This window comes from Flavobacterium sp. XN-5 (genome assembly GCF_008033395.2).
In the GTDB taxonomy this organism is placed as follows: Bacteria; Bacteroidota; Bacteroidia; order Flavobacteriales; family Flavobacteriaceae; genus Flavobacterium; species Flavobacterium hiemivividum.
Genome location: NZ_VOGZ02000011.1, coordinates 57,672 through 107,916, shown reverse-complemented (window position 1 = coordinate 107,916; position 50,245 = coordinate 57,672). Strand labels below are relative to the sequence as shown.

Annotated in this window: 48 protein-coding genes and 1 tRNA gene (1 of these 49 running past the window's edge); 15 read left to right on the top strand and 34 right to left on the bottom strand. The window is 32.2% G+C overall.

The window, feature by feature from the left end:
- Positions 1–330: 330 nt before the first annotated feature.
- The 9 genes from FQU23_RS15290 (at position 331) to FQU23_RS15250 (ending at position 10,313) form a co-directional block, all read left to right on the top strand.
- Entirely contained in the window at positions 331–1,659 is a 1,329-nt protein-coding gene (locus FQU23_RS15290) for a site-specific integrase (protein ID WP_147674605.1), read from the top strand.
- A gap of 480 nt (positions 1,660–2,139) precedes the next feature.
- Positions 2,140–4,731 carry a hypothetical protein gene (locus FQU23_RS15285; protein WP_147674604.1) on the top strand — a complete coding sequence of 864 codons (2,592 nt, stop codon included), beginning with the start codon at positions 2,140–2,142 and terminating at the stop codon, positions 4,729–4,731.
- A gap of 71 nt (positions 4,732–4,802) precedes the next feature.
- Entirely contained in the window at positions 4,803–5,087 is a 285-nt protein-coding gene (locus FQU23_RS15280; RefSeq protein ID WP_147674603.1) for a helix-turn-helix domain-containing protein, read from the top strand.
- Positions 5,088–5,090: 3 nt separating this feature from the next.
- Positions 5,091–5,522: a hypothetical protein gene (locus FQU23_RS15275; RefSeq protein ID WP_147674602.1), complete on the top strand. Its 432-nt coding sequence runs from the start codon at positions 5,091–5,093 to the stop codon at positions 5,520–5,522.
- A gap of 3 nt (positions 5,523–5,525) precedes the next feature.
- Positions 5,526–7,124, top strand: a complete 1,599-nt coding sequence (locus FQU23_RS15270; protein ID WP_147674601.1) for a phage/plasmid primase, P4 family — start codon at positions 5,526–5,528, stop codon at positions 7,122–7,124.
- Positions 7,124–8,203 (top strand): DUF6371 domain-containing protein, encoded by a 1,080-nt coding sequence (locus tag FQU23_RS15265; protein WP_147674600.1) that lies wholly within the window; start codon positions 7,124–7,126, stop codon positions 8,201–8,203. Before FQU23_RS15270 ends, FQU23_RS15265 begins: the two co-directional genes overlap by 1 nt.
- Positions 8,204–8,289: 86 nt before the next feature.
- Positions 8,290–8,898, top strand: coding sequence for a membrane lipoprotein lipid attachment site-containing protein (locus FQU23_RS15260; RefSeq protein ID WP_147674599.1), 609 nt, complete (start codon positions 8,290–8,292; stop codon positions 8,896–8,898).
- A 198-nt stretch (positions 8,899–9,096) separates the two neighbouring features.
- Positions 9,097–9,552, top strand: a complete 456-nt coding sequence (locus FQU23_RS15255; protein ID WP_147674598.1) for a hypothetical protein — start codon at positions 9,097–9,099, stop codon at positions 9,550–9,552.
- Positions 9,553–9,719: 167 nt separating this feature from the next.
- A complete protein-coding gene (locus tag FQU23_RS15250; RefSeq protein WP_165425780.1) occupies positions 9,720–10,313 on the top strand; it encodes a hypothetical protein in 594 nt (197 codons plus the stop codon).
- Positions 10,314–10,545: 232 nt separating this feature from the next.
- Here the strand turns inward: FQU23_RS15250 and FQU23_RS15245 are convergent.
- The 5 genes from FQU23_RS15245 to FQU23_RS15225 form a co-directional block, all read right to left on the bottom strand.
- Positions 10,546–10,619, bottom strand: a tRNA-Arg gene (locus FQU23_RS15245).
- 330 nt (positions 10,620–10,949) lie between these two features.
- Positions 10,950–11,090, bottom strand: a complete 141-nt coding sequence (locus FQU23_RS16270; RefSeq protein ID WP_147674596.1) for an SsrA-binding protein — start codon at positions 11,088–11,090, stop codon at positions 10,950–10,952.
- Between the two features lie 60 nt (positions 11,091–11,150).
- Positions 11,151–12,935 (bottom strand): M56 family metallopeptidase, encoded by a 1,785-nt coding sequence (locus FQU23_RS15235; protein WP_147674595.1) that lies wholly within the window; start codon positions 12,933–12,935, stop codon positions 11,151–11,153.
- Positions 12,936–12,969: 34 nt separating this feature from the next.
- Positions 12,970–13,338 (bottom strand): BlaI/MecI/CopY family transcriptional regulator, encoded by a 369-nt coding sequence (locus FQU23_RS15230; RefSeq protein WP_147674594.1) that lies wholly within the window; start codon positions 13,336–13,338, stop codon positions 12,970–12,972.
- Positions 13,339–13,636: 298 nt separating this feature from the next.
- Positions 13,637–14,854, bottom strand: a complete 1,218-nt coding sequence (locus tag FQU23_RS15225; RefSeq protein WP_147674593.1) for an MDR family MFS transporter — start codon at positions 14,852–14,854, stop codon at positions 13,637–13,639.
- 268 nt (positions 14,855–15,122) lie between these two features.
- On the opposite strand from FQU23_RS15225, the gene FQU23_RS15220 reads away from it, so the two are divergent.
- The 5 genes from FQU23_RS15220 (at position 15,123) to FQU23_RS15200 (ending at position 18,876) form a co-directional block, all read left to right on the top strand.
- Positions 15,123–15,725 carry a DUF1684 domain-containing protein gene (locus FQU23_RS15220; RefSeq protein ID WP_147674592.1) on the top strand — a complete coding sequence of 201 codons (603 nt, stop codon included), beginning with the start codon at positions 15,123–15,125 and terminating at the stop codon, positions 15,723–15,725.
- Positions 15,725–16,387 (top strand): TatD family hydrolase, encoded by a 663-nt coding sequence (locus FQU23_RS15215; protein ID WP_147674591.1) that lies wholly within the window; start codon positions 15,725–15,727, stop codon positions 16,385–16,387. Before FQU23_RS15220 ends, FQU23_RS15215 begins: the two co-directional genes overlap by 1 nt.
- A gap of 36 nt (positions 16,388–16,423) precedes the next feature.
- Positions 16,424–17,140 (top strand): ThiF family adenylyltransferase, encoded by a 717-nt coding sequence (locus FQU23_RS15210; RefSeq protein WP_147674590.1) that lies wholly within the window; start codon positions 16,424–16,426, stop codon positions 17,138–17,140.
- Positions 17,141–17,303: 163 nt separating this feature from the next.
- Positions 17,304–17,957, top strand: coding sequence for an HAD family hydrolase (locus FQU23_RS15205; RefSeq protein WP_147674589.1), 654 nt, complete (start codon positions 17,304–17,306; stop codon positions 17,955–17,957).
- A gap of 76 nt (positions 17,958–18,033) precedes the next feature.
- Positions 18,034–18,876, top strand: coding sequence for a DUF2911 domain-containing protein (locus tag FQU23_RS15200; protein ID WP_147674588.1), 843 nt, complete (start codon positions 18,034–18,036; stop codon positions 18,874–18,876).
- A 215-nt stretch (positions 18,877–19,091) separates the two neighbouring features.
- On the opposite strand, the gene FQU23_RS15195 is transcribed toward FQU23_RS15200, so the two are convergent.
- From FQU23_RS15195 to FQU23_RS15140, 12 genes are all read right to left on the bottom strand, one after another.
- Entirely contained in the window at positions 19,092–20,807 is a 1,716-nt protein-coding gene (locus FQU23_RS15195) for a sodium:solute symporter (RefSeq protein ID WP_147674587.1), read from the bottom strand.
- A gap of 121 nt (positions 20,808–20,928) precedes the next feature.
- Positions 20,929–23,460, bottom strand: coding sequence for a PIG-L family deacetylase (locus FQU23_RS15190; RefSeq protein WP_147674586.1), 2,532 nt, complete (start codon positions 23,458–23,460; stop codon positions 20,929–20,931).
- A gap of 151 nt (positions 23,461–23,611) precedes the next feature.
- Positions 23,612–24,166, bottom strand: coding sequence for a hypothetical protein (locus FQU23_RS15185; protein WP_147674585.1), 555 nt, complete (start codon positions 24,164–24,166; stop codon positions 23,612–23,614).
- Between the two features lie 173 nt (positions 24,167–24,339).
- Positions 24,340–24,825: a hypothetical protein gene (locus FQU23_RS15180; protein ID WP_147674584.1), complete on the bottom strand. Its 486-nt coding sequence runs from the start codon at positions 24,823–24,825 to the stop codon at positions 24,340–24,342.
- Between the two features lie 160 nt (positions 24,826–24,985).
- Positions 24,986–25,288 carry a hypothetical protein gene (locus FQU23_RS15175; protein WP_132112060.1) on the bottom strand — a complete coding sequence of 101 codons (303 nt, stop codon included), beginning with the start codon at positions 25,286–25,288 and terminating at the stop codon, positions 24,986–24,988.
- Positions 25,289–25,456: 168 nt separating this feature from the next.
- Positions 25,457–27,277, bottom strand: coding sequence for a hypothetical protein (locus FQU23_RS15170; protein ID WP_147674583.1), 1,821 nt, complete (start codon positions 27,275–27,277; stop codon positions 25,457–25,459).
- 110 nt (positions 27,278–27,387) lie between these two features.
- Positions 27,388–28,584, bottom strand: coding sequence for an AI-2E family transporter (locus tag FQU23_RS15165; protein WP_147674582.1), 1,197 nt, complete (start codon positions 28,582–28,584; stop codon positions 27,388–27,390).
- A 174-nt stretch (positions 28,585–28,758) separates the two neighbouring features.
- Entirely contained in the window at positions 28,759–29,289 is a 531-nt protein-coding gene (locus FQU23_RS15160) for a mechanosensitive ion channel domain-containing protein (protein ID WP_147674581.1), read from the bottom strand.
- 11 nt (positions 29,290–29,300) lie between these two features.
- Positions 29,301–29,885 carry a Maf-like protein gene (locus FQU23_RS15155; RefSeq protein WP_147674580.1) on the bottom strand — a complete coding sequence of 195 codons (585 nt, stop codon included), beginning with the start codon at positions 29,883–29,885 and terminating at the stop codon, positions 29,301–29,303.
- Positions 29,878–30,804 carry a geranylgeranylglycerol-phosphate geranylgeranyltransferase gene (locus tag FQU23_RS15150; protein ID WP_147674579.1) on the bottom strand — a complete coding sequence of 309 codons (927 nt, stop codon included), beginning with the start codon at positions 30,802–30,804 and terminating at the stop codon, positions 29,878–29,880. Before FQU23_RS15150 ends, FQU23_RS15155 begins: the two co-directional genes overlap by 8 nt.
- Positions 30,805–30,898: 94 nt before the next feature.
- Positions 30,899–31,426, bottom strand: coding sequence for a KdsC family phosphatase (locus FQU23_RS15145; protein WP_147674578.1), 528 nt, complete (start codon positions 31,424–31,426; stop codon positions 30,899–30,901).
- Entirely contained in the window at positions 31,410–32,183 is a 774-nt protein-coding gene (locus FQU23_RS15140; protein ID WP_147674577.1) for a Rossmann-like and DUF2520 domain-containing protein, read from the bottom strand. The genes FQU23_RS15145 and FQU23_RS15140 overlap by 17 nt, the downstream gene beginning before the upstream one ends.
- 478 nt (positions 32,184–32,661) lie before the next feature.
- Here FQU23_RS15140 and ccsA point away from each other — a divergent pair, with 478 nt between their 5' ends.
- A complete protein-coding gene (gene ccsA / locus FQU23_RS15135; protein WP_147674576.1) occupies positions 32,662–35,850 on the top strand; it encodes a cytochrome c biogenesis protein CcsA in 3,189 nt (1,062 codons plus the stop codon).
- 193 nt (positions 35,851–36,043) lie between these two features.
- On the opposite strand, the gene FQU23_RS15130 is transcribed toward ccsA, so the two are convergent.
- The 17 genes from FQU23_RS15130 to FQU23_RS15050 form a co-directional block, all read right to left on the bottom strand.
- Positions 36,044–37,132: an alkene reductase gene (locus tag FQU23_RS15130; RefSeq protein ID WP_147674575.1), complete on the bottom strand. Its 1,089-nt coding sequence runs from the start codon at positions 37,130–37,132 to the stop codon at positions 36,044–36,046.
- A 196-nt stretch (positions 37,133–37,328) separates the two neighbouring features.
- Entirely contained in the window at positions 37,329–39,359 is a 2,031-nt protein-coding gene (locus tag FQU23_RS15125; protein WP_147674574.1) for an OmpA family protein, read from the bottom strand.
- A 72-nt stretch (positions 39,360–39,431) separates the two neighbouring features.
- A complete protein-coding gene (locus FQU23_RS15120) occupies positions 39,432–41,225 on the bottom strand; it encodes an Ig-like domain-containing protein (RefSeq protein WP_147674573.1) in 1,794 nt (597 codons plus the stop codon).
- 404 nt (positions 41,226–41,629) lie between these two features.
- Positions 41,630–42,319, bottom strand: a complete 690-nt coding sequence (locus FQU23_RS16115) for a HAMP domain-containing histidine kinase (protein ID WP_209282355.1) — start codon at positions 42,317–42,319, stop codon at positions 41,630–41,632.
- Between the two features lie 185 nt (positions 42,320–42,504).
- Complete coding sequence (locus FQU23_RS15110) at positions 42,505–42,834, bottom strand: hypothetical protein (protein WP_147674572.1); 330 nt, start codon at positions 42,832–42,834, stop codon at positions 42,505–42,507.
- Positions 42,827–43,183: a hypothetical protein gene (locus tag FQU23_RS15105; RefSeq protein ID WP_147674571.1), complete on the bottom strand. Its 357-nt coding sequence runs from the start codon at positions 43,181–43,183 to the stop codon at positions 42,827–42,829. Before FQU23_RS15105 ends, FQU23_RS15110 begins: the two co-directional genes overlap by 8 nt.
- 41 nt (positions 43,184–43,224) lie before the next feature.
- Positions 43,225–43,530 carry a YtxH domain-containing protein gene (locus FQU23_RS15100; protein WP_147674570.1) on the bottom strand — a complete coding sequence of 102 codons (306 nt, stop codon included), beginning with the start codon at positions 43,528–43,530 and terminating at the stop codon, positions 43,225–43,227.
- 47 nt (positions 43,531–43,577) lie between these two features.
- The gene (locus FQU23_RS15095; RefSeq protein WP_147674569.1) at positions 43,578–43,730 is read right to left on the bottom strand and encodes a lmo0937 family membrane protein; all 153 of its coding nucleotides are present in this window, start codon (positions 43,728–43,730) and stop codon (positions 43,578–43,580) included.
- Positions 43,731–43,785: 55 nt separating this feature from the next.
- A complete protein-coding gene (locus tag FQU23_RS15090; protein ID WP_147674568.1) occupies positions 43,786–44,418 on the bottom strand; it encodes a porin family protein in 633 nt (210 codons plus the stop codon).
- A gap of 205 nt (positions 44,419–44,623) precedes the next feature.
- Positions 44,624–44,803 carry a hypothetical protein gene (locus FQU23_RS15085; protein WP_317165210.1) on the bottom strand — a complete coding sequence of 60 codons (180 nt, stop codon included), beginning with the start codon at positions 44,801–44,803 and terminating at the stop codon, positions 44,624–44,626.
- 261 nt (positions 44,804–45,064) lie between these two features.
- On the bottom strand, positions 45,065–45,808 hold the full coding sequence (locus FQU23_RS15080) for an MlaD family protein (RefSeq protein ID WP_147674566.1): 744 nt from the start codon (positions 45,806–45,808) through the stop codon (positions 45,065–45,067).
- A gap of 23 nt (positions 45,809–45,831) precedes the next feature.
- Positions 45,832–46,611 carry an ABC transporter ATP-binding protein gene (locus tag FQU23_RS15075; protein WP_147674565.1) on the bottom strand — a complete coding sequence of 260 codons (780 nt, stop codon included), beginning with the start codon at positions 46,609–46,611 and terminating at the stop codon, positions 45,832–45,834.
- A 1-nt stretch (position 46,612) separates the two neighbouring features.
- Positions 46,613–47,371 (bottom strand): MlaE family ABC transporter permease, encoded by a 759-nt coding sequence (locus FQU23_RS15070; RefSeq protein ID WP_147674564.1) that lies wholly within the window; start codon positions 47,369–47,371, stop codon positions 46,613–46,615.
- A gap of 92 nt (positions 47,372–47,463) precedes the next feature.
- Complete coding sequence (locus FQU23_RS15065; protein WP_147674563.1) at positions 47,464–47,913, bottom strand: PA2169 family four-helix-bundle protein; 450 nt, start codon at positions 47,911–47,913, stop codon at positions 47,464–47,466.
- A gap of 222 nt (positions 47,914–48,135) precedes the next feature.
- A complete protein-coding gene (locus tag FQU23_RS15060) occupies positions 48,136–48,519 on the bottom strand; it encodes a hypothetical protein (protein WP_147674562.1) in 384 nt (127 codons plus the stop codon).
- Positions 48,520–48,776: 257 nt separating this feature from the next.
- Entirely contained in the window at positions 48,777–49,679 is a 903-nt protein-coding gene (locus FQU23_RS15055; RefSeq protein WP_147674561.1) for a YihY/virulence factor BrkB family protein, read from the bottom strand.
- Between the two features lie 299 nt (positions 49,680–49,978).
- On the bottom strand, positions 49,979–50,245 hold the 3' portion of the coding sequence (locus FQU23_RS15050; protein ID WP_147674560.1) for a hypothetical protein. The gene runs 177 nt beyond the window's last position; only the last 267 of its 444 coding nucleotides appear in the window; its start codon lies off the right edge, out of view — the gene reads right to left on this strand; it ends in the stop codon at positions 49,979–49,981.

Genomic DNA, 50,245 nt, shown 5'->3' with positions numbered 1-50,245 from the left:
TTCGACTAACTAATATATATGCTTAATTTTTGCTGCTCCACAGGTTTTCGTGTTGATCCCTGATTTTATTGATTTTTTTAGCCTTAAAGCATAAAAAAACCCCAACATCTGTTGGGGTTTTGTGACCTTGACTGAACTACAATCATTACAATCGCTTTAAATCATTTGCATTCTAATTATTGCAAATATATCAATAAATACAATACTTACAGAGTTTTTTAATAATGTAGTTTTATTTAATTGATTGTTTTAAAATGCAACTAATTGTGTTTAATCGTACGACTATCGTACAAATTTATTATTTTTGTATTGTTAAAAAACAGCAATACGATGGCAACAGTTAATTTTTTATACCGTTCAACAAAAGACAAAGCAAATTTGCAATTACGATTGCTTTACAGTTTCAATGGTAATAATTTTGTTTTTGGAGCAAATACAAAGTTTGAAACTACAAAAGACTATTGGAGCAAAGAGCATAAACAAAGGAAATTTAAAAAGACTAGTGATGTTATTGAATCTAATAAAATTCAAGATCTTAAAGCAAAACAAAACGAAGTTGATGCAGAACTTAATAAAATTGAAAATCACGTTTTAAATGCGTTCAACTTTGTAAGTCCTGATACTATCTCAAAAGAATGGTTACAAACTCAAATTGATCATTACTACAATCCACCACAAGAGGAAGAGCCACTACCAAAAGGATTATTAAAATACTTTGATTATTTTATTGAGTGCAAAAAGAATGAAATTACAGTAGGAACTTTAAAAAAGTACAATGTATCAAAGCACTTATTGGAGCGTTATGAATCGGATAAAAAAACAGTTATTCAAATAATTGATGTAAACGAAAAATTTAAACTAGATTTTGAAAAATACTGTTTAAAGCACAATTACGCACCAAATACAATTTCAAAGGACTTACGAACTTTAAAAACGGTTTGTAATCACGCCAAACATAACGGTATTACCACAAGCCATCAATTAGATACTATTAAAACGCCAAATTATAAAACTGAAAAAATATATTTAACTTTTGATGAACTTCAAAAGATAGAAGAAATTGATAAAAGGCGTTTAAATGATAACTATGATAATGCAAAAGATTGGTTAATTATTTCGTGTTATACGGGACAGAGAATTTCTGATTTTATGCGTTTCAAAAAAGAAATGATACGTTATGAAAAAAACAAACAAGGAGTTTTAAAACCATATATCGAATTTACACAAGTTAAGACTGATAAAATTATGACCGTTGCACTTCATCCAAAAGTTATTGAAATACTCGATAAAAGAAACGGTAATTTTCCAAAGGTAATTTCGGACCCTAAATATAATTTATTCATTAAGCAGGTTTGTAGAATTGCTGAAATTGACCAAAAAATAAAAGGTAGTAAGTTGAATGATTTGAATAAAGACGTAGAAGAAAAGAAAAGTAAAAAAGACGATGTGAAACAATATCGTAAAGAATCAGGAATGTTTCCTAAATGGGAATTAATAACCTCACATATTGGAAGACGTTCATTTGCTACTAATTTTTACGGTACGATACCTACAACTTATTTAATGAATGTAACAGGGCATAGCACCGAAGCAATGTTTTTAAATTATTTAGGGAAAAGCAATAAAGATTTGGCAATAGAAATAGCTAACTATTTTTAATTTGTAAAAATAAATGTTTTATTTTAGGTGCATACTTTACACCTTTTACATAATATAGCAAAAATATACAATTACAAATATTACAAGATTTTGTAAAATCATTGATTAATAAAAAGTGAAGTCAACTCAATAATTAAAAGATAGACAACAAAATGAATACAAAACACAAATATAATAGAGTGGCAATAAAAACAGTATCTAACAATAGATAATTAAATTAAATAAAAGCCTTTTAGTTTTATATTTATTTTTAATCTATGTAATTTACTTACATTTGAATTGCTTGATTTATGTGCTTTATTAGGTTGTCAGAAAGAAGCGCTTAAAAAGCCAAAACATTTTGGAACTAAAAACCAAAAAACCGATGCACCCTATTAATAAGTTGCGTTTTTCTTTTGAAAAAAGACCCATATAAAATGAGTTATAACCTGAAACGTAAACTTTAGAATTAATTTTTCAGAAGCTTGAATAAATTTCATTATGAAACAAGATAAAACAAAAGTTGATAATTTTGAACAAATAGACATTGACAATAGAGATAAAATTTGGACAAATAATGAACTTAATAACATTCTACAAAGCTATACAAAACCAAGAACAAATGATGCAGGTTTAGAATTAGAGCCACTAACAAGACTTGTCAATTTTTGTGAATATACGTCTTACATAACAGATGAAAAATTATTGAATGAAGCTATTAACTACATAAAAAAAGAAAGTTACTTAATAGATACTGATAAGAAATTTGAAGCATTAAAAAATCGATTTAACAAAGTATATTCAGATAGTGATTGGAAAATTATTAAAGCAATTTTTTATTCTTTAGAAGCTCGTTTTCAAATATTTATAGCTAATATCAATCCTAGTAATTATAACCAGCCTTTTTTTTATTTTGAAATAAAAGACAGGGTTATTTATCATAATCTAAATTTTGTAAAAGAAATTACATTAAGAAATTCTGATATAGATTTTAAAGAAAATATTAAAGCATTACCTATTGAAACGAGAAAGGAAATATATGACAAAAGGATTGAATCTCTTATAGATTTAGATTATAAACACGGAACAAATATTTCATCAAAAACAATTAAATACCTTAAAAAAAGTAAAAAAAGTTTAGATACTATTATCAAACCCACAATACAAGTATCTCAAAAAATTTCAGAAATCGAAAAAGATGAGGTTTTTAACGAAATGGTTTTTGATAAAGGACTATTTTATTATAGTGATATTCATAAAGTTAAAATTCAAAATGCTTACAAGAATCTTGAAAATGACTTTGAAACAAAGGAAGATTTTGTAAAGGCAGTCAATAGTTTGTTACACGCAAACGGATTACATTTTTATAGTAAATTAAGAACCATTACGAATGAATCTGAATTTATAAAATATATCCAAAGTCAATATGATTTGTACAATGAGTACACCCCGAACAATAGCTTAAATTGGCTGGATTTTACTAAAAAAGCCATTATGTATGGGTTTGGTATTTTACGGATTGAAAACGAGCATTTAAAGGCTTTGTTTATGAATTGGTATAATGACATTTTAAAAACAGTAATACCTGAACAACCTCAACAAGATAACGAGATAGATATTTACTTAAAATCATACAACGAAAGTCATTTTGATGAGGTAATGATTAAACGGAATGAAGACGGAACACCTAATAATATTTATTTAGGTAATAATTTTAATGAATGGCTTACGAATATAGATAGAAATCTTTTAGCTAATAAAAGTTATGATGCTGAAACACAAGACAAATTAAGTGCTTATAATAAATATTTGCTCTTTTTGGCACAAGATTTAATTGGGTTATACAAAGCAGTAAGTGGTTATGAAAAAACAAATAACCTAAGTTTTATTACATCTATACACATACAAGAAAATAAGGTTTTACAAAGTCTAAAATCAATTAAATTTTATGATGAAATAGTTAAACATTACTCAAGAAATAAGCAATTTCAAAAAGCAAATGATATTAAAGATTATTGTATTTCATTATTTGATAATTGTGTTTATAATCTCAATGATGTTTTAACTATTGATATTTATAAAAGTCCTTTGAAAACACATTTTGAAGATGTGAAAACTGATTTAAAAAACTCAATTAATTTTAAAGATTTAAAAATCTTAAAAGATTTAAGTGAAATTAAATTCGAAATACCTACACAAGATTATAAAAAATCTTCTTTGGTAAATAATGGAAACATTACTTTAAAAGGAATCTACCAGCCCATTGTTTTTACTTTAAAAGAATATGAATCAATTTATGAGAGCAGACTTTTGGAACATCTTAAAATTCATATTGATTACGATGTTAATCACTTTATTTTAGAAGATATAAGTCACTATAAATTTTACATTAGTCTTATTGAATTTATAGGTTGTGTTCCTGATGATATGATGAATGAAAAACACAAATTTGCTATAATTAATATTGCGGATTTTGATTATAATAATTTGTACTTTAAAGAGGGAGCAATAGATTCTTTTTTTCATCAAAGCGAAGAAAATGATAAAGGTTATGTGATAATAGAAGAAGCAAGACCCGATGTAATGAATGTGATTAATTTATTTAAAAACCTGACTTTTGACGAATTTATTTTTAAAGGACATAATTTAAAGAACTCATTCAGATTGATTATTAAATTTTTAAAGAAAAAAAGAAAAGAATTAAATGTAAATAAAATTAAAACACAAACAGATTTAAATGTACAAATTGAACAACCCGAAACCAATGAACCTGATGAAAGTTTACTGAATAATCAAGATATTAAAATCTTTAAAAGTGACATTGGTTTTACTTTATTTACAAAAATGTTTGAACTTTATAAAACAGAACGTACACACCTTGCAAATTTTAGTTTTCTATTTTTTGCTATGGAAAAGGATTTTCTAGTTTGTAGCCAAGCGGAGTTCGTTAGGTTTTTAGAATCCGAAATATACGATATAAGTATTGGTAAAATTGATAATAGGCATTTGGAGTGGCAAAAAAATAAAAAAGCAAAGCTTTACAACTCAATTAAAGAACCGTTACAAAAAAAGCACGAAAAAAGCACAATTTAAGCATATAAACGTGCCTGTAAAACATTGAAAATCAACCCAATTTTGCTAATTAAATTAAACGATTTAGCAAAATGACAAATTCAATCTTACTTCAAAATGTAAGTCCCGAACAGTTTACGGAACTTATAACAACAGTCTTCAAAAAAGAATTAGAAGACTTTAAAAAAGAGTTAATTACTCAATCTGAAAATGATGACCTACTAAGTAGGGAGCAACTTTTGGAACTACTACAAATTAACGCTTCAACTTTATGGCATTGGCAAAACAAAGGACGTATTACAGTCTATAAGTTTGCTAATAAATGCTACTATAAAAGAAGTGAAATAATGCAATCGTTAATTGCTTTAAAAAAATAGGCTATGAGTATAAATACAAATAGCCTAAACCCGAACGGAAACGGACAAGGCAAATATAACGAAAAATTAAATCAATTAAAACAGTATGTTAGTCAATCGAAATACATAGAACCACTTGAACAAATCAAAGTTTGCAGAAGTTTTGGCTTGCCTTATTTGAAAAATGTATTTAGAGACGAATATAGAAAACGTTTTTATACTTTTCTTTTTACCAATGTAACTACTTGTGCAGATGTCACAAAGCATACTTCAATACCTCAAAAATACCTTTGCGAATGTAAAGCTTATTATGAAAAAAAGAAGCTTTTAAAGGTAGTTGGTTTGAGTAATTGTCCAGTAACCAATTCAAGAAACGTACAGTTCTTGTCAACAAATCCAAACAATTGGAATGATGCTTTTTTACTACCTAAGTCGAACCAATTAAATTTATTTTAGGCTATGGACAAACAAAACGTAAAAGAGCTAATTACAAACGAAATTGTAAAGCTGGAAAATAGTATTGAGCCTATTCTTAAAACAACAGACGATATTTTAAACGAACTGATTAAAAGTATAGGAAAAATTAATTTTATGGTTTTGGCTTTTCCTGAGAGTGAAGAACTTCAAAGGAAATTTGCACAATTGAAAATTGAGATATTTGGCAATATTGAAAATAAAGTTGAACCAATTTACAGCGATAAAGAAAGTGTAGAGTACAAACGAGCTTTTAAAGATTGGCAAGATACAGGCAAAGAGCTAAACAAATGTAAATTGACTAAGAATCATTATTTAATTATTTGTATTGAGCAACTTTTAAAAATTGCTGAAGTAAACAAATGGGGTTTGTGTAAAAAAAACAACTTCATTTATTTATTTAATGGTTGCTATTGGACTGAAATAGACAAAGAACGCTTTCAATTCTTTTTAGGAAACGTAGCTTTACAAATGGGAGTTGAGAAATTCAAAGGTAAAATTCACACGTTCAAAGAAGATCTTTTCAAACAGTTTATGTCAGATGCTTATTTGCCAACGCCTAAACCTAAAAAGGATTGTGTTTTAATAAATTGTTTAAATGGTACTTACGAGATAACCGCCACAAATAGACGATTACGCAATTTTGATAGGAATGATTTTATAACGCACCAATTACCTTTTGAGTATGAACCTGAAGCGACTGCATCATTATTTCAGAAGTATTTAGATGAGGTTTTACCTGATAAAGACAAACAAAAAGTATTTGCTGAGTATTGTGGTTACATATTCATTAAACCAAGCGTTTTAAAACTTGAAAAGATGCTTATTCTTTTTGGAAGTGGTGCAAATGGTAAAAGTGTATTTTTTGAGATATTAAACGCCCTTTTAGGTACTGAAAACATCAGTAACTATTCATTACAAAGTCTAACGAATGATAACGGTTATTTTCGTGCTAAAATAGGTAATAAGCTGGTAAACTATGCAAGTGAGATAAATGGCAAGTTAGAAACAGATATTTTCAAACAAATGGCGTCAGGAGAACCAATTGAAGCACGTTTGCCCTATGGAGAGCCTTTTGTTTTGAATGAGTATGCGAAATTAATTTTCAATTGTAACGAACTACCAAAGGACGTAGAGCATACGAACGCTTATTTTAGACGGTTTATGATTATTAATTTTGATGTCACTATTCCTGAAGAGAGGCAAGATAAACAACTACCTATTAAAATAATAGATCACGAATTATCAGGGGTTTTCAATTGGATTTTGAAAGGTTTAGACAGAGTACTCGAGCAGAAAAATTTCAGTAAATGTGAAGCTATTGACAACGCTCGAATCGACTATGAAAGGCAAAGTGATAGCGTACAATTATTTATAAGTGAGAATGGATTTATTAAGGCAACAGACGATTATATTTTAATTTCTGATTTGTACCCACAGTATAAAAACTTTTGTATTGAGGACGGATATAAGCCCGTAGGAAAGTCAAATTTCATTAAACGACTAGGACATTATAAAATATTTGTAAAGCGTTTAAACGTGGGTAATGTAGTTTATTTAACTACTGCAAGTACTATTTTGTAATGGAAGCTTTTAAATATACATTGGACAAGGGAACTAAGAAGTTTCTTTGTCCTAATTGTGACAAGAAAACATTTGTTAAGTATGTGGATAATGAAACAAGTAGTTACTTAAATGATGAGTTTGGAAGATGCGACAGAGAACAAAATTGTAATTATCATAAAGCACCGCCAAAGGGCAAAAAAGGCTATTTAATAAAAGTCTTATCGTTAAGAGATATTTCAGACAAGGCTATTAGTTTAACAGATGAGTTTGGAATTATTACTATTGTTCCAAAATCACAGATATTGGAGCAAACAAAAAGTGATTGTTATATTTCGGAATGGTTTTTAAAAAACAGTATCATTCCTTATGTAACAAATGAGTTTAAATACTTCTATTCAAATATTTCAACTTTAGTAAATGAGTTAAAAGAAGCGGTTAAACCTCAACAAATAAAGTCAGGTTCACATTCTTTGGAATTATTAGATAAAATGTATAACGATAAACAAACAGATCATTTGTCTGAATATTTAAAGACGAGATTTTCAGAAGATGACGTTTTCAAAGCAACTCAAAATTATTTCATTACAGGTACAAATATTTGCTGGTTTTACTCAACTGTTTTTTGGCAAATTGATGACAAAGAAAAAATTCACGCTGGAAAAATAATGCAATACGATAGGTTTACAGGCAAAAGAGTAAAAGAGCCTTACAATCACATTAATTGGCTACATAAAGCGGTAAACGAGCCTGATTTTAGTTTAAATCAATGTTTGTTTGGCTTGCATCGAATTAATGAAGACTATAAAAAAACGATTGCAATTGTAGAAAGTGAAAAAACAGCCATCGTAATGAGTATTTTGTTACCTCACTATATTTGGCTTGCATCAGGGAGCAAAGGAAATTTTAAATTTGAGATGCTTAAACCTATCAAAAAAAGAAATATCGTTTCATTTCCTGATAAGGGAGAGTATAACAATTGGTTAAATAAATCTATTGAATTAAATGCAGTAGGATTTAAAATTTCAGTTAGTGACTTATTGGAACAAACCGAGTTTGAAAACGGTTATGATTTAGCAGATTATTATTTGGATTTTTAAACAAGCACGTTTGTTTACGGGAAACCGTAAGGTAAATAATATTCAATAAATTAGATTTGAAGATTGCTAATTTAACTTTTATGAATATGAAAAAAATAATATTTTTTGCGTCTATTGTATTATGCCTAAGTTCTTGTAAACAAAATCAGGTAGAACAAATTGAATTTGAAGAGATTGTTGTTGACACAAGTGTTGTAGGGGAAACTTACAAAGGGGAAAATTCAACTATTGATAGTGCAGTGATAAAAAAATTAAAGCCATTGTTTAGACAAAAAACAGATGAGTTTAGTGAAGATAAAACTACTTGGATTACACCAATTGAATCTGCTAAATATAGAAATATGAATGGTATTTATTGCTATTTTTCATCAAATAACTTAAGGTTTGTATTTCAATATCATGCTGATAGTTGGTTATTTATAAACAAATGTCAATTTTTAATAGATGGAGTAGCTTTTGAATATGTTCCGTCAAATTTAAAAAGAGATAATGATGAATCAGGAATTACGGAATGGTATGATGACCCTTTAGATGAAAACAACAAAAAAATATTAGTTGCTTTGTCAAATGCAAAAAGCGTTAAAGTAAAACTAATTGGTGATAATTATGTAGACTATATGATAATCTCTAAGAAGAAATTGGGATCGATTAAAAATACTTTAGATTATTATAAAGCTTTAGGTAATAATTTCTAAAAAAAACAACAACTTCATTCAAGAAAGGCGTTCCGTTATAGTTCGCTTTTTTTGTTTTTAAATATCACTAAAAGTGGGTATTGTAGATAGTTGTATAAAAATGTTTCTTTACTACTGCTTTGTAAAAAGTCCAGTAAGATAAACATTTTAGCTTTTATATTAAATCGTTGTAACTTATCAATCTATAAATTAAAGAAAATGAAAAAAATAATTAAAATTATTAATATCTCTTTGTTTTGCACAATATGTTTTTTTACTTCTTGCAAGGAAGTACATAAAATGAATATTGAAGCTGAATCTGAAGCAGAAGCCGAAATTAAGAGTGAAAAATTGGATGAAGAAATAAAAATGCTTGAATACCAACAATCAAAACTTCCAAAAAGTGAATCCGAAATTAAACAGGAAGAATCCGAAAAACAGCAAGAAGAGATGAACAATAATAAATCTTTTTCTTTTTCAAAAAATAAAGATATTGGGTTTGTGTATGTTGAAATAAAAAAAATAAAATTCAACTGTACAGATAAAGAATCAGAGGTTAATGCAAAATATAAACTGTACCTAAAAGCAAAAGAATTAAAAGGGGATGGTATAATTGACTATAAAATTAATTTCACACCTTTTTATTCTTCAGGTACGATAGTTAAGAAAAAATAATAACTAGACAAATATTAAAAATATTAAAGGCGTACCATAACGGTACGCTTTTTTTTGTGTTATTTTCAGACAGTTAATGTGGGATAACCTCAGTAAATAAAGGTATTTATGGCAAAAAAACACTATCTTTAAAGTTCATTATTCTTTAATAATTTAGGTTATTCTCTATGGGACGTTATGCTAATTATCCAACAACAGTTGAGGACTGTTTAACATTATCAATCAAAAAATTAAAAGAATGGAATTACTTAAATTTTTTGGGTACAAAATCGGGTACAATAACTTGGAGTAGGAACGGAGAGAAACATTCAAGTATTAGTATTTCAGTAACTAATAATAGTTTTGAAATGTATGCTACACTAGATTATAAATGTAATGGAGAACCTACCAAGTACAAAGTAGAAATTATTGGTAAACCATCAAACTTAGGCAAAGGAGAGGTTTTTTATTTTGTTTGTCCAATAACCAAAAAACATTGTCGGAAATTATATTTACATAGTGGATATTTTTACCATAGAGAAGCTTTTAAAAGTTTGATGTACTCAAAACAAATAGAAAGTAAAAAGAATAGGGATTTGTTTAAAATATTTGAAGCCAGCCAACTTTCAGATGAGATTTATGAAGAACGATATAAAAAGTATTTCAAAACTCACTATAAAGGAAAAGAAACAAAACGTTTCAAAAGATTAAATACTAAAATTCAAATTGCAGAAAGTTTCCCGCTGGGAACTCTTGAAAGTTTATTGATGAGTACATACTAAAATAGATTACAGTAGTATTCTAAAGTAGATTAGAATAGACTTTTGATTAATCAATATAATTCAAATTTAGTAGTGTAAGAAGTGTAAAATGTGAAGCTAAAAGAAAACCTTTTTTATTAAGGAAAACCAACAGAAAAGCACTTATAAACCTCAACAATACAGAAATCGTACAAATCACTAAATAAAAAATCCTTAAACTACTGATTAACAGTGCGTTTAAGGATTTAACTAGTGACCTTGACTGGATTCAAACCAGTAACCTCTTGAGCCGTAATCAAGTGCGCTATTCAGTTGCGCCACAAGGCCATTTGCAAGTGGTTTTAATAACCTGATTGCGGGTGCAAAGATAGGGATAAATGTGTATTGTGCAAGTGTAAATCAAAATAAAAATAAAAAAATATCAAGGCTATGAATTAGCTATTTGATATACAGTGATTTCCAAAATAAATAATTTTAATTAATTGTAAAATAAATTTTGTTTTGAAGCCTTAGCTCCTTTATAATACCTCAATAACATGAAAATACTACGGAAAAGTCAATCAGAGTGTACATATTGAATAAATCAAGTACCTAATCGAATAAGGAATACTTGCTTTTTTTTAATTCTATGGAATCCCATGGTTAAAGTAATTTGAATTATCCCAAAGCTCTTGTAGTTACATAATAGCGGAAACCGATGATTACCATCTGCCATTTTTTGGCTTTAGCCAAGTCTAAGCACTGTTTAGTGAAACTGGGTAAGATAAGTTTGTTGATTCGTGCTAGTATTTTAAACATATGTTTTTTTCAAAGATATAAAAAAAGTCGATCATGATAATGGCCGACTTTTTTGCTGTTTTAGTTCGAATTTAATTTTGATTGGTAGGCTTCCATCTTCTTTTCGTACACTTTCATCTCCTTTTCAAAAACTTCCATTTTGGCATTGAAAGGTTCCATTTTTTTATCAAACTCGGACATTTTTTTATCAAAAGCTGCAATTTCAGGTTCCATAGCCTTCATCTTAGTGCTATATGCTTCCATTTTTTTATCAAAGTCCGCCCACGCTTTTTTGTCGCCATTTATAGGATCTCCCAAAGGCGCTTTAGGAGCCGTTGGAAAGTTAGGCATTTTTGGTATTTTAAAGTTAAAAGTAGGCGGAGTAGGCGGGGTTGGAGGCTGTGGTATAGTTTGTCTGTTGTCTACGTAGTTTTTGGTTACAATATGAATTGAATTTTTACCACCTACACCATTTTTTTGTACATCAACTGCGCTTATCGTATTTGGACTTAAACTTTCAGCTTCCAGTGGACTTACTTTTTTTCCATTAACATAGTATTCGGGATTTTGGGGAGCTGAGTTTTTTTCTGATGTAGTGTAGACCGTTTTTACGGTATAAGTACCTCTGGTTCCCTTCAATCCATTCAGATTTGTAGGATCCGTTTTTTCTAAATCCAAATCTTCTGTTGGTTTGTTACTTTCAAAAATACTGGATGAGCTCGTTTCTTTATCCTTTGTAACAATGTAAATTGTAGATTTAGTACCATTTTTAGATACATTCATCGTTGCAATTGTAGCAGGATTAGTGCGATCCATATCTTCTTTACTTACTTTTTTTCCGTCAATAAAAATTTCAGTATTGGCGTCAATCCCTTTATTACTGGCAGTATTTACTATGATTGTTTTAATTTTTTTAGCACTGTCGTTTTGCTGTTGCGCTAAATCATTTGTGCTAGGTGGTTTATTTGTACTGATTTTAATGATTTTTTCTGTTACCTTTTCTTGTGCTACTACTTCAATTTGAAACAATAACACAAAGGCAATTAATCCTGGTACCACAGCAGCATACTTCCAAGAATTCCTTTTGTTTGATTGATTTTTGTTTAACATGACGATTCGTTTTTTGATTAATGATTGATAAAAATGATTGGTGATGGCAACACAATTCTCTTGTGTTGTTATTTTTAAAAGCGTGATTTGGTAGGCCTTTTTATCGGATGTTTTTTTAGAAGCTTCGCTGTCTGCAATAAATTCTAGATTTTGTAGGATTGCTTTTTTGTAAAGCCAAATGATAGGATTGAACCAAAACAATATGCAAAATAGGCGCGAAATCAATACGTCTACGGTGTGAAGTTGTTCACTGTGGACTTTTTCATGTTCTATTATACTTTCAAGTTCCGCTGGGCTGTATAAAGCCGAATTGTACACAATGGTATTAAAGAAAGAAAAAGGCGCGAGGTTTTCTTTGATGTCAATAAATTTAAAATCGGCTTGTTTATGGACTACTTTGCCTTTAAATACACTATTTAAACTATAAAATTCAAAACCAAATTTTGCTAATAATCCTATGATTCCTATATAATAAGCTGCGATTAAAGCCAAGTACAAGTATTCTTTTATATAATCTTTATCTACAGTCCTTGTTATAGGAATATTGGACCAGTCTATCGTACTCGGGCTTGGATCTACCCAAATTATTTTAGTAAAAACCAGTAATGGTAAAAATGCCGAGCTAACTAAGCCAACCAAAAGGAACCAACGATTGCTCGTAAAAAAAGTTTCTTTTCGCAACAAAAAATGATAGGCTAGAAAGAACAGCAAAAGTAATCCACTGGATTTGATCAGATAAACATAGAGTGTTTCCATAATTCAATTTTTTTAAAGAAAGCGCTTTTACAAATTATTTTTCTGTTTTTGGTTCTTCAATCATAGCTAAAATTTCGCGCAATTCTTTGGCCGAAATTTTCTCTTCTTTGGCAAAAAAAGACACCATATTTTTATAGGAACTATTGAAATAATTATCAATAGCAGTATTCATAAAACGTTTTCTATATTCTTCAATACTTACTATTGGGTAGTATTGATGCGTATTCCCAAAGGCGTTATGTGAAACATATTCCTTCTCCTCGAGGTTCCGCACAATGGTCGAAAGCGTATTGTAATGGGGTTGGTCTTCAGTAATTTCAGCCATGACTTCCTTTACAAAAGCTTTTTTTAACTTCCATAAAATGTGCATGATTTCTTCTTCTTTGTTCGTTAACTTTTGCATGATTTCTTTATTTGGATCAAACTTACAACTATATTTATAGTTTACAAACTATTTTTATAGTTATTTAACTATTATTATAGTTCTAAAGGTGTTTGTTTGTAAAAAGATCAAATTTTTATGCTTAAAAGAATACTTTAATAACGGAGAGTTCTAATGAAAATGAGTCCGCGTGAGGGATAGAAGCTTGCTACCAAAGTAGCGCGCATAGCCCGACAGCATTGCAGAAAGGGGCTAATGAACAGTATTGTTATATAGCCCCTTTTCGCAATGGGGTCACGCCAAAAGTAAAATTATTAGATTAATTTTGTTCCAGGCGAACTAGTTTTTGCAACCAGATACAACCGGCTAGCGAAAGGATTCCTAAAGTTCCCATTACAAACCAATTCGTCTGATAACCGAAGTGTGCAATGATTTCAAGTCCTGTTTTTGAACTCGCAATATGTGCCAAGCTGAAACTCATCGTGAATAATGCCATGTAGCGTCCTTCGTGACCTTTTGGTGCTCTGCTTAAAGCAAAAGAATTAGAGAATGGGAAGATGAACATTTCTCCAAAAGTGATAAAAAGTATGCTTACTATCAGCATCCCAGCCCATATATTGATCATTAAAACATAGAAACTAATGGACATAAGTAGCGTTCCCCATAGGATAATCTTGAGTTTATCAATGTTTTTTCGTTGGCTAATGCTGACAATAGGCATTTCCAGAAAGAAAATCAGTAGCCCGTTTAGAGATAATAGAAGTCCGCTTTGAAATTCACTAAGTCCAAATTGCTCATTGTGATACAGGGGTAAAGTGGTAAAAAGTTGGAAGAAAAGCATTGCCGTTATAAAGCATACAAATAGAAAAACCCAGAAAACTTTGTCTTTGAAAACTGAGGGTAGTATTTCGGTTTTACTATCTACAAGTTTTAAATCAGCCGGGACTTTGCGTTCTTTTACGAGTAAACTAAAGATTAAAATGGATACGATGCAAGAAGTTCCGTCTATCCAAAATAGTCCGCTATATCCTAAATTCATGATGATTAAACCTCCTAATGCGGGTCCGGCAGTGAATCCTAAGTTTACTGCTAAGCGTACTAAAGTCAATGCTCTGGTGCGATTTTCGGGTTTTGCATACGTACTCAAAGAGACAAACATGGCGGGGCGAAACATATCAGCAACGGTCATAATGAATAACATGGCAAAACACAATCCCCAAAATGTACGTACATATTGTACTGCAAATAATAATAATCCGCTGGTTAACAAACTGAAAACCATTATTTTATAGAAACCTATTTTATCGGATAATTTACCTCCAAGCCATGAGCCCAACATGGATCCAAAACCAAAAGCAACCATGATCCAGCCCACTTGTTCGTAGGTGAAATTCAAATCCTCTTTTAGGTATTTCGATAAAAACGGCAAAACCATCGTACCGGCACGATTGATAAAAGTGATAAGGGTTAGAATCCAAATCTCTCTTGAAAATCCTTTGTAATTATTTATGTAGCGGTTAAAAGCAGTTTTGAGCATGAGGTGAATTTCTGTACTGCAAATTTACAATGTTTTTTTAAGAGCTTCTTCCAGTCTCGTCTAAAAAGACGAGATTACACTATTTTCTTTTTTTCGAAAAAAAGGAAAAGGATTTTCACTGCTATTTGGGCTATACGTGTGTGCCATTGACTTTATTTATTTTTACACGAACCCTCGATGAGAAGCGAGTAAACACCAAGGCTACTTTGCTTTAAATTAACTTTGTTGCTTTACAACTTTTACGCTATTTTTGCATAAAATTATTCAAATGAGAATTAGTCTGCTTTTTGTTTTTTTGATACAATTGAATTTTGGCTTTGCCCAACAAAAATTTGACCGTGCTGCCGTATCCAAATTTCAGCAGCAAATCAATTCTGAATACGCTGATCCTGAGAAATCTCCTTTGATGGAAGAAGATTTGGCTACATTCAAAACCTTAGACTTTTATCCAGCAAATGAAAAATATTTTGTAACTGCTAAATTCGTTCGTACCAAAAAAGAAAAGCCTTTTGAGATGAAAACCACTGGCGAAAGAACGCCCCTGTATGTGAAATATGGAGAAGCTCATTTTACTTTGGAAGGAAAAAAGCTCAAACTGAATATTTATAGAAATATTGCGCTGTCTGAGAAGCAGGAATATAAAGATTATTTGTTTTTACCTTTTTCAGATTTGACTTGTGGTAAAGAAAGTTACATCGGCGGGAAATATATTGATTTTAAAATCCCAAAAGGAAAAACCATAGTCATTGATTTTAATACTTCATACAACCCTTATTGCGCCTACAATCACAAATATTCTTGTCCGATAGTACCGCTGGAGAATGATTTGGATGTCGAGATAAAAGCAGGTGTTAAAAAATTCCATGACTAATGAAATTCTTCAATTTACATACCCATAAATTTACGAATCAAGCTAATATTATAGAATTAGTAAATCAATATCCGCAGGAATTTGATGCTGCAATTGCGCATTATTCCATTGGGATTCATCCTTGGTATATTGTTGAAGATAGAGTGGAAGCTGATTTGGCCCTAATCGAAAGTAAATTACAAGAACCGAATTGTCTCGCTATTGGCGAATGCGGATTAGACAAAAGAATCCAAATTTCATTCGAATTGCAACAAATCGTTTTTGAAAAGCAATTGGTTTTGGCCGAAAAATACAATAAACCAGTGGTAATACACTGTGTGGCTGCTTTTCAGGAAGTAATTGAAACTCAGAAGAAAATGAATATTTCGGTTCCAATGATTGTCCACGGTTTTTCAATGAATAGCCAAATAGCCAAACAACTATTAGATAATGGATTTTATCTTTCCTTTGGAAAGTATTTATTGCGCTCCCGAAGTCTTGGGACAGAATTAGAAGCGGTTTTTAAAAGTATTCCAAATAATCGTTTTTTCTTAGAAACAGATACTGTAGAAGAAACGATAAGTGAAGTATATGAATTAGCCGCAAATTATAAGAATATCACAGTTGCTGAATTGCAAACAGAAATAAATAAAAACGTCGTAGACGTTTTTAAAATTGAATAATGAAGTTTTAGAACTTTAAACTTTAAACAAAAAAAGATGGCAGAATGGACAGAGCGCGCAGAGCTTTTATTTAAAAAAGAAGGCTTAGGAAAATTACAAAAAGCCAATGTATTGGTTGTGGGGTTGGGAGGTGTAGGATCTTTTGCAGCTGAGTTTTTGGCTAGAGCAGGAGTGGGAACAATGACAATCGTAGATGGAGATGTAGTAGACATTACAAATATTAACAGACAATTACCAGCTTTACATTCTACTGTGGGACAACCCAAAATTACTGTTGTTGGAGACCGTTTAATGGATATTAATCCTGAATTGAAACTAACGAGAATCGAGGAATTTCTTTCGCCAGAGCGTGCGTTTGAGGTTGTGACTGAAGAATTTGATTATATTTTAGATTGTATTGACAGTGTGACGCCTAAACTAAATTTGATCATTGCAGCCAAAAGAAAAAGAGTGAAAATTATTTCGAGTATGGGTGCCGGTGGAAAAATGGAAGCAGCAAAAGTAAAGGTAGCCGATATCAGTACGACCGTGAATTGCTTTTTAGCAAAAACTATTCGAAGACGATTAAAAGAAGTGAAAATAGATAAATTAAAGGTGATTTACAGCTCTGAAATTCAAGATGACGCCAGTTTAAAAATGACAGATGGTTCTAATTATAAAAGATCTTTTTACGGAACAAACAGTTATATGCCTGGACTTTTCGGTTTGTATGCCGCAGAGACTGTGATTCGCTATTTGCTTAAAAGAGAGTGACTAGAGAGCAGTTTTAAGTGATCAGTGATCAGTTTTGAGTGATTAGTGTTCAAGTTTTATTGATCAGTTTCTAAAAATCTAAACTCTATATTCTATTCTCGATTATCTAAATTTTCTTTTCTCTATATTCTAATCTCTAATTTCTAATTTCTAACAAAAACAAATGATACAAACAGTAATTTTCGACATGGATGGTGTAATAGTCGATACAGAACCCGTACACCGTTATGCTTATTTTCAGCATTTTGACGAATTGAATATTAAAGTAAGTGATGAACTTTTTACTTCTTTTACGGGAAGTTCAACACGAAACGTTTTTCAGAATTTGAAATTGATGTTTAATATTGATCAAGAAGTAGAAGATTTAATTCAGAGAAAGAGAACTATTTTTAATGACGCTTTTGATAGTAAAGCAGATTTAGAATTGTTAGACGGAGTAGAAAAGTTAATCAAAGAGTTTCACGAAAAAGGAATGCAGTTAATTTTAGCTTCTTCCGCTTCAAAGGTTACGATTGAACGGGTTTTTGGGCGTTTTAAGTTGCACGACTATTTCACACATATCGTGAGTGGCGAGGATTTTCCAAGATCGAAACCTGATCCGGCAATATTTGTGCATGCGGCATCGTTATCAATTGCTCCTAAATCAAATTGTATCATAATTGAAGACAGCACAAACGGTGTTAAAGCGGCGAAAGCTGCAGGGATTTATTGTGTAGGTTATAATAGCATTCATTCGAAATCACAGGACTTAACTGAAGCAGACGTGATCATCAACCATTTTGACGAATTGAATTTTGAAAAAGTAGCTCAATTCTAAATTTGAGTTTATTAAATAATTAACATTTAGGAGCATTGTAATTTGTAAATTTGAAAAAAATAAAAAAAAAAACAAGATGAAGAACTTTCTTATTTTAGTAGCAATTATTATTGCAAATTTCACCATTGAAGCTCAGGTAAGAACACCAGAGTCAAGCCCGAAGACGACCATAAATCAGGTTGTAGGTCTTACAGATGTGGAGATTGTGTATTCTCGCCCTTCGGCAAGAGGAAGAGCGGTTTTTGGTAATTTAGTTCCTTTTGGGAAACTTTGGAGAACTGGAGCGAACCAAAATACGATAATTTCTTTTAGTGATGATGTGGTTATTGGTGGTAAAACCTTGGCAAAAGGAAAGTACTCTTTATATACCGTTCCAAATATTCAAAGCTGGGAAGTAATTTTCTACAAAACAACTGATAATTGGGGAACACCAGCGGATTTTAAAGAAGAAAATGTAGCCTTAAGAACGACTGTAAAAGAAGAAGCTTTGTCTAAGCCGGTAGAAACACTTACCATTGGAATTAGCCGTATCGATACTGATTTTGCATATTTAGAAATCTATTGGGAGAATTCATATGCTGCTTTAAAATTTGAAGTACCTACTAAAAAAATGGCAATTGAAAGTATCAATAAAACAATGGCGGGTCCATCTACTGGAGATTACTTTGCTTCAGCTCAATATTATTACTTAGCTAATCTAGATGTAAATAAAGCAAAAACATATATCGATAAGGCACTTGAAGCTACTGAGAACAAACCTTTCTATTATTTGAGGTTGAAGTCTTTGATTGAAGCGAAACAAGGAGATAAAAAAGCGGCTATTGAAACAGCTAAGTTATCACTTGCTGCTTCTGAAGCTGCAGGAAATCAAGATTATGTAAAAATGAATAAGGACAGTATTTCTGAGTGGAGTAAATAAAAAGTTTCTCCTTTATTATAATAAATCCCGTCTCGACAATTAAAGTCAGACGGGATTTTTCTTTGGTATAAAATCAGTCTTATAGTTATCGCTTTAGACCTTGTAGATATTTTAGAAACGTCACTAGCTAAAAAAAAAAGTATTAATTCTATTAATACAAAAACGCTCCCAATCGTTATCAGGAGCGTTTTTGTATTAGCAATTCTAGTATAATATTAAGCTTTTTCTTTTCTAAATACAGTCGACTGCAATAACGAAGAGAGCACAATGGTAAGCATCGCACCTATGAAGTTTAGCCATAAATAACCTAGCTTTTCTTCGCCACTTGGATAAATGTAAATCGCATAATAGTATATTATGAAAATCGTAATTTGACTGATTAATGCACTATAAAAGATAGCCCTAGCTTTTACGAATTTGATATAAAACCCTACTAAGAAAATCCCAAGTACCGTTCCGTAGAAAATGGAGCCAATAATATTTACCAACTGGATTAAATTTTCGAATAAGGTACCAATACAGGCAAATAAGATGGCGATAATTCCCCAAAATAACGTGAAGAACTTAGTTGCATTTAGATAATGCCGATCTGATTTTTCTACTTTTAAATTACGTTTGTAAATATCAATAGCGGTCGTAGAAGCCAATGCATTTAGGCCAGATGCCGTCGAGGACATGGCTGCCGACATGATTACCGCCAATAGAAGTCCGATGAGTCCTTTAGGCAGGTAATTTAAGATAAAGTGGAAAAACACATAGTCTTTATCATTTGTTTCACTGCTACTATCAGCTTTTAAGATAATTTCCTTAGCATGATCTCGTAGCTCTTTTTCTTTTGTAGATAATGCAACTAATTCCTTTCGTAGAATTGGATTATCATAATCTTGATTAAGCTGATCTATATAGAGTAAGTTTATCACTTTTTTATCTTCTGAAAGCGCCTCTAGTTTCTTCTCTAAAGCCTGATATTCATCTTTATATTGTGATTTATCAACGTTAACTTTATTATTTGGATTGAAATTTAAAGGTACTGGGTTGAATTGGAAAAAAACAAAAACCATAACTCCAGTTAATAGAATAAAGAACTGCATAGGCACTTTTAAAAGGCCATTCATAATTAATCCCATTTGACTCTCACGAACAGATTTTCCAGATAAATAACGTCCCACCTGCGATTGATCTGTCCCAAAGTAGGCTAATGCCAAGAAAAAACCACCTGTGATTCCGCTCCAAAAAGTATATTTATCTTCTGGATCTGTAGAAAAACTAACGATATTCATTTTATCATTTGCACCAGCGATATGCAAGGCATTACTGAAAGTCATTTCATTTGGTAAGAAATGTAAAATCAGAAAAAAGGTAATAAACATCCCCGACATGATCACGAACATTTGTTGCTTTTGGGTAACATTCACTGCTTTCGTACCACCAGAAAAGGTATAGACAATCACCAGCACACCAATAACAATGTTCATATACGTAAGATTCCATCCCAGAATAGCTGATAGTATAATTGCTGGCGCATAAATGGTCAGTCCAGTTCCTAATCCACGTTGAAATAGAAAAAGTATCGCCGCAAGCGAACGCGTTTTTAAATCAAATCGTTTCTCGAGGTATTCATAAGCGGTGTAAACCTTGTATTTGTGATATATTGGAATAAAAGTTAAACAAATAACAATCATAGCAATAGGCAATCCAAAATAAAATTGCAAAAATCCCATTCCATCGTGATAAGCCTGGCCCGGAGTAGATAGAAAGGTGATGGCGCTGGCCTGGGTTGCCATTACAGAAAGCCCAACAGTGTACCAAGGGGTTTCGTTACCACCTAGAATAAAGTCCTCAACGTTTTTACTTCCTTTTGTTTTCCAAGCACCGTAAATTACAATAAAAAGTAAGGTTCCTATAAGAACAATCCAATCGAATAACTGCATAGTTTAAGAGTATAATTTCATTATTAGATAAAAAGCTAGGATATAAATAGCATTAGCTACCAGTACCATTGTGTAATCCCTTTTCCAAAGTTTTGTTTTTTTGGGTTCCATGTTTGATTCTTTAAGGTTTTAAGGTTTGTGAAGGAACTGTTAGTTGTGCTTTCAACGAAATCATATTCGACAATAGACGGTAAGCTCCCGGAACTCCCTCGGGCAATTCCCTAAAGAAACTTAAACCGGTATAAATGTAATATCCTTTTCCGTAAGGGGCAACTAGTAAGGCTCCGTTTTTAGGCGTTTCTCCTGTATCATTTGATGATAAAATGGGAGTGAAGACTTTGTCATATTCGCTTGGATAATATAAGCCTTGCTCTTGAGTCCAACCTTGAAAATCAGCAGCGGTGATTTTATTCGGGTAATTTAAAACCGCATGGTTTGGGGCTAAGAAGCGCACTTCAGCATTTTCTTCGGTTACCCTATCACGAGAAATTTTCAATGGATAAGGCGAAATATTATCAGGAACTGACTCGTCCGCTGTATTGTACTGGACAATCATTGTTTTTCCAGATTTAACAAAATCAAAAAGTATATTTTGCTTATGTTCTAATGAAGGAAGGACATTGTAAGCACGAATTCCAGTCATAATTACATCAAAAGATTCTAATTTTTCAGGAGTGATTTCTTCAGGAGTAATCAAAGTTACTTTATACCCCATCTGAGTAAGACCTTCAGGGACTTGGTCTCCAGCACCCATTATATAACCAATTTTTTGATTGTTTATCTTAAGGTCTAACTTGATGAATTTGGCTTCAGCAGTTTTTAATATTTGCTGTTTTGTGATATGATCGTACTCTATTATTTGTTGTTCTTTTTCATATCTTTTATTATCGATAATGACGATACTTTTAGCAACAACTTCAGAAGGCTTTGCTGGTGGCGTTACGTTAAAGTAAAAAACTTGCTCCATTCCTGCTTTTTCAAATTGAAATGGAATAGATTGAGGTGAAACAGACCAATTTGTAGGTAATTCTAACTGTAAATTCCCTTTAATGTTATCTTTTCCTGCTTTCACTTTTACAGCGATTGGTTTTTTCTTACCATCATTAAAAAAGGAAGCCTGATCTAAGATACTTGAAGTAACCTGGGGAACAATGTCAAGATAATTATACATTTCTCCCTTTACTTTATCATTGTATTTATAAACAACAGCGCGCTCAAATGGCAGTATTATGTCATCTATTCGAATATTAAAAATAACTTTTGCTTCTCGAATAATATCTGGAAGCCCAATGTTTTTTTGATCAGCAACAGTGTACATACCAACAGTTCCTTTGTCTTTAAGCCAATATGGTTGTGTGTACTCTATTGTTATTGGTAATTGCAAGTCGAGTTTTATGTTCTTTAGAATATTGTTGTCTAAGGGCGTATTTAATATTGTGTTTTTTTGTTCAGGTAAGCTAGTTACACTTTCTAATCGCATAGCAGTGGCACATCTATTTATAGCCTCAAGTTTTAACTGCAAACTGCTACCAGGAATCGCTTCCTGCGTTGCGGAAACAGCTTCAAGATACAAACCAGAGCAAGCAGCAATTATATTTTTTATTTCTTCTAATTTTAAGGCTTTCCATTGATTTTCGTCCATGGACTGAATCATTTTGTACGCTTTTATGAGATCAGAGATACTTGCTGATGGGTTCGAAAAATCGTATTGCAAAGCAATTTTGCTCAGCAACTCGCCAACAGCTCTTCCAGCTGGAATTCGATTCCAACTGGTATCAATTCCTTCAAAAATATCAGTGGTGTTTTTTAACTTTTCACCATTAATTAGTTCTAAATATTCTGATTCTTCACCGCGGACTCCTGTAGCCCCAAATCCTTGTGATTGATGGCTACTTCTGCTTAGGGCTGCAATTTCTTGGTTTGATTTCCCTGTGTTAGCATAATAGACACCAGTTGCAAGAGTTGTTAATCTTGATTTATCCGCAGCATCAAATTTTGCTTGGCTTCCATAAAACCACCACGAAGTATTAAAAAATTGGCGTTTTGGTTTCCATGTTTGAACTAGTTTTAACTGTTCTGGAAAAACAGAGGCGTCATTTGTTAAATCAAAACTTTCGACACTAAGTAAAGCGGAGGCGGTATGATGTCCGTGAGTTGTGCCTGCGGTTCGATGGTCAAAGCGGTTGATAATTACATCTGGTTGAAATTTTCTAATTGCCCAAATTACATCAGCTAAAACTTGTTTTTTATCCCAGATTTGAAGTGTTTCATCAGGAGTTTTTGAAAAACCAAAATCATTAGCACGGGAAAAGAATTGTTCGCCGCCATCAATTTTACGAGCTTCAATAAGCTCTTGGGTTCTTATTACGCCCAGTAACTCTCTTAATTGCTGACCTATTAGATTTTGACCTCCATCACCACGCGTTAATGACAAATAACCCGTTCTTGCTTTTTTTTCATTAGACAAATAAGAAATTAGGCGTGTATTTTCGTCATCAGGATGTGCAGCTATGTAGAGTACAGATCCTAAGAAATTTAATTTCTGAATCTGGTTGAAAATTTCAACAGAATTAGGTTTTTGAGGCTTTTGCGCTGATACTATTTGGAAAGAAAAAACTAGAATTAGTAGGAATAGAAATTTGTTGTTTGGCATTTTTATAAAATTTAATTCGCAAATAGCTCAAATGTAGTAATAATATATTTTTAAATAATATCGATTTAATAAATCTTTAGCATAAGTAGAAATCAAAAAAAAACGGCAACATCATATGATGTTGCCGTTTTTTAAATTAGTACGATTACAGTTAGTCTCTATCACGACCATTTCTTTCATTTTTTTTATGTTTATCATTAGAATACTTTTTATCGTTTGAATTTCTATGATTGTCAGAATATCTTCGATTAGGTGAGTATCTTTCTTTATTATAGTTTTTCCTATCATTTGAGTACCTGTGACCATCATCTCTATGATTGTTGTAGCGATGAGCTATAGTGCTTTGGTGTTGACCTCTGTACCCTTTGTGGTATTTTGTTCTGTGTGACTTATAATGCGTGTAGGGAGTACGACCATGGTAATCATTTAATACCACTTTATAACCACTATATAAATCGTAGTTTCTATATTGTCTAGGTAAATATCGAGATCTTACCCATTGATTTCTTCCAAAATATATAAATTGTGAAGCTCTAATATCGTAGTAGGCTTGTATGTCTGGCAAATAATAGTATTCTACTTGAGAATAACCTCTAGGACCCCAGTTTGGTGCAGTTCCTATATTTAGATTTACAGATACCTGTGCTTCCATTGAAGTTGATACTAGTAAAATTATTCCAGCGGCTAATAGTTTAAGTGTTTTCATCTTGTATTTTTTTTGTAATTGTATAAATATTGTAGAGGCTAGCACAATACTATTTGGCTAAAACCAAGAACTGTGCCAAGATAATTTTATTAACCTATATTAGATGTTAATGAATATTAAAAAAAAAGAGAAACATAGCGGGTGTTTCTCTTTTTTTATATACTGAAGCAGAATTAATGCTTTCCGTTTCCATGACCTTTATTGCCATTGTCTTTATTTCCTTTTGCGTGACCATTATCTTTATGACCTTTGTTGCTGTAATTTTTAGAGCTACTGTTTTTATTGCCAATTGTTTTTTGATATTTCCCTTTATATCCTTTGTGATATTTTACTTTGTGGCTTTTATAATGAGTGTAAGGAGTTCTACCGTGGTAATCGTTTAATACTACTTTATAACCGCTATATAAATCGTAGTTTCTATATTGTGTTGGTAAATATCGAGATCGAACCCATTTACCGTTTCCAAAATAAATAAATTGGGACGATCTAATGTCGTAATAGGATTGAACATCAGGTAAGAAATAATATTCTGTTTCGGCATATCCTGAAGGTCCCCAAGCAGGAGGGCTACCTATATTAACATTGACCGAAACTTGTGCGCTTGCTGAGCCTGCTATAAGTAGAACGACTCCTAGAGCAAATAATTTTAAATTTTTCATTTTCATTTTATTTAATTGATATTCGATTTGTGGTATTTTTATAGAATAGCTTTAGCCAACAATTGTGCCAAAAGAACGCTATTCACATTTATTATATATATCAAAAAAAAAAGAAACGTAGGATACGCTTCTTTCTTTATTTTAACCTGATACTAATTTGTTACAATAATAAAATCAATAAAAGAATAATGATAATAATTGCGCCAACAGAAAAGTACACACCGTTTCCAGATGCTTTTAATTCTTTTTTAATTTCACGAACTTCTTTACGTAGTTCTTTTTTCTCTGAAGATTCCAGTGAAGATTTATCCATTGCTTTGATTTCTTCTAAGCGATTAAGCATCGTTTGTACTTCAGCAGGAACTTCTTTCGGGGTTGGGTTTTTTTCTGCACCAATCATTGTAGTTGGAACAGCACATAATGATAATACCATTATCATTAAATAGAAACTTAGTTTTTTCATTTTTATTTGGTTTTAATTTAACACGATTATAAGTATAAAGATAACGAGATTTTAGCAATCAGAGTTGTATAATTAGGCGATATTTTTATAAAATTCACACTTTTAATAAAATATAAGTTGTTGTTATCCAGTGTATAAACAGGTTGTTCGCTGTTTAATCGGTCGAACTTATTTATATATCACTGGTCGGGGCTTGGCTAATTCATAAGTTTGTAGGCCAATATCGGAGGTTTCAAATGCATTCGTACTAAAAATATTATTTCCCTGAGAAGGAATTGTAGGATAATAAGAAAGGGATAGTTGGAATGACTTAAAGACTAAATAATCATTATTTATAATTACTCCAATTCCAATTTTAGAGTAAAACTTACTTGAATTTACTCCGTTGACTTTATTTTCGAGTAAGGCTATTGAGTAGTTAAAATAGGGATTTAGTCTAAAACCCCAAATATCTTTGGGTGCATAACCTTGAGTTTGAACAGTCAGTAACATTTTACGAGTTCCATAAACTGCACTGTTGAATCCTTGAATTCCATAATTTTCATTAATGGTCAATCGATCACCATTTGAATTTTGACGATGAGTTCCAATGACTACTTGGGGCTTGATAAACTGTCTTAATTTCCAATTTCCCAGCTGCATTAAGTTCGTAAAATAATTTGCTTGAAAGGAAATCGCGGCTTGCTCCGTTTTTGAGTTATTAAAGAAAGTACCAACCTCAAAATTAGTACTTAAAAATCCCCATTTATGATAATTTCCAAAAGACAGTTGCGCTCCTAAATAAGGCCTCCATTGAGAATTTTTATTTTGATACCCGAAAGTTAGGCCGTAAATAGTTCCCACGGGAACATCTTCAATCTCTCCGTTTCTAAAAATGTATTTATCTTGTATAAATTGTCGCGTATTTATACCAATTCCCGATAAAATAAATTGTTCTCTAGAATAGAAATTGATGGGGTCATATTCAAGACTTGGAGTTTCTAGATAATTGATATCTAAAAATCGTCCAGAAAAGATTAGATTCGTGGTTCGGTCATTATCAGTATTTCCTTTAAAAATATGAAATGCTTTTCCAGCCCAAAAATCATATGAACTAAATTTAAAATTTTGTTCTTGATAAGTTAGATCAAGACCTTGCAAGGTGTCTTTTCGAAATTGCTGATCTAGCGATATACCGCCTGCCCATTTTGCCAAAGGAGAATAGAAAGGACGTTCTATCGCAATACCTTTTGCATAATAGTTGTCTAAATCATTTTGATATTTAAATACAGTTTTAACGAAACTATTTCGAATATTCGGAACAGTGTAAGCTAAATTGTTAGCATTTTCTCCATCGCTGGTTCGATGTGTGATTCTATAATCTAATTGATGACCAAGACCAAAAAAATTCCTTTCATTCAAGCCCAATGACGTTCTTGTGCCAGAAATTGAAAATTTTGGAATAGTACTCCAAGAGTCTAATACACGAATAAAAACATCTACAGAATCCGATTTTGCTGCAGGAGGTGTGACTCCAATTACTACTCTACTAACAAACTTTTGGGATCTAATAATACGTTCCGATTCTGATATTAATAAATCATTATAGGGAGTGTTTTTTTTGAAAAGTAATAGATTTGTTATGGCTAGGTTTTTAGATTTTAAGTGCAATCTATTTCCAGTTCTTTCGGCCCAATTTTTTGGATTTGCAAGAGTGTCAGTGACTGAATACCCAAAAGGATCTAATGTTATTATAGTAATGTTTCGAATAATTTTACCTTCGATAGCTGCAGTCTTTTGTCTTTTAACTTCTTGTATTTTTCTTTTCGGACTTATAGATTTGAAAATAGCTTTGTGTAAAAACTTAGTGATTTTATTTTTTTTAGAATATTCTTGAATGTTTTTATATACGTCAATACTGTCTTTCTCCGTTTTTTTTATTTGCGAAAAAGAAAGCTGATAGCAGAAAAGCATCAACAGCAAGAGTCCTATTTTTTGTTGTAAATACATTTAAAAATATTTGAAATCAAGAATAATAAAAACAGTTTTTCAAGTTTACTGCAGTAGTGTTTTGAAGTTTTATGCCAATTTGAATTTGTCAAAAAAACGGTGATTAAGCTTTAGTTTGAATTAGACTCCCTAAAAGGTGTAGCAACAATATCATCAGTTTTTACTGTTTCAGTCATTGTAATTTCGACCTGACCTGCGGTAGAATAATTTTTGGGTGTTAATGGTTGTTTTTTTTTCCAAATAAAACCTTTGGGTAGATGATCGCCCATTAAATACCCCCAAGGTTCTAAAGTATCAATCCTATCAAAAATTATTTTAAGGATGGCTAGTAACGGTATGGCTAAGAACATTCCAGATAACCCAGCGATTCCACCGCCTATTATAATTCCGATAATAGAAACAAAAGCGTTGATCTGAACTTTTGTATTTATTATTAGGGGGACAAGGATATTATTATCAATTATCTGAACTACTACATTTACTCCTATAACCCCCAGAATCATCGATAGTTCAGGGGTTCCAGTTAAGGACGATAGAATTGTCAAAACTCCGGCAATTAAAATCCCGATATACGGAATTAGATTAAGAATTCCTGTTAAGATTCCTAATAATATATAGTATGGGGCATCTATTAAATAGAGTCCAATACTTGTTAGAACAGAAACGATAATCATCTCTATAATTAAGCCAGAAATATAACTATTTATAGATCCTTTTATTTGAGTTAATATTTCTCGCAATTTTGGGTGATGCTCTTTTTTAAATAACTTGGCTAAGAACACAATGAAGTGGGTTCTATATAAAAGTATTAGAAAGGTGTAAATGGGAATTAAAGTTAAGTCTAATAGTGCGTTAGTAACGGACATTAAGGTAGTTCCAATAGTTTCTTTTCCCTTTTTTACAGAATCCTGGGTTACGTCTTCTAAGTATTTTCTCTGTTCCCAGATGCTTACATTAAATTGGGTTCTTATATATCTTTGGATATCTGTAATAAATAAATCAACATTTTTCTTAATATCAGAAAATTCGTTTGCGATATCACCTATTTGGTACGATATAAACGCCAGTATTGCAACGACTAAGGAAACAAAAAACAATACGGTTATGGAAACTGAAAGTACATGTGGGAAGCGTAATTTATTAGTTAAAAAATGAACCATAGGTAACAATAAAACAGCAAACAGAAAAGCTAGTAGTACGGGAGCTAAAACATCTTTGCCCATGTATATAATATACGTGATGGCAATCATACTTACTAATGTGAAAGTAAGTCTAATATAAAAGGGAAGTTTTATTACGGTATTCATACTATTTAATAATTATAGATACTACAGTTGCTTTGGCAATTGGCTACAGACAAATTTGGTGTTTTATTAATAGTGATGCGTTATATGTTTTTTATTTTTTGTTATATAATTGCTACCTGAAAACTATAAATTTAGAATATATATAAAGGAAAATTCAACTTTTTATGAATTAAACTAATCGACATACTCTTTATCGTCAAAATGATGTTTCATGATTGAGATGCCTTTCTGGAAAAGTAAGTTGTTTGGGTAGATAATTCTTTCTCCTTCTTTGGTTTTTAGAGATACATGGAAAGCGGCAATATCTTCAATTTCGGCTATTATTGGAAAATCTTTATCATGAATTTGGATTACATCTCCAATTTTAAATGGAAACGAAAAGAATAAAATAATACCCGAAGTAATATTACTTAATATAGACCATTGCGCAAACATGGCAACACCTACAACCGTTGTGACAGAGGAAATAGCGATAATAATATCCTTTGGTTGAACTCCCCAAATCAATATTAAAGCGATTACGGCTAAAATATTGATTAAAAGATGTAGGTATTTTACAACTAAATTTGTTCGATGTTCGACAATATGAGTTGACTTTGCAAATCGGCGTACTAGGCTTGATGTGATTAATCGCAACGCAAAAACTAGTAAAAGTAGGATCCCGGTTGCAATTAGCTCTTTTGTATATTCATTGATAAGGGACATATTTTTCTGTTTTAAGGTAAATTACTCAGATATTCGTACACCTTGTCAACAGGTATTCCCATTACATTAGCATAAGAACCTTCAATTTTTGAAACACCAATAAAGCCAATCCATTCCTGAATGCCATAAGCTCCTGCTTTATCAAAAGGCTTGTAGTTGTCAATATAGTAACTAATAGCCTCATCACTGAGTTCGTTGAAAGAAACTTTTGTTACTTCATGTAGCAAATGGGTTTTAGAATTAGTTTTAAAGCAAACAGAGGTGATTACTTCGTGTGTAGCATTTGATAGTGATTTTAAAATAGCAAACGCGTCCTGTTTATCCGTTGGTTTACCTAATGCTTTATTATTATGCCAAACAATGGTATCACTAGTTATAAGAATTTCATTTTCCTGCAAGCCACCTTCAAAAGCACCGGCTTTCAGTTCAGCCAAAAAATTTGTTATTTCTTCTCTTTTTAAATTTGGCGGATATATTTCTTCAACTTCTTTTAATCGAATTTCGAAATCTAATTCTAAATCTTTAAAAAATTGTTGTCTTCTAGGTGATCCAGATGCTAGTATCAGCTTGTATTGTTTCAATTTATCTCTAAGCATTGTATTTTATATTTAAGGTAATAATTAGTATGGATACAATTCCGAAAAACAAAATCCATTTCAGTAGGGTACTCAAGATGCGAAATTCTTCTTTTGATTTTGCTGTCCAAATTTTTATGGTAAAAAGTAGGAGCGGAGCCAAAACAAAAAGATAGGTGTAAAGGGTAGCAATAAGTAAATCATTGGCTATAAAATAGTTGTTAGTGTAAACAAAGAGCGTAATTATTGACAGAATTCCTAATGCGAAAACTAATTTTGCAGTTTTTTCGACGCCTAAAACTATAGCAAGAGTTTTCATGCCTTGGTTCGTATCTCCGCTAATGTCCTCTAAATCTTTAACTATCTCGCGAATAAAATTAATAATAAAAGCAAAAACGGCATAATCTAAAAGCACAGAAAACAGATTAGCCATTAAAGCTTGGTTTCTAGCGTCAACTACAGGATACAAATCGAAAATACCGATGATTACCACGCTTAAAGAAAGCAAAAGCGCGACAATTACATTGCCCAATATCATTATTTGCTTTAAACTCGTTGCATAGATATAAAGGCTAGCAGCGATCAAAATAAAAATAGCAGCAAAAGAAGGTTTTACAATTACATTAGATAAATAAAAACCTATGGCGACTCCGCTTATATTTAGAGCTGCATAAATGTTATAAGCGCTGGCTTCAGAAATATGTTTACCAATAATTACATCCTCAGGTTTATTTTCTAAATCTGTATCTTGATCAAAAATATTATTAATAACATAACCAGCTGCCGCGATTAAAACGGTGCTAAGTACTAATAATCCGTATTGCCAATCGCTTAACGCCAAAGGAATATTTTGCAATTCCAAAAATCCGTATCTAAAAATGAACTGCATAAAAGCAAGCAGCAATAGGTTTTTATATCGAATGAGTTTTAGGTATTTCATTTATTCAGTATTCAGTGATCGGCATTCGGTATTCAGTTTTGTGTACTTCCCTAATTTTACATATGCTTTTCCAGCATCTGAATCTCAAAAGAAACTAATCCAGTTTCCCATCAAAATAGGACATCCATTTTCCTTGTACCTTCATTACTTGTTCGATCACGTCACGTGCAGCACCTTTTCCACCATTTACATGGGAAATATAGGCTGAAATCCCCTTTATTTCTGGGCTAGCGTCCTGTGGACAAGTTGGCAAACCTACTAATTTCATCACATGATAATCAGGAATATCATCGCCCATATATAAAACTTGCTCTGGATTGATATTATACAACTCGGTGTATTCCTTAAAAGTTTCTACCTTCTCTGGTGTTCCCAAATGAATATCAGTTATTCCAAGGTTTCTCAAGCGTACACGAACTCCTTCATTACTTCCACCCGAAATAACGCATACATTGTAGCCGCTTTCTACAGCCGCTTTCATAGCATAGCCATCGCGAATATTCATTGTTCTAAGAATTTCTCCATCTGTGGTTACAAATACGGAGCTGTCTGTAAGTACGCCATCCACATCAAAAATAAAAGTGGTGATGTCGTTCATTATTTCTTTATAACTTTTTGCCATTATCTTGTATAGATTGTGTTATGATTTTATAAATAGTTGATTGATTCTTGTCTGTTAAAAACAATTGATGTGCTTCAATTGTAGATATATCATTTCGCTTTGCTGGCCCTGTCTGCGCTTCTTCTGGCGAAATTGTCATTATTTTTTGTGCCGTTTCCATAATGAGAGGTTTCAAAATATCGAAAGGAACTTGGTTTTCCTGACAAATTTCGTTGCCTATTTGGTACAAATGATTGGTAAAGTTATTTACGAAAACTGCTGCTACGTGCAATGCTTTTCGTTGATCAGAGTTGATCGCAAATACTTTGTCAGAAATCACTTTGGCTACTTTCTCTAATAATTGAAAATCAGTCGAGTTATCGCTTTCCAGGCAAATAGGAATTGTCTTAAAATCGACTGCTTTATTTTTAGTAAAGGTTTGTAGTGGGTAGAAAACACCTCTTCGATTGTTGTCGTCTAAAACATCCAGTCCTACACTGCCTGAAGTATGTACTACCAATCGGTTTTTAAAAGTCAATTGTGCGGCAACAGTGCCGATAGCGTCATCTGAGACGGCGATAATATACAAATCGGCCTCCAATAAAACAGCTATATCCGTCGTGATGAGATCAGGATCTAGCACGTTTACCAGCGTACTCTTTTTTCTTGAAAATACTTGGACTAATTCAATGTCATCTCCAGAATTTTTGGAGTTTTGAAAAGCGGCAATTAAATGTTGTGCTACATTTCCGGAGCCTATAATAATAACTTTAACCATTTGGCAAAATTAACAAAAAAAATGAAGTAGCGCGGGAAATAAAGGGATAGAAGATTGTTGGGGAAAACACCTCGTAACGTATTGTGAAATAGGGTTTAGTATAGTATCTATTTAAAATTGTAAAGAAATGACTTTTTGGCTTTTCGAATTGAAATGAGAATTTCTACATTGAAGATTTCTTTTTGATGTAAATATTCTTGCTATCCGAAAATGTTTTTAATTGGTTTTAGGCGAGGGGTGGAACAGGCTACTACTTTAACGTCCTAAAACATCTAAATCCAGTCAGCTTCCTGAAAATTTCCGTTTAGAGACAAAGTAAAATAGTTTTTTTAACGGATAGTGGAACTGCTGTAAAATAAATGGCATTATAACTGTATTTGAAGCTTTAATTTTGGATTTAATTAACAATTGATGCAGGAAGGAAGTCAACAATTTTGAGTACTTTTGTCGCACTTTTATAAAACGTAATTCCTTACAAATGGATAAAAAATTATACTCCTTTTTATTTTCTACACGATTAATGGCAGTGCTTTTTCTTTCTTTTTCAATAGCCATGGGGGTAGGAACTTTCATCGAAAGTAAGTACAATACAGATACAGCCCGAATTTTAGTTTATAATGCCTGGTGGTTTGAAGCGATAATGGCGTTTTTCTTAATCAATTTTATTGGGAATATTAAACGTTACCAATTATTGAAAAAAGAAAAATGGGCTACTTTAATACTGCATTTGTCGTTTGTATTCATCCTTTTAGGTGCTTTTGTAACCCGATATATTAGTTATGAAGGAATGATGCCTATTCGTGAAGGAGCTGCTGAAAATCAGTTTTACTCAGACAAAACATTCCTTACCGTTTTTGTAGACGGAGAATATCAAGGGGAAATGAAACGCAGGGTTTTTGAAAAACCTTTGTTGCTTTCGCCAGTTACCAATAATAATTTTTCTATCTCAGAGAAGTTTGCTGACACACCTTTTAAAGTGGAGTATGAAAACTTTATCATGGGCGCTAAAGAATATGTAAAGGCTGATCCTAAAGGGGTTTTGCATTTAAAAATTGTTGAAGCGGGTGAAGGTGAACGTCATGAACATTTTCTAGTAGAAGGCGAAGTTCAAAACATTCACAATGTTTTATTTGCTTTGAATGTGCCAACTGAGGGTGCGATTAATATTAACACCACTGGAGATTCATACACAATTAAAACACCATTTGAAGGAAATTTTATGCGTATGGCTGACAAGTTAGAAGGAGCCGTGACTAAAGATAACGTACAACCTTTGATGATGAGATCGCTTTACAGTATTGGAGAAATGCGATTTGTTTTTCCTGATCCGGCTGTGAAAGGTGTGATTGCTTATGAATCTGAAAATGATTTTAAAGCGAAAACCCACGAAGATGCCTTAGTGTTAAAATTAACCGCCGATGGAGAAGAAAAAGAAGTAACGATTTTAGGTTCTAAAGGTCGAATAGGGGAGCCTAAAACGATTAAAATAGGAAAAATGGATTATACTTTTTTCTACGGAAGCAAAGCTTACGTTTTACCATTTAAGATTAAACTGAATGATTTTATCGCTGAGCGATACCCGGGTACTGAGAAAAGCTACTCTTCATTTGAGAGTAAAGTAACAGTTGAAGACGAGAAACCATTTGATGCCAGAATTTATATGAACAATATTTTAGATCATAAAGGATATAGATTCTTTCAATCTTCATTTGATCCAGATGAAAAGGGTACCGTACTATCTGTAAATCATGATTACTGGGGATCACTTATTACTTACATTGGGTACTTCCTATTATATTTTGCCATGATGGCGATTATGTTTACTAAGCATTCTCGTTTTGCTGATTTGAAACGAAAATTAGATGTAGTGAAAAATAAAAAATCAAAATTGATTACAATTTTGGTTTTGATGATCAGTATGAGTGGTTTTGCTCAAACACACAATCATGAGCACGATGCAAACGGAGATCATGCCGATCATGCCGAAAACGGTATGCATACTAGAATTGCTCCAACAGAAACACAGATAGATTCCTTACTAAGTAAGTTTAAAGTTTCTAAAGAACATGCTGCAAAATTTGGGAGACTTATTATTCAAGATGCTGGTGGTAGAATGAAACCTATTAACACTTTTTCTTCTGAATTATTGAGAAAAGTAAGTCATTCTAATGATTACAAGGGAATGAATTCTGATCAGGTATTTTTATCCATGTCTCAGTACGCACAATTTTGGATTGAAATTCCATTAATACATCTAAGAAGTGGAAATGATAGTATTCGAAAAATAATAGGTGTTGATGTGAAAGCAAAGACGGCTCCATTTATTTCATTTTTCGATGAAAAAGGGAATTATAAATTATCTCCATTTTTAGATAACGCTTACAAAGCAGCAAATCCGAATCAATTTGAAAAAGACTTTATTGAAACGGATAAGAAAGTAAACCTAATGGAATCTGCATTAAGTGGAAGAATTTTAAAGATTTTTCCAATTCCTAATGATGTAAATCACAAATGGATTTCGGCTTTAGAAGTTGGTAATTCGGGATTAAAAGGAATGGATTCTACTTATACTAAAAGTGTCTTGCCATTGTATTTTGGCTCTTTAAATAATGCTTCCATCTCGACTGATTATAAAAACGCCGATGATTTACTAGAAAGTATTCACGGTTTCCAGAGAAAATTTGGAAGTAAGGTATTACCTACCGAAGAGAAAGTAACTACAGAGATATTATATAATAAATATGATGTTTTTCAAAATCTGATTTTATGGTATATTCTTTCGGCTATAGTGATGCTATTTTTAACAATTTTAGCGATATTTAAAGAACGCAAAGTATTAGTTTATGCTATAAATACAATGCATGTAATTATAGGATTGTTGTTTGGTTTGCATACTTTGGGCTTAATCGCTAGATGGTATATTTCAGGTCATGCTCCATGGAGTAACGCTTATGAATCCATTATATATATTGCTTGGGCAACCATGTTTTTTGGTTTGGCTTTCGATATAAAATCAAAACTTACTGTTGCTTCATCTGCTTTTGTAACGGCTATGATTCTTTGGGCTGCTTACCAAAACTGGATTGATCCAGAAATTGCTAATTTACAGCCGGTACTTAATTCTTATTGGTTAATGATCCACGTTGCGGTTATTGTAGCGAGTTATGGTCCATTTGCACTGGGAATGATATTAGGTTTTGTTTCTTTATTATTGATCTTTTTTACCAATGAAAAAAACAAGGCTAAAATGGATTTGAATATTCAGGAAATCACCTATATCAACGAGATGGCCTTAACTATTGGATTAATTATGCTTACCATTGGAAACTTCCTTGGAGGACAATGGGCTAACGAGAGTTGGGGACGTTACTGGGGATGGGATCCAAAAGAAACTTGGGCACTAATCAGTATCATGGTATATGCGTTTGTAATTCACTCTCGTTTTGTACCTGCATTGCGCGGAAAATGGGTGTTTAACCTGATGAGTATGTTTGCTTTTATTTCTATTTTGTTTACTTATTATGGAGTGAATTTTCACTTGGTAGGATTACACTCTTACGCTAGTGGTGAAGCACATTCATTAGATTGGATTTGGTATTCATTAGGATCAATAACCTTAGTAGGGGCAATTTCATATCCGAAATATCGAAAGTATTACAAGAAATAAAATTTTTCATTATAACAAAAAGGTCCAACTTAACAGTTGGACCTTTTTTGTTTTCTATTCGAAAATAATGTGACAGTTTTGTAAGTCTAATAACGTTTTATTTTAAAATGCACTTTTGAACTCTTGAATGATTCAACTTAGGATTATAGGTCAACGCTTTTTATAAGAATCCAGTATTTCCAGTCATTCACATTTATAATGTATATGCAGGATAATCTGTATATCCTTTTTCATCAGCAGTATAAAACAAATCAGCATTTAAATTTTGGGAAAGCGGCCAGTCATTCTTAAACCGTTCTACAAGATCTGGATTATTTATAAAAGGTCTTCCAAATGCTACTGCGTCAGCTAGTCCACTAACAATAGCTGCTTCAGCGCTTTCTTTGACAAAACCACCACAAAGAATTATTTTATTTTCAAAGTTTTTCCGAATTGTTTTTTTTATTTCTAATGGTACGGCAGGCGCTCCCATGGCTGAATGATCTACAAGATGAATATAAGCAATCCCAATTTTATTTAGCTCTTTTGATAGGTAATCATAGGTTTCGTCTATTTCAGGATAATGTGGCATATCGCTAGCAACACCATAAGGAGATAAGCGAATTCCAGTTTTTTCTTTCCCAATAGCCGCAGCCACGGCAGTCACTACTTCAATTACAAATCGGCATCGATTTTCTATACTACCCCCATAATTATCGGTTCTGATATTACTTACAGGTGATAGAAATTCTTCCAATAAATAACCGTTGGCTCCATGCAATTCTACGCCATCAAATCCTGCGAACAAAGCATTTTGTGCGGCACTAACATATTCTGTTTTTGCATGAATGATATCTTGTAAATTCATTTCTTCCGGTATCACAAAATCTTGCAGCTCTTTTTGATCGGTCCACATTTGTCCGGCAGCTTTGATAGCCGAAGGGCCAAATATTTCTGTTCCTTCGGGCATATTCAAAGGATGGCTTATTCTCCCAGAATGCATGAGTTGAACAATAATCTTTCCTCCGTTATCATGTACGGCTGTAGTTATTTGCTTCCAATGGCGTACTTGTTGCTCCGAAAATATACCTGGAATCCGAGCATAACCAAGTCCGTTTGGTGATGGCGAAGTCCCTTCAGTAATAATTAAGCCCGCATTTGATCGCTGTTTATAATAGTCGACCATTGTATCTGTTGGAATGTGTTTTAGAGCTCTGCATCTGGTCATTGGTGCCATTACAATCCTGTTTTGTAATTCGATAGAGCCCATTTTTTCAGGAGTGAATAATTGATATTTTTTCATTTTTGTAACTATTAAGTGGTTATTATAAAGATAATTATAATTATTGATTTAGGTGTTTAAAATAGGAGAGGAGTTGATCAAAACTAACATAAAAGCATATAAGAAATTCATTTTAGACAAAAAAAAGAGGATAGTCACTTTTCAGTTTCTATCCTCTTTCTTACTTCTAAAAATAAACTTTTGCTTACTTCACTTATTATTTTGCAGCTACAATATCAATTATAACAGTTCTGTTATAAGAACGTTCCTCTGGAGTTTTGTTTTCAAAAGGAGCTTTGTTTTCATCTTCTCCAAATCCATTTATTTCAAACTTCACATCTTTTCTGTTCGCTTTAGAAAGTGCACCTTGGATAATATTTTTGACATCGTTTGCACGAGCAAGTGATAAATCTCTATTGTGATCCTCTCCACCAATAACATCAGTATGACCATGAACAATAACTGTTGCTCCAACTGGGATTTTTGGCGCGATTACATCAGTTAGATATTTTTCATAGATGGCAATAGCTGTTGATTTATTAAATTCGTAAATAATGCTATATCTAAGACCTTCTTCTGTTTTAGCTGGTGTCCAAAGTACTACGTGTACTGGAGCTTCCTGTTCTACAATAGCACCACTTTTAGTTTGACCTATCATTTTTACTTTGAAATCTCCTTCAGCACGACTACCTAAAATCGCTTTTCCAGGAATACTAACTTCCTCTTCAGTATAAGGTCCAAAAGATTGTGTTTTACCTTGTTCATCCGTCATTTGTAATGACCATGTAGATAAAGCTTCACCAGCTCCTTTATTGTTGAATGTTACATAACTAGAAGCAGGAGCTTCTTGAAGTGGAACAATTTTTACTGGTTTCAACTGCGCGTCAGCACCACTTTGAAATTCCATCAATAGGTCTGGAGAAGTACTTTCAATTGATACTCTGCGATCCCCTTCACGAAGAAGTTCTAGTTCTAATGTTGCACCAGGTTGTTCCCCAGGAATATTTGGTTTTGTTTGCCCTTTAGTGCTTATTCTTGACGGATTGATTGCAAATACATCAACTAGGTATGTTTTGATTGATTCTGACATCGCTAAACCATCTGCTGGTCCTTGCTCTGATGAACCTACCAAAGTAATTGTTGCATTTGGATTTTTCTGCATACGATCACCAAGAATGTTTAAAATATTATAATAAACAGTCATTTGTCTTTTCGACCGATCTGATAAATTTTTTGGAGCATAAACTTCCAATTGGTCTTCTTTGAAATCTTTTACCTGATCTTTATTCAATAAAACATAACGGTTTGAAATTTCATTCGAACCAGTGTTAAAATACACATAGTTTCTAAGAGGAAATATTTCAGTAAGTCTACTTTCTCCAGGAAGATTAGTAGGAGAATCTACAGAAAACGAAACTTCTTTATCAGCTTTGATATCAGTTGCTTCTTGGATGTTTTTTCCTTGTCCAAATTTAAGTGCCATACCAGCTCTTACAGTGGTATTATTCCATGTTTCTGTTGAACGTGGATTTTGACCAAAATAAGGTTGGAAAGAGACAAAAGGAGACAATACAAATTGTGTTTTGTTTGCAGCTGTTGATAAAGGAATATCGTAACCAGCTCCAATTTGCATTGAGATAATTGTTTTTTCGATATTATCAAAATCACCTTTTACTGCCGCATTAGCTTCTTGTTCAGGAAACGCAGGATTAACTCCTAATTGGTACGTAAATGATTTATCCAAGTTGAAAGCCAAACGTGGACCACCATACACATAAAAATTAGATTTAAAAGGAGCAAAACGCAAACTAGGCTCTACTGTAATATAACTTAAGTTAGTTGATAAATCAGCAGGACAGTCGCAGGCTGTAAGCACTTGGTCAAATTCACCTTTACGGCTATCATAACCCGCTTGTAACATAACACCCCATCTTGAATCAGCAGGACGATATTCTAAGAGTGGTGCGATAAAAAGTCCAGCTCCAAATCCATCATGAAATGTTTTTGGTGATCTAAAACTTTCGTTCATTTGTTGTGTTGAACCACGGTAAAAATTAAAGTTTGCTCCAGCTGCAGCACCAAAGTACCAAGACGGTTTTGCATATTTCACTTCGATAGTTTCTTGCGCATGAACAGTTGTTTGAAGACTTAACCATGCCAAAGCAACGATTCCGATGCTTTTGATTGCAAGTGGAGAAGGAGACCATGGAGTACATGGTTTTTCAGTATAAATAGTTTCTGATTTCATTTTTTTTATTATTAGGTTTTATTTAAATATATCCCGCCCTAAGACGGGATATGTAAAACTTGGGGTTTTTGCTTAATTAGTAGGAACGTTGATTATGGTATTTACCATAGTAACTGAAGAAACTAATGATATTGCTCTTCCGTTTAGTACTGTTTCCTGTCCAGGTAATGTTGTACTATTTGCAGGTGCTGACAATGTCACACCATTTTCGGCAATAATATTTCCAACCATCACACCACCACCTCCGTAGTTGATTACTGCTGTGCTACCTACATACCAAAAAACATTGTTTGCTTTTGCACCATTTATTAATTTAACACTTCTAGCTGCTGCTGGAGAACCTACAGTCAATGAAGATGCTGATTGGAAATACCAAGTTGCGTTTGCATCACCTTGAGCATCTAATGTAAGATCACCATTTGTAATTTTATACGTACCACTTGCTGATTTGTAAGTACCTGGTGCTAAAGTTAACGCTCCTAGTTCTCCTGAACCTTGATCGCTACCACCTGGCTTATTAGCTGGAGAAATACTGTTGAACAGATCTCTTGCTGCATTCAATCCTTCTAGCGCTTTGGCTGCTTTTGTAGCATTTCCGGGCGCAGGCGGTGCAGCAAAAATTCCACTGTTTACTAAACCATTATTAAGAGGAGTAATGGTGTACACTTCAAACGGAGATGCCATAGTATCAGTAAAACCAGTTATTAAAGAAGAAGCTGCAGTAGTACCAATTGCTCCACCATTAACTCTTGTGTTTAATCCTTGGTTTGTTATTCCTGCATTTCCACCAAAAATTCCGAAGAATAAATTTGACGTATTTGGAACAACAGGTGTTACAGGTGTAACTAAAGTTGTGAAGTTCCATACAAACTCATTTGCTAAAGATACTCCGGCAACATTTTTGGCTCCAATTGTTATTGTAGCAGTATATACTTTGCCTTCTAATAAAACATTTGTAGGTTTAAAAGATGCAGTAGTTCCTGAGTATGTAACTGCTCCAGGTATAATGATTGTACCTTGTTTCAAAGTAAAAGTATTACCGTTGATTGTCACGGCATCCATTAGCATACTAAAATTAGCTGTAATGGTTTTGTCAAGACTAATTCCTGTCGAATTGTTAAAAGGATCAGTAGATGTTACTGTTGGAGCAACAATAGCTCCAGTTGTAAACTTGAATACATAGTCACCAGGCAAAGGTGCATTGTCTAAGTTTGTTGCAGCTGCTGTAACAGTAGCGGTGTAAACTGTATTTGGTGCTAATGGTCCTGCTGGAGTAAAAATTGCTGTTGTTCCGCTATAAGTTACCAATCCTGAAACAGCATTAGTTCCTTGTTTTAAAGTGAATGTAGTTCCATTGATCGTAGAAGCCTTCATTGCCATATTGAAGTTCACAGTCACTAGTTTGTTTAAAAAGACGTTAGTCGCATTATTATCAGGATCAGTAGATGCAACCATTGGAGTAACTGTTAATCCAGTACTAAAAGTCCAATTTGTTTCCGTTTGTAAAGCGTTACCCATAAGGTCTTTTACCGTTCTCTTTATAGTAGCAGTATAAGTGGTATTAGGAGCAAGTAAAGCAGACGGTTTAAAGGTTGCAGTTTTAGCTGTGTATGTAATTACACCTGCTACTTGCGAAGTACCGTTTAAAGTAAAAGAAGACTGATTGATAGTCTCTGGATTCATTTCTTCATTAAAAGTTACTGTGATTAATTGATCTAAAGGAATGTTAGTAGCTCCGTTTAAAGGAGTAGTACTTACCACCTCTGGGCAAACACCATCGATTTCTACAAAATCATCTGTGGCACAACCTGATAGTAAAGCAATAAATAGTATTGCAAAGGTTGATAGTAATTTTTTAGTTTTCATTTTATAAGGATTTAGGGGATTAATTATTTTATGAAGCAAAGGTTAGTTATTTGGCATGAAGAAGGGTTACACTATTAAAAGTGATACTTGTATAATTCACTTATTTGAAATGTTAAGAATTATAGTAAGTAATTTTAAATCAGTTAATTGTGAGATTTAAAATGTTAAGGGTATGTTATTTGGCTTATTCTAGGGAATGGGAGTGAAAAAAGTTTTACAACTATTGATGAAATAAGAGGTGTGGGAAATTTTATAAGAAATGGTAATTTTCAAACATAAAATGGACTGCAGGAATTGGTAGTTCTTATTTTTTGGAAAATAGTTTGAGGACACTAATTTCCAATTCTTGAAGTAATGTATTGTGGTGTATTGTAGAGTAATGTAGCGGAATGATCTTAAATTATTTAAATAAGGATTTTTTTTGCTTTATGGCGAAGTTCGATGATATTTGTATTAAGTTCCTTAGTTAAAACATTAAGGGAAGAGGCTGACATTTTTATATAATCTAAAGTTTGTTCAATCTCTGCGTGTGAATCTTTTGAAAGATCCAATATTTCACTTAATCCTAAAATATTGGCGATAGGTTGCCTCACTTTATGAGAGATCATAAATATCATTTTCTCTATTCCTATAATGTATTCCTTATGATATTCCTCAGCTCTTTTTAGTTCAATGTTAGCGTTTAATAATTCTCGCGCACGCTTTTCTTTTTCTTCATTTTGAAAAAGGAGTTCTTTGTTCGCAATAATTAGCTCAGCAGCTCTGTCTTCCTTTTCTTGATTCTGAAAGGCAAGTTCTTTATTAGCAATAATTAATTCAGAAGCTCTCTTTTCTTTTTCTTGATTTTGAAAAAGAAGTTCTTTGTTAGCGATTATTAGTTCAGCAGCTCGATTCTCCTTTTCTTGATTCTGATAGGCAAGTTCTTTGTTGGCAATTATTAGTTCAGCAGCTCGATTCTCCTTTTCTTGATTTTGATAGGCAAGTTCTTTGTTGGCAGTGATTAATTCCATAGCACTTTTTTCCTTTTCTTCATTTTGAAGAAAAAGTTTAGCATTGGCAATAATTAAATGTTCTTTATTAGACTTTGCACACATGCTATATTGATTTTAGTTTTTAAAGTAAACTATGATGGAAATAGAATAAGTAACAAAATATATTAAAGTCTTCTTTTTTTGGAGTAAATGAGGTTATAGATTTATACTGAATTATAAATCATTTTGATTAGGCTTCAAATTACAAAAAAAAGTAAATTAAATTTTTATCGAAGAAGTAATAGTTTCTAGATATCGCTGCGCTTTGCAACAAAGTTTGTAACTGCAAATTGAAGTACTGTACCCAGTATTGTTTTTAATGGGTTTTTGGTAGAGCCCACTAGTAGTTTTTTTGATATAAAGCCAGAAGCTAATCCTACTACAGTGTTTAGTATATTGTGTTTTAAATCTGGGGAACTTATTACGTTGTCTAAAGCACTTTTTACTATGTTTAGAGGTTTTACACTTTCATATACAACATTATATTGTTGACGTAATGCTTGTAGTTCTACGGCTTTTTTATGCTCTAGTAACGAGATCATTTGAGCCAAAGTTTCTGTTGAGTTAATTTTATTCATGCTTTTGGTTTTTTAGCATTTTGGTAATAATAAAATTACTGATCGGCATTTTTATCCATTTATCTTTATAAGAATATAATACAATTGATAATATTAAATACAAAGCGGCCATAATGAAAAAACCGTAATACATGCTTCCCAGGACTTCGCCAAGCCAAATGGAAAGACCAAAGTTGAGAAGTAGAATAAACATAGCAAAAACAATAGCAATTGCTAATCTTGAAAGCAGAGAAGATAGGACATCTGCAGAAGTGTCAATAACTTTTAGTTTTGCCAATTCTACCGTTGTACGGGTGTAATCCTCTACTTTTTCGAAAAGAATTTCTATTGTTGTTGCTTTGCTACTCATAATTTTATTTTAAGCTATTTAAAGTCTAAAAATTGTTTTTGTTATAAATTTAGATTTTTAATATCTAAATTTTCAACTTCTCTTTTAGCCGTGTCAAATTTTGACTTCCCTTCATTGTAAAGACCTTGTCCTTCTTGTTTAAGAGTGTCTTTAAGGGTGTCGTATTTTTTTGAAAGTGATTCTACTGTAGAGTCAAACTTTCCTTTCAAATCTCCAGCATAATCTCCGCCTGCATCTTTAATTCTTTTTCTGGTTTTCTCTCCCTTGTCTGGAGCAAATAATATTCCCATTAATGCACCTGCTGCGATTCCGCCTAAAACTCCTAGTATTACTTTATCTGTTTTCATAATTTATTTTTTTAAGAAATTTATTAATGTTTTTTGATTAGCTCGATTTATAATCGTCTACCTTGGATTAATCTTAATATAACTGCAATTACTGCAATTACTAGAAGGATGTGAATGATTCCGCCGGCTGCGAAACCGAAGAATCCGATTGCCCAAAAGATGATTAGAATTACTGCTACTGTGTAAAGAAGATTGCCCATGATTTCTAGTTTTTTATGTTAATTGATAATTTAATTTGAATAACTTATTTTAAATTTAGTTAAGTCTAAGACCAACATATACATTTAAGACACTGTTTTTAGCATCAGAATCTCCGAAGCTTCCTTCTTTGAATACTTTTGTTAAACCGTAATTGTATCGTACTCCAAAGTTAACTGTTTCTAAATCAATACCCAAACCTCCTGAAAGACCAGCGTCAAACCTATTGAAGTCATCAGTGTCTAATTGAGTTTCTGAAGTAAACAGGTTTGAATCGTTTTTTGTTTTACCGCTTACCATATAAGCTGCATACGGTCCAACATGTACGTTAAATGCCTCTGTAACATTAAAAACTAGAAGTACAGGAACTTCAATGTAGTTTGTATTGAATGTTGCTGTTCCATTTGCAAAAGCATTATCGTAAGTAAGTTCAGCACCTTTAGTAGTATACGAGATTTCAGGTTGAATGGAAACAGAATTTGCAATAGGGAATTTAGCGTATAAACCTGCATTAAATCCTGTTAGTACATTATTGTCATCTACATTATCAGTATACATATTAGAAAAGTTTAGTCCACCTTTGAATCCAAATGCTGGAGTATTCGATTTTATGTCTTGCGCGTTTGAAGCGTTAAATGCGAAGCATGTTAGTAAAAGAGTAGCTAACGTAAGTTGTTTTGTTTTTTTCATTTTAATTGTTTTTAATTTATATTTATTCTTTTGTCTTACAAATGTCGGTAACATAATTAAGGGAGTTCTTATATAACTTTTAATAAATGTTGTATTATTTACGGTTAGATGATTGCTGTCTAATAATTTGAATACTAGTTCTAATTTGCTTGAGCTGTAATAAATTAGAAATAATTTATATTCTTATTTTGTAACAGTTCCTTTCTTATAGTGCGCTAATAATCTGGTGCAGTTCCTGTCTTGTTTTGCCAAGTTTAATTTGGAGCTTTGTCATCATTTCTTCTTCCTTGCCTTCAAGAAATAATACTTCAGTATCAGTTAAAGCGGCAAACTTTAGTTTTAGATGCTGCTTTTGTTCTCCCCATGTCTTTTTTAGATCTTTCATTTTCATTTTATTCTAATGCATACCGTGTATTCAGTACTTTACAAAGGTGAGCTGTTTTGAGCTTTAATGTGTTACATAACTTTTAGAAGAAGTTATATGATTTACTTGTTTTTTATAAATTAAGCTGTAAAGAAGATTTTATAATAATGACAGCTATTGATTTTAGAATAAAAAAAAGACCTCAATTTTTTAAAATTGAGGTCTTTGATATAGTATGGTTTTTAAAATAAATGTGTAGGATTGATAATTCTTTAAGTTAATTTACTTTTTCTCGTCTTCCTTATCTTTCAATTCCTTTTCCTTTGCTTTTTCGGCTTGTTTAATTTTCTTTTCTTCTGCTTTTTTCTTTTTATTAAAATAACCTTTCAATAAAAAATTAGATTTTGCCGCTTCCATATTCTCACTTAATCCTTTAGATCCAGTTTGGAGATTGGTCATTGTTTTGGTAAGACTGTTTGCAAATTTTTCATCCGTCATTAATTTAGATAAAGCACCTTCACCATTATTCATTTTATAGGTAAATTCAGCAAGTTCATTTGTGATCACAGCAGCATTATCCATACTAACTTTTACGCTTCTCATAATTTCGTCCATTTCAATTGCCTGAATTGATGTGATAGTCGCATTATCTTTTACTATACTTTTCGAATTATTCCCCGGAGATATAACAAGGACTTTGTCACCCATTAACCCATCTGATCCAATACTGGCAACGGCATCGCTTTTAATAAATTTTTGTACTTCCTTTTTAATAATTAATCGCACCACTACTGAAGTATCAGTTACTAATTGAATTTCGCTCACTGTACCCACATTTATTCCGGAGAAAAGAACATTGTTTCCAATCTCTAATCCACTCACATTTTTGAAATGAGAGTTAATACTAAATGTAGAACCAAACATATTTTTTTGTTTTCCAATAAAGTAAATGGTTGCTGTAAAGGCCAATAGTCCTATTAAAACAAACATTCCTACTTTCCAAGTGCCCGTTGATTTACTGTTCATAACTAACTTCTTAAATTAAATAATTATATAAAAAAGGAACGAACCCATTCGTCTTCACTCTTTTCTAGTTCTAGGTAACTGCCTTCAGCATGAATAACACCGTCTTTTAGAATCATAATCCGATCGGCTGTAAGTTTAGCGCAGGCCATATCGTGTGTGATAATAATCGAAGTGGTATTGTTATTTTTCTTGATGTCTAATATTAATTCACTTATTTCCTTTGATGTAATGGTGTCTAAACCAGTCGTAGGCTCATCATATAGAATAATCTCAGGTTTTAAGATTAAGGTTCGTGCAAGCGCAATTCTTTTTCGCATTCCGCCTGATAATTCTGAGGGCATTTTATCTATGGCTTTTGCTAGACCTACACTTTCTAAAACCGTGTTGATTTCGTTTTCAACATCAGATGCTGTTAAATGTGATGCATGACGCTGTAAGGTGAAGGCCAGGTTTTGTTTGACTGTCATTGAATCATACAAAGCAGAATTTTGAAATAGGAAACCAATTCTAATTCGAACCTCATTCAGTTTGCTAGTGGGTAAGTTCAATACATTTTCACCAAATACTTTTATTTCACCTTCATCTGGCAAAACCAATCCAACTATGCATTTTATAGTGATTGATTTTCCTGATCCTGATCTACCTAATATAACTAAATCTTCTCCTTTATTTACGGAGAGATTAACTCCTTTTAAAACATGATTGTGTTCACCAAAGGATTTTACAAGTCCTGTAATTTCTATAACAGGCCCTTTTTCTTCATTTTTAGCTTGCGGAAGTAGTGTTATTGTTTCTTGCTCCATTTTAATAAAATAAATCAGTTATTTGAACGGCTAACATATCTATAATAAAAATACTCAGTGAGGCCGTTACTACAGCCGAATTTGCTGCTTGACCTACGCTCGCTGTTCCATTTTCAGCGTTATAGCCTTTATAACATCCTATCAATCCTATAAAGAAACCAAAGAAGAAGGTTTTAATTGTCGCTGGAACAATATCGATAAAGGCCAGAGAGTCGAAAACCTTTGCTAGGTATCTATAAAAACTAATGTCACCATGCATATTGATACCGATAAAACCACCCATCATTCCGATTCCATCAGCAAGTATTACCAACAATGGAATCATAAGTGTTGTTGCTAATATTCTGGTTACCACCAGGTATTTAAACGGATTAATAGCTGCCACTTCCATAGCGTCTATTTGTTCTGTTACCTTCATAGCACCTAACTCAGCACCTATACCAGAGGAAATTTTTCCAGCACAAATTAAAGCTGTTATAACTGGTGCTATTTCTCTAATTAAGGAAAGAGCAACCATACCTGGCAACCAAGATTCAGCTCCAAATTTAGATAGAGTAGGGCGCGATTGAAGCGTTAGTACTAATCCCATTATAAAACCAGTTATAGCTACTAAGGGAATAGATTTATACCCTATAACATAACATTGTTTTATGAATTCTTTAAATTCATATGGGGGCGTAAACACCTCTTTGAAAAACTTAGAAGCAAATAATGTTACATTACCCACATCGTTAAAAATATTTTTTAGGTACACAGTCAAAGCTTCATGTTTTATGTGGATTAATAATTAGGATCTATTGTAATATTAGGAAATAAATAACTGACTTATTCCAACTTTGTTTTTTTCTATTTTTAGAAAGCACTTCTATAGGACTGCATTTTGTCCCGCTCAACATTTAGTCGTAAATATTGTTCATTTAGCATGGTTTGCTGCTGTATAGAAAGACATTCTAAATTATTGTATATCCCTTCATAGTACGATTGAATAACAATAGTTTCGTTTCTTACGCAGGAGTAAATCACATCGTGTAAATCTTTTTCTATTAGTTTATGAAGGAAATAATACCAAATCGAATGAAAATAGCCTTGGTTGCTTCTGTCTTTAGCAGGAGTTCCTCCCAATTTTATAATTTCTTGTTTCAGTTCAGATTTGCATCGCTGACTTGTAATCTGAAAGTTTTCAAATACTTTTTTTAAATAAGCTTGCTTTGCTTCTTTTGAAGCATTTTTATAACGTTTGATTCTAGCATTATTAATTATAATAAACGAATTCAATAAGTTAATTGATTTTTCTGTATCCATTTCAATATTTTTTTAAAATTAAATAACATCTAACTTATTACAATGTAAATGTCTCTAATATCTTGATGATTACTGTTGTATAATCTTTGTATAATTTTATATTTTTCACGGTTTTTTCTAATAATGAAGCTGGGATAAATATGCTATTTCATTATTAATTTTTCACACTCCATTTTTTATTCACGCACGTTTAAAAGCAAATACAGCTTGTTAATTGTTTTATTAATTTTCTGCAAAATATTTATTGATAAACTCATGCTGCTGGTGTAGATTCATTTTGTCAGTTTCTTTTATTTCAACTTTTATTTTCACAAATCGATGATCTTCGCTTAAAACATCAAATAGCTCCACTTTGGCATCAGTGGGACCAAAAAGGACAATTTGTTTGTAGTTTTTAATCGCTTCACCTATTTTGTTATAATAGGCATATAAAATATGTTTGTCCGTATTTATAGATAGATTGGCTCCTTTATTAAAATTCAGTTCTTTTTTACTCTCTGGAAATTCAGATTCAATTGTTTTAATTTCAAAAGGATTGTTTGTGAATTCCATTAAGTAGGCGATAGAATGATCCATCCATATTCCTAATTTTTTTACTCTTTTCATGTTATGTATGTATTTTAAGGAAATTGTAATAGCATGTATTTGTATTGCTCTGTTTGTAATGCCTTAAAATTGAACTATTTAATCTACACCTGTGTTATAGAACTTTAGCGAAAGTTTATGTAATTTAAGCATTTGAAATACTAAGACTAAAAATTACCATGAAAATAAATTTGAGCGCGATTTAGTTAATTACTCTTAAATAGTTACTTATTTGATATTGGTTTTAAATAATTTGAGGTTCAGATTGTTGAGATGATTTAAATTTTTCTACTAGCAACCGATTCCTTTTTTGCGATTTCGGTAGGAGGAATAGTACCCGAGTAAAATTTGGCGTAAACTGCTGTAAATTCAGCTCCAAAAAATAGAATCATTGAAGAGTATGAAACCCATAATAAAATGATAACGACAGAACCTGCAACGCCATAAATGGAGGCGGGATCGGCAGTGCTGAAATAAAAGGCTAAGATCGTTTTACCAATAGTGAATAAAATTCCAGTCACAATAGCGCCTAGCCAAACATGCTTCCATTTTATTTTTGCATCAGGTAAAATTTTAAACATTAAAGCAAATAGTACTGATATTACTGCAAAAGAAAATACAAAGTTGATAATGTTGAAAAATACGATTGTAGATTCGTCAGTATGATCTTTCACCCAATCTGCCATACTGGATAAAGCCGTACTAACAACTAGCGACACCAATAGTAGAAATGCAATAGCTAGTATTAATCCAAATGAAAAAAGTCTCGCTTTTAGGATAGTAAAAAATCCATTTTGTGGTGCAACTTCCACTCGCCAGATTAAGTTTAATGATTTTTGGAGTTCTACAAATACAGCAGTGGATCCTACAAGTAAGATGAGGACTCCAATGATTGAACCCCAAACGGTCGATTTAGATTGGGTTGATTTGATGAGAATCTGACTGATTTGCTTCGAAGTTTCGGAACCCATTGTACTAGAAATTTGTTCTAAAATATTTTGATTTACAGTTTCATTGCCAAAGAAATACCCAGCAATTGAAATAATTAAAACCAGTAATCCAGGAATACTGAAAATGGCATAGTACGCAATAACAGCACTTTGTCTAAAGGGATCTTTATCGTTCCATGATGAGAAAGTTTTTGATAATAATGTGGCTGTATCTTTAGTCTTAAATTGCATACTTATCTTTTATCTAAATTATTCAGAGCGCTATTTCTAATTTCAAAGTTTCTTCTATGAACTGTTACCGTTTTTTAAAATATTTATCTCCTTGGTTCCTACTAATACACTTTCGATTCAAAAACTCTTTTCCAAAAAAATAAAGGCTGTATTTCACTACAGCCTTTCACTAAACCAAACCAAAATAACAATTATTGAAAAACGTTTTCTTTCTAAGTGATAGAACCGAAAACGAACAACAATCATTAAACATTAATGTCTTCCTATCGTATTCTTATTAATTTGAATTTTTAGAATCATTATAATCTGTTTGTAGTAAGAATTATTTCACTATCAGGATATTGAACTTGCGGATCTCTTTCGGCAGTTATAAAAATTTTCGTTGGCTTTACTGGGCTCACCGTTTCAAAAGTTGCTTTTAGTTTTGAAGATAAAAAATTGGAATCACTTTTTATTTGCCCAATATTTTTAACCATTGATTCTTCCGTTTCCATCCAAACAACATAAGCCTTTTTTGATGAATCAAGTCGGCTTACTTCTGCTAGATTTTCTATTTTAATAACAAT

Excerpts from the sequence above, each read along its gene's own strand:
- FQU23_RS15265 (WP_147674600.1), top strand. The coding sequence starts at position 7,124 with ATGGAAGCTTTTAAATATACATTGGACAAGGGAACTAAGAAGTTTCTT.
- FQU23_RS15180 (WP_147674584.1), bottom strand. The coding sequence starts at position 24,825 with ATGAAAAATTTAAAATTATTTGCTCTAGGAGTCGTTCTACTTATAGCA.
- FQU23_RS15270 (WP_147674601.1), top strand. The coding sequence starts at position 5,526 with ATGGACAAACAAAACGTAAAAGAGCTAATTACAAACGAAATTGTAAAG.
- ccsA (WP_147674576.1), top strand. The coding sequence starts at position 32,662 with ATGGATAAAAAATTATACTCCTTTTTATTTTCTACACGATTAATGGCA.
- FQU23_RS15175 (WP_132112060.1), bottom strand. The coding sequence starts at position 25,288 with ATGAAAAAACTAAGTTTCTATTTAATGATAATGGTATTATCATTATGT.
- FQU23_RS15165 (WP_147674582.1), bottom strand. The coding sequence starts at position 28,584 with ATGAATACCGTAATAAAACTTCCCTTTTATATTAGACTTACTTTCACA.
- FQU23_RS15190 (WP_147674586.1), bottom strand. The coding sequence starts at position 23,460 with ATGCCAAACAACAAATTTCTATTCCTACTAATTCTAGTTTTTTCTTTC.
- FQU23_RS15105 (WP_147674571.1), bottom strand. The coding sequence starts at position 43,183 with ATGAGTAGCAAAGCAACAACAATAGAAATTCTTTTCGAAAAAGTAGAG.
- FQU23_RS15210 (WP_147674590.1), top strand. The coding sequence starts at position 16,424 with ATGGCAGAATGGACAGAGCGCGCAGAGCTTTTATTTAAAAAAGAAGGC.
- FQU23_RS15280 (WP_147674603.1), top strand. The coding sequence starts at position 4,803 with ATGACAAATTCAATCTTACTTCAAAATGTAAGTCCCGAACAGTTTACG.
- FQU23_RS15155 (WP_147674580.1), bottom strand. The coding sequence starts at position 29,885 with ATGCTTAGAGATAAATTGAAACAATACAAGCTGATACTAGCATCTGGA.
- FQU23_RS15080 (WP_147674566.1), bottom strand. The coding sequence starts at position 45,808 with ATGAACAGTAAATCAACGGGCACTTGGAAAGTAGGAATGTTTGTTTTA.
- FQU23_RS15285 (WP_147674604.1), top strand. The coding sequence starts at position 2,140 with ATGAAACAAGATAAAACAAAAGTTGATAATTTTGAACAAATAGACATT.
- FQU23_RS15255 (WP_147674598.1), top strand. The coding sequence starts at position 9,097 with ATGAAAAAAATAATTAAAATTATTAATATCTCTTTGTTTTGCACAATA.
- FQU23_RS15290 (WP_147674605.1), top strand. The coding sequence starts at position 331 with ATGGCAACAGTTAATTTTTTATACCGTTCAACAAAAGACAAAGCAAAT.
- FQU23_RS15260 (WP_147674599.1), top strand. The coding sequence starts at position 8,290 with ATGAAAAAAATAATATTTTTTGCGTCTATTGTATTATGCCTAAGTTCT.
- FQU23_RS15195 (WP_147674587.1), bottom strand. The coding sequence starts at position 20,807 with ATGCAGTTATTCGATTGGATTGTTCTTATAGGAACCTTACTTTTTATT.
- FQU23_RS15200 (WP_147674588.1), top strand. The coding sequence starts at position 18,034 with ATGAAGAACTTTCTTATTTTAGTAGCAATTATTATTGCAAATTTCACC.
- FQU23_RS16115 (WP_209282355.1), bottom strand. The coding sequence starts at position 42,319 with ATGTGTGCAAAGTCTAATAAAGAACATTTAATTATTGCCAATGCTAAA.
- FQU23_RS15120 (WP_147674573.1), bottom strand. The coding sequence starts at position 41,225 with ATGAAAACTAAAAAATTACTATCAACCTTTGCAATACTATTTATTGCT.
- FQU23_RS15230 (WP_147674594.1), bottom strand. The coding sequence starts at position 13,338 with ATGCAAAAGTTAACGAACAAAGAAGAAGAAATCATGCACATTTTATGG.
- FQU23_RS15275 (WP_147674602.1), top strand. The coding sequence starts at position 5,091 with ATGAGTATAAATACAAATAGCCTAAACCCGAACGGAAACGGACAAGGC.
- FQU23_RS15095 (WP_147674569.1), bottom strand. The coding sequence starts at position 43,730 with ATGGGCAATCTTCTTTACACAGTAGCAGTAATTCTAATCATCTTTTGG.
- FQU23_RS15090 (WP_147674568.1), bottom strand. The coding sequence starts at position 44,418 with ATGAAAAAAACAAAACAACTTACGTTAGCTACTCTTTTACTAACATGC.
- FQU23_RS15235 (WP_147674595.1), bottom strand. The coding sequence starts at position 12,935 with ATGGAAACACTCTATGTTTATCTGATCAAATCCAGTGGATTACTTTTG.
- FQU23_RS15160 (WP_147674581.1), bottom strand. The coding sequence starts at position 29,289 with ATGTCCCTTATCAATGAATATACAAAAGAGCTAATTGCAACCGGGATC.
- FQU23_RS15225 (WP_147674593.1), bottom strand. The coding sequence starts at position 14,854 with ATGCTCAAAACTGCTTTTAACCGCTACATAAATAATTACAAAGGATTT.
- FQU23_RS15205 (WP_147674589.1), top strand. The coding sequence starts at position 17,304 with ATGATACAAACAGTAATTTTCGACATGGATGGTGTAATAGTCGATACA.
- FQU23_RS15100 (WP_147674570.1), bottom strand. The coding sequence starts at position 43,530 with ATGAAAACAGATAAAGTAATACTAGGAGTTTTAGGCGGAATCGCAGCA.
- FQU23_RS15145 (WP_147674578.1), bottom strand. The coding sequence starts at position 31,426 with ATGGCAAAAAGTTATAAAGAAATAATGAACGACATCACCACTTTTATT.
- FQU23_RS15130 (WP_147674575.1), bottom strand. The coding sequence starts at position 37,132 with ATGAAAAAATATCAATTATTCACTCCTGAAAAAATGGGCTCTATCGAA.
- FQU23_RS15250 (WP_165425780.1), top strand. The coding sequence starts at position 9,720 with ATGGGACGTTATGCTAATTATCCAACAACAGTTGAGGACTGTTTAACA.
- FQU23_RS15140 (WP_147674577.1), bottom strand. The coding sequence starts at position 32,183 with ATGGTTAAAGTTATTATTATAGGCTCCGGAAATGTAGCACAACATTTA.
- FQU23_RS15065 (WP_147674563.1), bottom strand. The coding sequence starts at position 47,913 with ATGGATACAGAAAAATCAATTAACTTATTGAATTCGTTTATTATAATT.
- FQU23_RS15085 (WP_317165210.1), bottom strand. The coding sequence starts at position 44,803 with ATGAAAGATCTAAAAAAGACATGGGGAGAACAAAAGCAGCATCTAAAA.
- FQU23_RS16270 (WP_147674596.1), bottom strand. The coding sequence starts at position 11,090 with ATGTTTAAAATACTAGCACGAATCAACAAACTTATCTTACCCAGTTTC.
- FQU23_RS15060 (WP_147674562.1), bottom strand. The coding sequence starts at position 48,519 with ATGAAAAGAGTAAAAAAATTAGGAATATGGATGGATCATTCTATCGCC.
- FQU23_RS15150 (WP_147674579.1), bottom strand. The coding sequence starts at position 30,804 with ATGAAATACCTAAAACTCATTCGATATAAAAACCTATTGCTGCTTGCT.
- FQU23_RS15110 (WP_147674572.1), bottom strand. The coding sequence starts at position 42,834 with ATGAATAAAATTAACTCAACAGAAACTTTGGCTCAAATGATCTCGTTA.
- FQU23_RS15125 (WP_147674574.1), bottom strand. The coding sequence starts at position 39,359 with ATGAAATCAGAAACTATTTATACTGAAAAACCATGTACTCCATGGTCT.
- FQU23_RS15075 (WP_147674565.1), bottom strand. The coding sequence starts at position 46,611 with ATGGAGCAAGAAACAATAACACTACTTCCGCAAGCTAAAAATGAAGAA.
- FQU23_RS15170 (WP_147674583.1), bottom strand. The coding sequence starts at position 27,277 with ATGTATTTACAACAAAAAATAGGACTCTTGCTGTTGATGCTTTTCTGC.
- FQU23_RS15220 (WP_147674592.1), top strand. The coding sequence starts at position 15,123 with ATGAGAATTAGTCTGCTTTTTGTTTTTTTGATACAATTGAATTTTGGC.
- FQU23_RS15215 (WP_147674591.1), top strand. The coding sequence starts at position 15,725 with ATGAAATTCTTCAATTTACATACCCATAAATTTACGAATCAAGCTAAT.
- FQU23_RS15185 (WP_147674585.1), bottom strand. The coding sequence starts at position 24,166 with ATGAAAACACTTAAACTATTAGCCGCTGGAATAATTTTACTAGTATCA.
- FQU23_RS15055 (WP_147674561.1), bottom strand. The coding sequence starts at position 49,679 with ATGCAATTTAAGACTAAAGATACAGCCACATTATTATCAAAAACTTTC.